The sequence below is a fragment of the Marinibacterium profundimaris genome (genome assembly GCF_002210095.1).
Taxonomy (GTDB): domain Bacteria; phylum Pseudomonadota; class Alphaproteobacteria; order Rhodobacterales; family Rhodobacteraceae; genus Marinibacterium; species Marinibacterium profundimaris.
In genome coordinates this window covers 167,182-221,675 of sequence record NZ_AQQR01000004.1, presented here as the reverse complement: position 1 = coordinate 221,675, position 54,494 = coordinate 167,182, and the positions used below count along the sequence as shown (strand labels likewise).

Here is a 54,494-nt window from a genome sequence, read left to right as displayed (position 1 = left end):
TGGCACGGGACCGGACGCGGCGTGCCCGCCAATCCGGCGTCACACCGACTTGAGGCTGTGCTCATGTCCCGCCCGCAAGAAGGGGACCAGGTCATCCTGTCCGATCGGCTTGTTCAGAAACCCGTGCGCCCCGGCATCGAGGCAGCTCTGCCGCATTCCCGGCTGTTCGCGCCCCGTGATCACCAGAACCGTCGCCCCCGGATGCCGCCGCAACGCCTGCCCCAACAGCTCCAGACCGCTCAGCCCGGCCAGGTTGAAATCCAGCAGGACCAGGTCCGGCACCTCCGGCCCGCCGGGGGTGAGGAAGGCCTCGCCCGACGCGAAGACGACCGTGCCGCAGTTCATGGAGCCGAGCAGGCGTGCCAGCGCCCTGCGGCTTTGCGCATGGTCATCCACGATCGCGACAAGGCAGGCGAAATCCGTCATGATCCGAGTCCTATGGCGCGGCGAACCGGCCGAACAGTTGGACCTATGCCTTACCCCCGGCGGATCCCCGCCGGCGCATTTCCCGGTCGTCTGACGGCTCCGCGCCGCCGTCCGCGGAGGCCCGTGGAGCCTGTTCGGGCTCCTGATGACGCAGCACCAGCCCCACCAGCTCCGCCAGGGTGCGCACCTCGAGCTTGTGCATGACCCGCTGCCGGTGCACCTTCACCGTCTTCTCCGAGATCCCGAGGTCCCCGGCGATCTGCTTGTTCAGCCGGCCCGTGACGATGCGTTCCATCACCTCGGCCTCGCGCGGGGTCAGGCGCGACAGCAGGCTATCTCGCAGCGCCCGCGCATCGACGGCGGCCCGGCGCTGGCGGTCGAGCGCCAGCGCGCGGTCCACTGCCGCGAACAGTTCTGCCGCCTGCACCGGTTTTTCCAGGAAATCCACCGCGCCCAGCTTCATGGCCTCGACGCAGGAGGCCACGTCGCCATGGCCGGTGAGGAAGATCACCGGCAGGTCCACGCCGCGGGTCTCAAGCATGCGCTGCAGCTCCAGCCCGCCGGTTTCGGGCATCTGCAGGTCGAAGACCGCGCAGCCGGGGCCGTCATTCCCCTCCAGAGCGGCCACGAAAGCCGCCGCGCCGCTGTGCGGTTCTACGGCGTAGCCCTCGGCGCGCAGCACACGGCTGAGCGCGGTGCGCACCGCGCCGTCATCGTCCACGATGTGGATCACCGGATCCGGTGCGCCGGGGGGCGTTTCGGGGGACATCTCGGCGGACGTGCTCATGCGCGCGGCAACGCGAAGATCGCCCGCGTCCCTCCGCCCTCGGCCGGTTCCAGCGTCAGCCGGCCGCCATGGGCTTCGGCGATGGTGCGGCAGATCGGCAGGCCCAGCCCCATGCCGGAGGACTTCGTCGTGGCGAAGGGGCGGAACGGATCGACACCGGCGTCCAGCCCCGGCCCGAAATCGCGCAGCACCAGGCCCACCATCCCGTCGTCCCGCGCCCCGGTCGACAGGATCACGCGCGCCCGGCCCTCCCTGAACTCACTCATGGCTTCCGCCGCATTTATCAACAAGTTGAGCACCACCTGCTGAAGCTGCCCCCTGTTGCCGTTGATCGCAATGGGGTCGCGGGACAATTGCAGGTCGACTCGCAGGTCGCGCCGGGCGATCTCGGTCGCGGCCAGCGCCAGGGTCGCGCGGATCACCGTGTTCAGCTCCAGCGGCTCGAAGATGCTGTCGCCCTTCGACATCAGCCGCCGCAGGTCCGTGATGATGGCGGCGGCGCGCCTGTCCTCGGCGGCGATGTCGCCGAAGATCTCGCTGATCTCGTCCAGGTCCGGCGCCGCGCGCGCGATCAGGCGCGATCCGGCCTCTGCATTGGCCAGGATAGAGGTGAGCGGCTGGTTCAGTTCATGCGCCAGCGCGCCGGACAATTCGCCCAGCTGCGCCACCCGCGCCAGGTGCGCCATCTCCAGCCGCTGGCGCGTCATCTCCGCCTCGGTCTCGCGCCGGCGACGGTTCTGGATCACCAGCGCGGCGATGGTGCCCGATTGCGCCAGGATGATCGCGGTGGCCAGCAGGATCTGCGGCGCGAATTCCTCCCACAGCGTGGGGGTGTAATAGCGGATCTCGGTACCCGGCGGGACGCGTTCAGGGTCGATATCGAAGCGCTCCAGCTGGCGCCAGTCCACCACCCGGCGCGAGGGGGCCACGGCGTGCGCCGGGACGCTCTGGCCGTCCAGAAGCCGCAGCGCGGTCTCGCCCATGGCCATGCCGAGGTCCTCGAAGGTGTCGACCTCGCCGCCGGTGATGCCGCCGCCGATGAAGGTTTCGTAGACGCCGTAGGTCGGCACGCTGGCCGCCTCGGCAATCACGCCGGCGGCATGGAGCGGCGCGTAATCGGTCCCGTCGGCGTCCTTGAAGATCGTCAGCACCAGCAGGATCGTGTCCGGGGGCAGCGCCGCGGCCCGGTCCACGAAGCCGTCGAGCGTGAGGTCCGTGACCAGTTCGTACTCGATCCCGTCGAGATCCGAGAGCTGGTCGTTGGAATAGCTCTTCCACAGCTCGTCCTGCGGCCCGTTGCCGGCAAAGACCACCAGCCGCCGCGCGTCGGGCTGCAGCGCGCGGGCCAGCTCGACCGTGCCGCGGGCGTCGTATTCGTTGGTGAAGCCGTGAAAGCCCGGGGGCAGATCCAGATCCCCGAGGTGCCGCGCACTGAAGCCGCCGTAGATCACCGGCACGTCCGGGCCCAGCATGTCGTGCTGCTCCAGCGCGACCTGCAGACCGTTCCGGCCCAGGGCCAGGATCGCGTCCAGGTGGAAGTCGCTATAGCGGTCCTCGAGCCGTTGGCGAAAGCGCGCATCCTCCAGCGGGCCGGGAAAACGCTGGATGTCGCGGTACTCGGCATAGACCTCGTAGGAGGATCCCAGCGCGGCACGGAGCCGCTCTTCCAGCCCGCGCGTCGTCTCGAGGTTGGCGGGCAGGGTGCTCTGGTTGGCATAGAGGAAGAGAAAGCGCCGGCGCTCCGGCGGGTCGGCCTGCGCCCGGGCGCCGGGCACGTCGGCCAGCAGCGCCAGCAGCAGCGCGGCCAGCAGGGCCGGCGCCAGATGCCGGGAGAGACGCAGGAAAAAATGCGCGACGGAATACTGGGCACGATGCTGGGCAAGGGGCCGGAAAGCGGGGCGGAACCGGAACATGGCACCTTTCAACCGTAACGGTGGAGGCCACGGTCCCCGGGGCGCCATGGCCCCGGTGTTCAGTCACCGCAACGTCCGTCCGGCCGACTTAAGCAGGTCGGCCGGGCGGGGTTCAAGTCCGGTCTGCCGGGAAAAGCGCGGCACGTGTCACGGCGCCTGGCGTCTTTTGAAATTTCCGGTTTTCGCACGGTTTAGTGCCCCCATTGCGGTCGGCGAGGCGGGGGGTCTTGCGATAGACGCCGTTTCTCATGGAGTTCAGGAGATTTATTCAGGTTTTGGGCTCCCCCGGCCAGAATGGCTTACGGTTGCACGAGACCGTGACATCGCAGCCCATAGCGCGGTCGTGACGGCTTGTGGTAGAATCATGCCACCGGTCCTGCACGTGGAGGAGAAAGCGATGCAGTCAGAACTGGCCACACGGCGTCGCGCGCTGCGCGTCACCTACTTGCGATACATCGAGGCCGATCGCGCCTGGCGCGAGGCGCTGGAGGAGATGCGTGCCTGGTTCCCGGCGACACTCCGGCCCAACCGCGACGCGATGGGCAATCCCGGCTCCCGCATCCGGCGACTATACGAGGAACGGGCCCGGGCGCTGGTGCTGCTGGAAGCGGCGCATGCAAAGCTGGATACGGCCCGCGCCCGTCTGGACCAGCGGCGGCCCGACGCCACGATCCGGGTGACGGTCCTGGCCTGAGGGCCGCGATCAGATCTACAGGGACAGACCCGGCCTGCGAGGGGCGGGATCTTTGCGCATCGGGCACAACGCCCGCGGACTGTCCCGCAAAAGGGCGGGCGCGCAGTTGCGACGGACGACATTCCGACTGACGACCCCGGTTCAGAGGGAGGCAAGCTCCGCACGCGTCGCCTCGGCCAGGCGGCGCACGCCCTCGGCCAGTTTCTCGGGCGGGTTGAGGGTGAAGTTCAGCCGCGTCGCCCGGTGGTCCTTGCCTTCGGGATCGAAGACCGAGCTGGGCGAGATGCAGACCCCGTGGTCCAGCCCGCGCGTCATCAGCGCATCGGTATTCAGGCGCGGATCCTTTGCCACGGCCCAGACGAACATGCCGCCCTTCGGCACGTCCCAATCATAAAGATCGCCCAGATGCTCGGCCATCGCGGCGCAGAGCGCGTCGCGGCGCGCGCGGTACAGATCGATGATCTGCGGCAGCACCTGTTCGGGCAGCCCGTCCTCCAGCGCGGATTGCGCCATGCGCTGGCAGATGCCCGAGGTGAACATGTCCGACCCCTGCTTGGCCGTGGTCAGCGCCACGATCATCTCGGGCGCGGCGATGACCCAGCCGATGCGCATGCCCGGCGCCAGTTCCTTCGACAGCGTGCCAAGGTAGATCACCGGCCCGTCGTAGGGACCGTCGCCCTGGCCCTTCGCCGACAGATCCAGCAGGCGCGGCAGCGGATCGCCGTCGTAGTAGAGCGCGCCATAGGGATCGTCCTCGACCAGCCAGCAGCCGGTGTCATGGGCGGCTGCGACCAGCTCCTGCCGCTGATCCGCCTCGACCAGGCGGCCGGAGGGGTTGGAAAAGTTCGGCACCGTGTAGGCGAATTTCGCGCCCGCCATGCAGCCGGCGATATCCACGTCGTTGGTGTCCAGCCGCATCGGCCGGTAGGCCGGGCCGCGCGGCATCCAGGCGTCGAGCGCGCCAAGGTAGGCCGGCGATTGCGCGGCGATGGCATCGCCCTGGTCCAGCAGCACCTTGCCCACCAGGTCCAGCGCCTGCATGCCGCCGGTCGTCACCATGACGTTCTCGCGGCCCAGCTTCAGATCGCCCCGCGAAAAGCGCGCGGCGATGACGTCGCGCAGGCCCGGCAGGCCGTCGATCGGCGAATAGGCCAGGCTGTCGCCGGGGTGGTCGGCCACGGCCGATTGCGCATAACCGGCCAGCGCGTCCACCGGCCAGACCGACGGATCGGGCAGCCCGCCCGCCAGGTTGATCAGCCCCGGGATCCGCCCGGCGGCCAGAAAGGTCTGCGTGACGTCGTTGGTCTGGCTCAGCCAGCGGGCAAGGGCGGGGCGGGACATGGCGGCTCCTGTGATCCGGGCGGCAGCTTAGGGCAGCAATCTGAACGCAGGCTTTAAACCGCACCGCCGGTCTTGGCCACCGTCACCGGATCAATACGCGGCCGCTAGCGCAGCTTGACCTGCCCGCGCGCGATGCGCCGGGACAGCTGCCGCTCGCGCAGGAAGACGAACAGCCCGGAGCCCATGATCAGCGCCATGCCGATCCAGACCTCCCAGCCCGGCAGCGTGTCGAAGATGACGAAGCCCCAGAACACCGCCAGCGGCAGGCCGATGTATTCGAACGGCGCGATGGTGGCGGCATCGGCAGAGCGGTAGGCTGCGCTCAGCGCGTAGCCGATCACCGCCGCGTTCAGCCCCAGCCCGACGAAGTACAGCCAGTCCGAGCCCTGCGGCCAGACCCAGGCCCGCAGCAGGAACACGACCGAGGCGCTCTCGACCCCTTCGGCAAAGCGCCCGTCCCCGGCCACCAGCCAGAACAGGGTCGATACGATGATGAACGTCCCCTGGATATAGACCGACAGCGCCGAGGCCTTGGTGGTCGCGCCCAGTCTGCGGGTCATGAGCTGGTTCGTGGCATAAAGCAGCGCCGAGAAGACCGGCAGCAGCAGCACGATGCGGCTGACCTCCAGCGCCTCGCGCCCGGCCCAGGGGCGTTGCATCAGCACGACGCCGGCAAAACCTACCAGCACCGCGCCCATCCGCAGCGGGCCGACCTTCTCGCCCAGGATCGGGATCGACAGCACGGTGATAAAAAGCGGCGCCACGAAGAACAGAGCCGTGGCATCGGCCAGCGGCAGGGCCGCGAGGGCGGCGAAATAGGTCATGTTGGCGGCCACCAGCAACAGGCCGCGGAAGGCATGCAGCCAGGGCTGGCGCGTGCGCAGGATGGAAAACCCGCCCTCCAGCTGAACGAAGATCAGGCTGAAGCCGAGCCCGATGAGCGAGCGGACAAAGACCATCTGGTGCAGCGGGTAGCCGCCCGACAGCTCCTTGATGAGCATGTCGTTGATCGAGATGCAGAAGATCCCCGCCGTGATGAACGCGATACCCGCCGCCGCCCGGTTTTCCATCTGCCCTCAGCCTCATGTTGCCCGGCACCGCTATCACAGCAGGCATGCTTGGCAAGTCCGGCGCGCGGCCGGCCCCCTCCCAAAGACCGATTGGCGCAGGCGGCCCGGCGCGCTACTAGATACGATACCAGGACAGGAGGACCCCTCAATGCAGATGAGCGACACGCGCGAGATCAAGGCCGATCCGGCCACCGTCTACGCCGCGCTTCTCGATCCCGAGATGCTGAAGGCCTGCATCCCCGGCGCGCAGGAGGTCGAAGGCTCGCCCGAGGAGGGTTACAGCGCGACGGTGACCCAGAAGGTCGGCCCGGTGAAGGCGACCTTCAAGGGCAATGTGACCATGTCCGACATGGTCGAGAACGAGAAGCTGACCATCAGCGGTGAAGGCAAGGGGGGGGCCGCGGGCTTTGCCAAGGGCGCGGCCGTGGTGACATTCGCACCCAATGCCGATGGCGGCACGACGCTGAGCTATGACGTCGATGCGAAGGTCGGCGGCAAGCTCGCGCAGCTGGGCAGCCGGATCATCGACGGCTTTGCCAAGAAGATGGCCGACAATTTCTTCACGCGCCTGCAGACGGCTCTGGAAGGCCCCGCCGAGGGCGACGATGCCGGAGAAGCCGCCGAGGCAGAGGAAGTCGCGAAGAAAAAAGGTTGGTTCGGCCGCCTGCGCGGCTAGATCCATCCGCATCCCGCGGCACGGGCGGGGCAAGAAGGGGGCAGCATGGCGGACATCGTCACGATCCGGGACCTGAAAAAGGTCTACGCGGAAGGATTCGAGGCGCTCAAGGGCGTCTCGCTCACGATTCGCGAGGGCGAGATCCTGGCGTTGCTCGGGCCCAATGGCGCGGGCAAGACAACGCTGATCTCGACCGTCTGCGGCATCACCATGCCCACCTCGGGCAGCGTGATCGTCAGCGGGCATGACATCGAAACCGACTACCGCGCCGCGCGATCGCTGATCGGCCTTGTCCCGCAGGAGATCGCTCTGGAGCCGTTCGAGACGGTGATCCGCACCGTCCGCTTCTCGCGCGGGCTGTTCGGCCGGACACGCGACGACGCGCTGGTCGAAAAGATCCTCACCCGGCTGTCGCTGTGGGACAAGCGGGACAGCGAGCTGAAGCAGCTGTCGGGGGGCATGCGCCGCCGCGTGCTGATCGCCAAGGCGCTGGTCCACGAGCCGCGCGTGCTGTTCCTGGACGAACCGACGGCCGGCGTCGACGTGGAACTGCGCCGCGACATGTGGCGCATCGTCGAGGACATGAAGGCCGAGGGCGTCACCATCATCCTGACCACCCACTACATCGAGGAGGCCGAGGCCATCGCCGACCGCGTTGCCGTGATCAACGACGGGCAGATCCTGCTGGTCGAGGACAAGGCCGACCTGATGCGCCAGATGGGCCGCAAGGAGATCATCGTGCACCTGAAGGATCCGGTCACGGCGATCCCCGACAGCCTGTCCGGCTACGACCTGGACCTGGGCGAAGGCGGCGACCGGCTGATCTATGGCTACGACACCCGCAGCGGCGACCGTACCGGGATCACCGCGCTGCTGAACGATGTCGCGGCCGCCGGCCTCGTGCTGCGCGACGTGGAAACCCGGCAGAGCAGCCTTGAAGACATCTTCGTCGACCTCGTCGCCGCCGAGGAGCACAAGAAGGAGGGCGCCGCGTGAACCTCACCGCCGTCTGGGCCATCTACCACCGCGAGATGAGCCGCTTTTTCCGCACCTTCATGCAAAGCTTCCTGTCGCCGGTGATTTCGACCTCGCTCTACTTCGTGGTCTTCGGCGCGGCGATCGGCTCGCGCATCGACGAGGTCGAGGGCGTGAGCTATGGCGCCTTCATCGTCCCGGGGCTGGTGATGCTGTCGGTGATGAGCCAGGCGATCTCGAACGCCTCGTTCGGGATCTATTTCCCGAAGTTCATTGGCACGATCTACGAACCGCTCTCGGCGCCGATGAACTTCCTGGAAATCGTGCTGGGCTTTGTCGGCGCGGCGGCGACCAAGGCGCTGTTCATCGGGGTGGTGATCATCGTCACCGCCTCCTTCTTCGTGGAGTTGCAGATCGCTCACCCGCTGCCGATGGTGGCCTTCCTGCTGCTGACCTGTCTCAGTTTTTCGCTTCTGGGGTTCATCCTGGGCATCTGGGCGAAGAATTTCGAGCAGCTGCAGATCGTGCCGCTGATGGTCATCACGCCGCTCGTCTTCCTGGGTGGGGCGTTCTATTCGACCTCGATGCTGCCGCCGGTCTGGCAGACCGTGTCGCTGTTCAATCCGGTGGTCTACCTGATCTCGGGCTTCCGCTGGTCCTTCTATGCCGTGGCCGACGTGCCGGTGGGCGTCAGCCTTCTGGCCATCGCCGGGTTCACCGCGCTTTGCCTCGGCCTGATCTGGTGGATCTTCCGCACGGGCTGGCGCATCCGGTCGTAACGGGCGTGGCATTCCTGCCGATCACCGTAAAGAATCGTCCTTCCTGCTGCCTATCGTCGCGGCGCCCGCCTTGTTTGTGGGCCGTCGCGGTTCTACATCGGGCTGCATGATAGACAGGCTGCCCTTCCTGCGCTCCCGGCCGACCGTGGCCGTCGTCCGGCTTAGCGGGGCCATAGGCATGTCAGCCCGCGGCGGTCTGAGCGACGAAAGCATCGGTCCCGTGCTCGAGCGTGCCTTCACGAAGGGCAAGCCCAGGGCCGTTGCCCTCCTGATCAACTCTCCTGGCGGATCGCCCGTGCAATCGGCGCTGATCGGCGCCCGCGTCCGGCGGCTGGCCGAGAAGAAAAAGATCCCGGTGATCGCCTTCGTCGAGGATATCGCGGCCTCTGGCGGCTATTGGCTTGCCGCCGCAGCCGACGAGATCCACGCCGATGCCAGCTCCATCGTCGGCTCCATCGGGGTGATCTCGGCCAGCTTCGGCGCCAACCTCTTCCTGTCGCGCCACGGGATCGAGCGGCGGGTGCATACTGCCGGCACGTCGAAATCCATGATGGACCCGTTTCGCCCCGAGAAGGAAGAGGATGTCGCCCGGCTGCACAGCATGCTCAACGGCATCCATGCCAATTTCATCGACCACGTCAAATCCCGCCGCGGCGACCGACTGGTCGAGGGCGAGGACCTGTTCAACGGCGAGGTCTGGCTTGGCGCGCAGGCGCTGGAGCTGGGGCTGATCGACGGTATCGGCCACCTGCGCCCGGTCCTGGAAGAGCGCTTTGGCGACAAGGTCCAGTTCAAGCGCTACGGGCCGAAGAGAACCCTGTTCTCTCGTCTGGGCGCCCGGATCATGTCCGAGGCGACCGGTGCCATCGAGGAGCGCGCGGCCTTCGCGCGTTTTGGCCTCTGACGTGATCGTCAAGATTGTCACATTGTTTCTCATCGCGATCGCGGTGCTTGCCATGTTCGGGCGGCTGAAGCTGCGCCTGCCGGGCCGTGATCGGCTGACCGACAAGAAATGCCCCCGCTGCGGCCGATTCCGCATCGGCAAGGGTCCCTGTCCCTGCAAAGGAGGGCATTCGTGATCCTGCCATGGTTCTACAGCGCGCTGGGGCTGCTGATGCTGGTCCTGGCGGGCGATCTTCTTGTGAAGGGCGCCGTGAACCTCAGCCTCCGCCTTGGCGTTCCGGCCCTGATCGTCAGCCTGACGGTGGTGGCCTTCGGCACTTCGGCGCCGGAACTTCTGGTGGCGATCAAGGCAACGCTGAACGACGCGCCCGGTATCGCGCTGGGCAACGTGGTGGGATCGAACATCGCAAACATCCTGCTGGTGCTGGGCATTCCCGCCCTGCTGGCGACGCTGCACACCAGCGAATGCGACACGCGCAAATCCTTCCTGCTGATGATCGGGGCCTCGGTCCTGTTCATCGGCATCTCGGCCCAGGGCGTCATCGGCTTCGGCTCGGGCCTGATCCTGCTGGGCGCGCTGGCTCTGATCCTGGGCGAAAACATCTGGGAGGCGCGGTGCCACCGCCGGAGCGGCCAGCCCGACGAGATGGACGAGATCGAGGAAGCCGATCCCGACATGCCGTTCTGGCGTATCGGGTTCTACCTGGTTCTGGGCCTCGTGGGCCTGCCCATGGGGGCCAGCCTGCTGGTCGACAGCGCCTCGGAAATCGCCAGCGCCTACGGCGTGAGCGACACGGTGATCGGCCTGACGCTTGTGGCCGTGGGCACCTCGCTGCCCGAACTGGCGACCACCGTGATGGCGGCGCTGCGCCGCCAGGCCGACGTGGCGCTGGGCAATGTCATCGGGTCGAACATGTTCAACCTGCTGGCGATCATCGGCGTCGCCGCCATGTTCGGGCCGATCCGTGTCGATCCCGAGTTTCTCGATTTCGACCTCTGGGTCATGCTTGGCTCGGCCCTGCTGATCGTGCCCTTCGTCTTCTTCCGGCGCGACATAACCTGGCCCTGGGGGCTTGCCTTGACGGTGCTCTATCTGGGCTATGTCGCAACTCTGTTGTTCTGACCGTTCACTTCGGAGGATCTCATGACTGGACGCGCATTGGTGACCGGTGCCGGCAATCGGCTGGGCCGGGCGATGGCGATCTACCTCGGCTCCCGCGGGCATGACGTGGCCGTGCATTACGCGGGCTCGCAGGAGGGCGCAGAAGACACCGCGTCCGAGATCCGCGCCGCCGGGCGTTCCGCGGTTACCCTGCAGGCCGACCTGTTGGACCTGGACGCGGCCGAGGCGCTTCTGCCCCGCGCGGCCGAGGCGCTGGGCGGGCCGATCACCTGTCTGGTCAACAACGCGTCGATTTTCGAATACGACAATATCCGCACCGCCACGCGCGACAGCTGGGACAGGCACATCGGCTCGAACCTGCAGGCGCCCTTCCTGCTGACTCAGGCGATGGCCGCCCAGGGGCTGGAGCCCGAGACCGACGACATGGGAGAGCCGAAGGCCACCGGCCTGATCGTCAACATGGTCGACCAGCGGGTGCGCAAGCTGACGCCCGAGTTCATGACCTACACGATCGCCAAGGCCGGGCTCTGGACCCTGACGCAGACCGCCGCGCGGGCGCTGGCTCCGGCGATCCGGGTCAACGCGATCGGCCCGGGGCCCACGCTGCAGGGCGCGCGCCAGTCCGACGAGGCCTATGCGAAGCAGCGCGGCGCCACCGTGCTCGAGCGGGGCGCCAACCCCGCCGACATCACCGGGGCGCTGGGCTATTTCCTTGATGCGCCGGGCATCACCGGGCAGCTCCTGTGCGTCGACGGAGGCCAGCACCTGGCCTGGCGCACGCCTGATATACTGGGTCCGGAATAACCCGCCTGCGGGGCGCATCGCCCAAAGTTTTGCACTGAACGTACAGTTGTCACGCGCGCGTTACAAAAGACCCTTTCGATTCATAGGTTTGGTTCGGTTTCGGTTTTTTCTGGAAGAATTTCAGCCGGTTACAGGAGCGCCCATTTTTTCGGCAAGTTAACGAAAGCCCCGTTTTACAAAGAAAAATCCAACAAGCCCCAAACATATGCTCAGACTTATCCACAGGAATGGTGGATTTGTTTTGGCTTGAACCCGCCGCTCCGAGATTGCAGCGAACATCCGGGAATCATATCTGTCGTCCATGACCGCCGATGCCGAGCCCAGACCCGAATCGTCCGATGGTCCGTCCGCCCCTCCGGCGCCCACCGGACACACCTGTATCCAGGGCTACCTGAAGACGCTCGACAGCTCTCCGGGCGTGTACCGGATGCTGGATGCGCAGGCGCGGGTGCTTTATGTCGGCAAGGCGCGGAACCTCAGGGCGCGGGTGTCGAACTATGCGCGGCCGGCGGGCCACAGCCCCCGGATCGCGCGGATGATCCGCGACACCGCCTCGATGATGTTCCTGACCACGCGGACGGAAACCGAGGCGCTGCTGCTTGAACAGAACCTGATCAAGCAGCTGAAGCCGAAGTACAACGTGCTGCTGCGCGACGACAAGAGCTTCCCCAATATCCTGGTCGCCAAGGACCACCGCTTTCCGCAGATCCGCAAGCATCGCGGCGCCAAGTCCGACAAGGGCGCCTATTTCGGCCCCTTCGCCAGCGCCGGCGCGGTCAATCGCACGCTGAACCAGCTGCAGAAGGCCTTCCTGCTGCGCAACTGTTCGGATTCCATGTTCGAAAGCCGCACGCGTCCCTGCCTGCTCTACCAGATCAAGCGCTGCTCGGCCCCTTGTGTCGGCCATATCTCGGACGCGGCATACGCCGAGGCCGTGCGCGACGCCGAACGCTTTCTGTCGGGCCGGTCGACCAAGGTGCAGGAGGAGCTGGCCGAGCAGATGATGGACGCCTCGGAGGCGATGGAATTCGAACGCGCCGCCGCCCTGCGCGACCGGATCCGCGCGCTCACCTCGGTGCAGACCAGCCAGGGGATCAACCCGCGCGGGGTCGACGAGGCGGACGTGATCGCGCTGCACATGGACAGCGGGCAGGCCTGCGTTCAGGTGTTCTTCATCCGCTCGGGCCAGAACTGGGGGAACAAGGATTTCTATCCGCGTCTCGCCGCCGATGTCAGCGCGGCCGAGGTGATGGAGGCCTTTCTCGGCCAGTTCTACGACAACAAGGAGCCGCCGAAACAGGTGATCCTGTCGGATGCGATCGAGGACGGCGACCTGATGACCGAGGCGCTGAGCCAGAAGGCCGGCCGCAAGGTCGAGATCCTCGTGCCCCAGCGCGGCGAGAAGAAGGAACTGGTATCGGGCGCGCTGCGCAACGCGCGGGAATCGCTGGCCCGGCGGATGGCGGAAAGCGCCACGCAGGCGAAGCTGCTGGCCGGCATTGCCGAGGCCTTCGACCTGGATGCGCCGCCGGAGCGGATCGAGGTCTACGACAACTCGCATATCCAGGGCGCCCATGCGGTGGGCGCGATGATCGTGGCCGGGTCCGAAGGGTTCCTGAAGAGCCAGTACCGCAAGTTCAACATCAAGGGGGACGAGCTGACCCCCGGCGATGACTTCGGCATGATGAAGGAGGTGCTGTCGCGCCGCTTCGCGCGCCTGCAGAAAGAGGATCCGGACCGCGAACAGGGGCACTGGCCCGATCTGCTGCTGATCGACGGCGGCGCCGGGCAGGTCAGCGCGGTGGCCGAGATCATGGCGCAATACGGGGTCGAGGATATCCCGATGGTCGGCGTCGCCAAGGGCGTGGACCGCGACCACGGCAAGGAGGAATTCCACCGTGTGGGCAAGATGCCCATGGCGCTGCGCCACAACGATCCGGTGCTCTATTTTATCCAGCGCCTGAGGGACGAGGCGCACCGCTTTGCCATCGGGACCCACCGGGCGAAGCGGGCGAAATCGGTGGCGGCCAACCCGCTGGACGAGATCGCCGGCGTGGGGGCCACGCGCAAGCGCGCGCTGCTGAAGCATTTCGGTTCGGCCAAGGCGGTAAGCCGAGCGAACCTTGTGGATCTGAAGGCGGTCGACGGGATTTCGGACGCGCTGGCCGAAAAGATCTACGACTATTTCCAGGACAGGTAGGGCGGCGGGCCGGGCAGTTCCGCAGAGCTCCCGCCCGTCGCCAATGAACTTGAACCAATGGCGCATCAATGGCGTCCCAGCGCTCTCCGGGGCTGCCCTATTCGCCACGTGGCGCGGACCGACCTCAGGTTCCGCTTGTGCCCGCCGCGCAAACCGGCTTCGCTGCGGAAAAACGGAGGTAACTCATGGACCTGATGCAAGGCTTCCCCCCGGCGCCCGAGGCGCGGGTGACGCTGGCCAACTGGCGGACACGGCCCTTTTCATCCTGGGCGTTCCACCATGTGCGCGAGATCGTGCCCTCGGCCGGGATCCGCAATGCGCCCGGGGATGTCTGGCAGGTCGAGGAGGCCGGGCCGCTGATAGATCCGGACGAGGTCGCGCGCATGGTGGCCGGCACGAACACCGACGCGCTGGTGGTGATGCACCAGGGCCGCGTGGTGCACGAGCTGTATCGCAACGGGATGACGGCCGAAGATCCGCATACCCTGATGTCGGTGTCGAAATCCGTTCTGGGCCTGCTGGCCGGGATCCTTGCGGGCAAGGATCTGCTGGACGTGTCCCAGCCGCTGACCGAATACATCCCCGAACTGCGCGGCACCGGCTATGAGGGCGCCACGGTGCGCCAGGCGCTGGACATGCAGGTGGGGGTGGCCTTTTCCGAGGATTACACCGCCGCCGGCGGGCCGATCATCGCCTATCGCAAGGCCGCCAACTGGAACCCGCTGGAGCCCGGCGAGGAGCCGCTGGACCTGCGCAGCTTCCAGCTGACGCTCAAGGACAGCGACGGGCCGCATGGCGACCGTTTCCACTATGTCTCGCCGGTGACGGACCTGATGGCCTGGGTGATGGAGCGGGCGACGGGCACGCGCTATGCCGACCTGCTGTCGGAGCACCTGTGGCAGCCCATGGGCGCCGAGCGGCCGGGTTACATCACCGTCGACCGGATCGGCGGGGCGCGGGCGGCGGGCGGTGTCTGTTTCACCGCGCGGGACCTGGCGCGGCTGGGCACCGTCATCGCCAATGGCGGCCGGCGCGGCGACGGGCGGCAGGTGGTGCCCGAGGCCTGGATCACGGACATCTTCGACAATGGCGACCCCGCGCTTTGGAACAGGGGCGATTTCGCCGCGTTCTATCCCGGGGTCGACATGCATTACCGGTCCAAGTTCTACATCCATCGCGGGGCCGAACCGCTGCTGCGGGGCGTGGGCATCCACGGGCAGTACCTGTTCGCGGATCCGGCGCGCGGGCTTTCGGTGGCCTGGTTCGGGTCGGAGGCCGATGCCGCGACCTCGGGCTATTTCCCCGCCCGGCTCGCGCTGGTCGAGACGCTGCGGGCGGCCTGCTGATCCGGCGCTGCACGGCAGGGGGCGGTGCCGGGCCGGCGGCAATGGGGCGTGGCGACCGGCGCCCCTCCCGGGGAAAGGCAGGGCCGGATGGCCGGTTTCGCGCAGGACGCGAAGCCTGGCGGCAGGTCCCCCGTTCGAGGCGGTTTCCGCCGGCGCGCAAAAGGGCTAGGAAGACGGCATGACAGTGACGACCCCAACGATCCTGACCCTTCTGCGGCTGCTGGCCTCGCCGGCGCTGGCGGTGGTCTTCATGGTGCTGCCCCGGCCGCTGGCCGACTGGGTGGCACTGTTCCTGTTCATCGGGGTCTCGGCCACCGACTGGATCGACGGCTACCTCGCCCGGGCCTGGGGCCAGGTCACGCGGCTGGGCACGATGCTGGACCCGATCGCCGACAAGGCGATGGTGACCTCGGCGCTGTTGACGCTGTGCGCGGTCTCGTCGCTGAACTGGGCGATCCTGTTCCCGGCGATCCTCATCATGTTCCGCGAGGTCTTCATCTCGGGGCTGAGGGAATTCCTGGCCGACGTGGCGGGGACGTTGTCGGTGACGCTGATGGCCAAGTGGAAGACGACGGCGCAGATGGTGGCCCTTGCCGTCCTGTTCGCCCACGGCATCGCCGAGCATCACGCCGGGCTGTCGGCGGCGGGGATGGATCCGCAGATGGTCGCGGCGGTTCTGTCCGGCAAGATCGTCGACAACGGCGACCTTGGCTGGTGGATCGAGGTGGCGCGCTGGTTCGGTCTGATCGGCCTGTCGCTGCTGTGGATCGCGGCGGTGCTGACGGTCTGGACCGGGGTCGATTACTTCCGCAAGGCGCTGCCCCATCTGAAGGAGCCGGAATGATGGATGTTCTTTACTTCGCCTGGGTCCGCGAGCGGATCGGCCTGCCCAAGGAACGGGTGGAGACCCGGGCCGCGACGGTATCCGAACTGGTGGCCGAGCTGTCGGCGCGGGAGGAGCGCTATGCGCTGGCGTTTTCCGACCTGACGGCGCTCAGGGTCGCCCTGGACCAGGAGCTGTCGGATTTCGACGCGCCGCTGGAGGGCGTGCGAGAGGTGGCGTTCTTCCCGCCGATGACCGGGGGCTGAGCCGATGCGGATCGTGGTCGATGACGCGCTGTTCGATCCGGGGGCGGAGCTGAACCGCTTCACGGAGGCGGCCGAGGGGATGGGCGCTGTCGTGAGCTTCTCCGGGATCGTCCGGCAGAACGCGGCCGGGACGCTGAAGGCGATGGAGATCGAGCATTACCCGGGCATGACCGAGAAGGCGATCGCCGCGATCGCCGAGGAAGCGGTGACCCGCTGGAACCTGGGCGATGCGCTGGTGATCCACCGCTACGGCGCGCTGGAGCCGGGGGCGCCGATCATGATGGTGGCCACCTCGGCGCCGCACCGGGCGGATGCCTTCGCGGCGGCGGAATTCCTGATGGATTACCTGAAGTCCCGCGCCCCCTTCTGGAAGAAGGAGACCACCTCGGAGGGCGAGGGCTGGGTCGCGGCGAAGGATGAGGACGAGGCGGCTCTGGACCGCTGGTAAGATCCCGGGCCGCCCGGGATGTCCCACGCGTGGGACACTCCGGCGGAATGAGTGATTTCAAAGGGTTACAGCGGAGGATTTACCTTTTGTCAGGAAATGACGGGCGTGTGGCCGGGGGGCTGCGCGCCCGATTTTTCGTTGACCGGGAGCAGGGACCGGTCGTGAAGCCAAGGACCATGCGGTCGGAGCGCCGTGACGTGAAGGCGGGGTTGCCCCGGGCCAGCGCGCCGGGCTGGCAGGGAGGAGGGCTGCGGGGGGCATCGGGATAGCAGGGGCCGCGCCGGGGCGTTTCGTGGTAGGATGAGCCGCGCGTGCTGCAGGGAGGTCCGTCATGACGACCATCGACACCGAATTCCGTGGCTCCATTCCCGATATCTACGACAGCCACCTCGTCCCCATCCTTTTCGAAGGCTACGGCGCCGACCTCGCGCGGCGGGTCGCGCGGGACAGCCCCGGGGCGGTGCTTGAGATCGCCGCCGGCACCGGCGCGGTCACGCGGGCCATGGCGCCTCTGCTGGACGAGGGCGCGCGCTATGTCGTGACCGACCTGAACGAGGCCATGCTGGCCCGCGCCCAGGCCCACCACTGGGACGACCGGATCGAGTGGCGGCAGGCCGATGCGCTGGCGTTGCCCTTCGGGGACGACAGTTTCGACGTGGCCTTCTGCCAGTTCGGTGTGATGTTCTTCCCCGACCGCGTCGCCGGGTTCTCCGAGATCCGGCGCGTGCTGCGCCCCGGCGGGCGGTTCGTCTTCAACAGCTGGGGGCCGATAGAGCGCAACGATTTCTCGAACATCGCGACCGAGACGCTGATCCGGATCTGGCCCGAGGACCCGCCGTTGTTCCTGGCCCGCACGCCTTTCGGCTATGCGGACAGCGGCCTGGTCGAGGCGGACCTGCGCGCGGCCGGGTTCGAAGAGGCGACGATCGAGGAGGTCGAGCGGGACAGCCTGGCCCTGGCGGATGATTTCGCCTTTGGCCAGACCCATGGATCGCCGCTGCGGCTGGAGATCGAGGCGCGCGGCACGCCGAAGCTGGCCGAGGTGCGCCAGGCGATCACCGATGCGATCGAGCAGCGGCTGGGCGCCAGCCCGGTACGGGGGCGGATGCTGGCGTTGGTGGCGGAGGCGGTGGCCTGAGGCCTGCGCGCGGCGGGCCCGCCGGGAGCCCGCCGCGATCCAGACGCGATCCAGACGGGGCGGTCAGTTCGCCCATTCACCGTTGCGGAACACCGGCACGCGGCTGCCGTCGGCGCGGATCCCGTCGATGTCGGTGTCCGGCCCGCCGATCATCCAGTCCACGTGGATGATCGAGCTGTTGCCGCCCTGTGCCGCGATCTGGTCGTCCGACAGCGAGGCGCCGTCGAGGAAGCACTTGGAATAGCACTGTCCCATGGCGATGTGGCAGGCCGCGTTTTCGTCGAAAAGCGTGTTGTAGAACAGCAGGCCGGTCTGCGAGATCGGCGAGCTGTAGGGCACCAGCGCGACCTCGCCCAGGCGGCGGGCGCCTTCGTCGCTGTCGATCATGTTGTGCAGCACGGTTTCGCCCTTGCCCGAGCGGGCCTCGACGGCGCGGCCGTTTTCGAACCGCATCTCGATCTCTTCGATCAGGGCGCCGTTGTAGGACAGCGGCTTGGTCGCGCGGACGGTGCCGTCGACACGCTGGGCATGGGGCGTGGTGAAGACCTCTTCGGTGGGGATGTTCGGGTTGCAGGTCACGCCGTTCTGCGCCTCGGAGGCGCCGCCGTGCCATTCGTGGCCCTCGGCCAGCCCGACCACCAGGTCGGTGCCCGGCCCGGTGAAATGCAGCGCGTCGAAACGTTCGGCGTTGAGCCAGCCGGACCGGGCCCTGAGCGCGGCGTTGTGGTCTTTCCAGGCGGCGACGGGATCGGCACCGGTGACGCGCGAGGCAGAGAAGATCGCGTCGGCCAGCTTGAGGATGGCCTCGTCCTCGGGGAGGTCCGGGAAGACCTGGCGCGCCCAGCCCGGGGTCGGGTAGGCGGCGATGGTCCAGTTGATCTCGAAGGTGGAGATCTTTTCGAGCGCGGGCTTGTAGGCCAGCGAATTGGCCTTGTTGGCGCGCGAGACCTTGGCGGGGTCCTCGGCCGCAAGCGCCATCGGGTCGGCGCCGGCCACGGCCATGCGGGCGGCGCCGCTGTCGAAGGCCTGCGCCATGCCGCGATAGAGCCAGTCCGGCGCGCGATCGAAGCTGGCATCGGCGGCGTTGCGGAACCGGGCGCGGGCGATGTCGTCGTCCGACAGCAGCGGCGTGACGATCCCGGCCCCGGCGCGATAGGCGCTGGCCGCGATCTCGCGCACCAGGGGCAGTGAGTCGACCGGGGCGGTCAGCACCAGGTCCTGCCCCGGCTGAAGATTGAGGCCGACATGCACCGCGACATCGGCAAGGCGGGACAGGAGGACGGGATCGAGATCGGGGGCTGTCATGGCGGCTCCTTCGAGGCGGTCGATGCGTGGGGGCCCGGGCGATGGCCGGGCCGGTCCATGGAAACCTGCCGATAAGTGCGCGGAGTTCAAGCGGATCGTGGCGGAGCGCGGGCGGCCTGCTTGTCGGCCTTGACCGGCCGCCGCGCGGCCCGGGGGCGGCGGGTGCGATGCGTCGCGCGGGGTCTGGGAGGCGCCGGGCGCCGCAAAAGTTAACGTTGTAACGATGGGGCTTACACGATCGGGGCCTATGTTGTATGGTCCGCGACTTCGACAGGCGGGAAATGAACGTGGAACAGGACGGCGTGACAAGCGGACGGATCAACGGGGGTGGCGCGCTCAGGAAACTGGGTGCACGGATCGCTGCGGCGTTCGATGCCTTCGTGCGGCCGATGCTGCAGCGGCCGAACCTGTTGCAGACCGGCGCGCTGTGCCACAGGCGGGAGGGGGACCGGACGCAGGTCCTGATGATCTCCAGCCGCGGCACCGGGCGCTGGATCATCCCCAAGGGTTGGCTGATGCGCGGCAAGAACGCCGGCGAGGCCGCCCTGGTGGAGGCCTGGGAAGAGGCCGGCGTGCGCGCCGTCCTGGCCTCGGACCGGCCGATCGGATCCTATGTCTATGACAAGATCACCAAGCGCGGCCTGCCGGTCAGCGTCGAGACGCTGGTCTTCTCGGTCGAGGTGCAGGCGCTGGAGGACGATTTCCCCGAGACCGGTCAGCGCCAGCGCCGCTGGGTCGATCCGGACGAAGCGGCCGGGATGGTCGCCGAGCCGGGTCTGAAGCAGATCCTGCTGGACCTCGACACGCGGCTTCGCCACTAGACGCCCACACCGTCGCGCGAGGCCTTGCCCCGGATCCTTGCTGCCGACCTTGCCCCGACACCGAACCGGAAAGCGGAGGGACACATGGCCAACAGGGACGTAAACAGGGATCTGAACCCGAGCCACCTGGAGACACTGGACCGCGACCTGGGCCGCCTGTCGACGCTGGAGACGGCGACGGCCTATGTCAGCCGTCCGATGATGGGCATGGGCATCGCGCTGCTGTTCATCGTCTTCGCCGGGCTGATCGCGGCGCTGGTGCTGGGACATTCGGGCAGCACCTTCATCGTGGTCGTCGCGGCGGCCTTCGGCGCCTACATGGCGCTGAACATCGGCGCCAACGACGTGGCCAACAACATGGGCCCCGCGGTGGGGGCCAACGCGCTGTCGATGGGGCTGGCGATCGTGATCGCGGCGATCTTCGAAAGCGCGGGCGCGCTGCTGGCCGGGGGCGACGTGGTGTCGACCATCGCCAAGGGCATCATCGCGCCCGAGAGCATGGGCACCTCCTCGGGGTTCATCTCGGCCATGCTGGCGGCGCTGCTGGCCTCGGCGCTGTGGGTCAACCTGGCGACCTGGATCGGGGCGCCGGTGTCGACGACGCATTCGGTCGTGGGCGGTGTCATGGGCGCGGGGATCGCGGCGGCGGGCTTCGGCGCGGTCAGCTGGGGACAGATGAGCGCGATTGCCGCCAGCTGGGTGATCTCTCCGTTGCTGGGCGGCGTGGTGGCGGCCGGGTTCCTGTGGTTCATCAAGTCCTGGATCATCTACCGCGACGACAAGATCGCCGCGGCACGGGTCTGGGTGCCGGTGCTGGTGGGGATCATGGCCGGCGCCTTCAGCTCCTACCTCGCGGTGAAGGGGCTGTCGAAGGTCGTGTCGATCGACCCGGTCATGTCTCTGCTGATCGGGCTGGGGGTCGCGGTCGCGGCCTGGCTGATCATGATCCCGGTGGTGCGGCGGCAATCCCAGGGGATGGAGAACCGCAACAAGTCGCTCAAGGTGCTCTTCGGCATTCCGCTGATCGTCTCGGCCTCGCTGCTCAGCTTCGCGCATGGCGCCAATGACGTGGCCAACGCGGTCGGGCCGCTGGCGGCGATCGTGCAGGCCTCGACCACCGGCGATTTCACCCATGACGTGTCGATCCCGCTTTGGGTGATGGTGATCGGCGCGCTGGGGATCTCGTTCGGGCTGTTCCTGTTCGGGCCCAAGCTGATCCGCATGGTCGGCAACCAGATCACCAAGCTGAACCCGATGCGCGCCTTCTGCGTGGCGCTGTCGGCGGCGGTGACGGTGATCGTGGCCAGTTGGCTGGGTCTGCCGGTCAGTTCGACCCATATCGCCGTGGGCGGCGTCTTTGGCGTGGGCTTCTTCCGGGAATGGGATGCCGAGCGGCGGATGCGCAAGGCGAAGACTGAGATGGCCGGCCTGCCGGACCTGGCGCCCGAGGAACGGCGCCGCCGCAAGCTGGTGCGCCGGTCGCATTTCCTGACCATCGTGGCGGCCTGGGTCATCACCGTGCCGGCCGCGGCGATCCTGTCGGCGGCGATTTTCATGGTGATCCAGGGCATCGGCAGCGGTGGCGTGACAGGCTGATCGCCCCGCGGCCCGCAGCAGGGCTACGGCTGCTGCGCGCCGGCGCGCGGACCGGGCCGCTGCGCCGGTGTCAGGGCCGGGCGAACGGCGCGGTCAAGGCCGCGCGCGCGGCGTCAGCCCAGGTCGAACAGCCCGAAATCCTCGACGAAATTCGGCGTGTCATCGGACCCGGGCCGGAAAACCGGCAAGTCGCGATCCCAGGATCTGCCGAATTCGAACCGCTCTGTCGCGATCCTGAACGAGCCCATGATGCCGTCGTCGCTGCGTTCGTTCATGATGAAGAACTGGAATTCCTCGGTTTCCAGCTGGAACGTGCGAGAGATGCCATCCTCCAGCGGCTCGCGCGCGAGATAGAGCAGGAAGTCATCGGTTTCGATCCGGATGCTTCCCGGGCTCAGGTCTTCTGCCATCTTGTGGTCCCCCCGTGGTACGCCGCACGGGACGCGCCGGGGCGGCACGTCTCGCCGGCATATACGAAAAGCGTAATATCATGCCGGTGTCCTGTCGAGGCTCCGTCGATCCGGCGGGCGCCGTCGGCGCGTTCACGCCATCCAGGACGCGGGCAGCCTGTCACCGAAACGCGTCCGGCAGTAATCGTATTGTGCCGCGAGCGTGGTCCGGAAGGTGTCGCGCGCCTCGGCCGGCAGGTCGAGCGTCAGCCCGGTCCGGTTGCGCACCACCTCCGGCTTGCCCGGCTGGTAGGGCGCATCGGCGAAATCGGCGAGCCGGCGCAGCGCGGGTTCCCCGAAGAGATCCTCGTAGAAGAGATAGAGCACGTCGTCGGCCGGAAACACCGCGTCGATGTCCTGCAGCGTATAACGGTAATCTGTGCGTGCCATGATGCGCGGGCTTTGCAGCGCCTCGGCCCAGCGGTCGGTCAGTTTCGTGGCGGGATTGGCATGGGTGATGTGGCGCAACTGCGACCAGAGCCGGTCCACCGGGTCCCGCATCACGAAAAGGATCCGCAGGCGGATGTCCTGCGTGGCGCAGAAATCCCGCATCCAGGCAAAGCCGTCGGGGCCAAGCGTGGAATAGGCCGGCGTGATGTCGCAGAAGGTCCGGATCCCGGGTGTGACCAGCCGGGCGAAATGGGCGAAATAGGCATTGTCGTCATAGATCATCTGCACCCGGTCGACGCTGGCCTGGTAGGCGGGGCGCCATTTCAGGTTGTGCACCGGGTCGCCCTCCTGCCCGATGTGATACTGCAGGCGGTTGATCGCGATGGCCTCCATGTCCGACAGCGCGTTGGAGGCGAATTTCGCGTTGAAGAAGTGCAGCTCCTTCAGGGGAGAGACCAGGACCCCGGGCAGGGTCGCGAGGTAATGGTAGATCCAGCTGGTCGCGCATTTCATCGCCCCGACGCAGACAAGGAAGGTCCGGCCGTTCAGGGCGTCGAATTTCTGAAGCTCGGGTATGTCCGACATGGCGCCTCCCCCCGGCCGTGCCCAGGCAGGCCAAAGAGTGGCACAGGGGCCGGACCCGCTCAACAGCCGTCACGGCAGCAGGGGACCGTCCGGGGGAGGGGCGCTCAGGCTGTGCCCTGCACCCGTTCCACGTAGGAGCGCAGCTCTTCCGCCTCGTGGCGGGCCTCGCGCAGGCCGTCCATGGCGGCGCGCAACTCGGCCTCGGTCTGGGTCAGCTGGTTGGTCAGCTCGGCCTCGCGCTGCTGCAGGTAGGTGATCGCCTTGTCGCGGGTTTCCTCGGCCTCGTGCAGTTCCTGGCTCATCCGGTCGAGCTCTCCCATGTCGGAGGCGCTGACACGGGTGAAGCGGTGCACCAGCCAGTTGGCGAACCAGCCCAGCACGAAGGCCAGGAACAGAACACAGGCGGTGGCGATGATGAACTCAGTCCTGTTCACTTTCGGTCTCCTCGGGGGCCTCGTCGTTGGCGTCCTCTTCGGACGCGTCCCCGGGGTTATCGCCCGTATCGTCCGCCGCGTCAGCCTCTGAATCGGCCTCCGCGCCGCTATCTGTGTCGGAATCCGCGTCCCCGCCTTCCGCGCTCATGCTGTCGAGCGTCGTTTCGTCGTCGGCGGAGGCATCGGTGCGGATCACCCGGAACTCGATCCGGCGGTTGGCCTCGCGGCCTGCCTCGGTGCCGTTGTCCGCGATCGGGTTTTCCTCGCCGTAGCCCTTGGCGCGGAAGCTGGAGGTGCGGATGCGGCGCGCGGTGAGCTCGGCCAGCACGGCGTTGGCGCGCTGCTGGCTCAGGTCCAGGTTCATGCTCTCGCGGCCCTGGCTGTCGGTGTAGCCCTGGATTTCCAGCGGGACCGAGTGGCAATTGTCGAGCACCTCGGCGATGGCATCGACGATCTCAAGGGAGGTGGCGTCGATCCGGGCCGATCCGGGTTCGAAGGTGATCTTGCCCATGGTCAGGATATCGGCGATCCGCTGTTCGCATTCGTCGGCCGTCAGCGGCACGTCCGTCGGCGGGGGCGGTTCGCGGTAGGCGATGTCCAGCTCGAAGCTGGCGGTCTCGCCCAGTTTCGAGGTGAAGAGCCGCGACATCTGCGCGCTGGCGTCCTCGAAATGGCTGACGCCGCGGACGGTGATCGTCTCGGGCCCGACATTGACCACGCCGTTGACCATGAGGCCAAGCGCCTCCAGCCCGGCGAGGACCCGGGCGGACCAGTCCGCCGGCAGGTCCTCGACCACGCGGGCCGAGGTGTGCACCGTGTCCGAGCCGAAGCGCGCGCGGGCGAAGCTGTCGGTCAGGGCGCGGAAGCCTTCGCTGGGCACGCGGCCGCGCAGCTGCACGAGGCCCTCGGGGCTGAGGGTGGCGATGAATTCGGCCGGGCCGGTGTCGGCGGTCTCGTCCGGGACGGGCAGGGTGGCATGCAGCGCGAAGACCTCGGGCAGGTCGTTTTCCAGCCCGCCGACGATCTGGTCGAACTGCGACGGGTCGAGGCCCATGGGCGCGACCATGGCGATGTCGGCATCGGTCATGGTCAGTGTGCCGCCGCCCAGGCGCGACAGCGCGGCGAGGCTGAGCACGGCGGCCTCGTCCCAGCGTTGGGAGGGCACGCCGAGGCCGATGGTGCAGCTGCCGTCGCCCTCCAGCCCCGCTTCGCGCGCGGCGGCCAGGATGATGTCGGCGCTTTCGTCGTCGGGGGCCGAGCAGGCGTCGAAACGCCCCGCGCCATCCTCGTCGAGGATGTAGCGCAGCGAGAACGGTGTGATCACCGGGCGCGGTGCCGTGATGTCCAGCACGACATTCAGGGTCGAGGGCGCGGCGCGGCGCAGGGTGCGCTCCAGCCGGGCGCGGGCCTCGGTGCTGTCGGCGGTGGCGGTCACGTGGACGCGGCCGGCCGAGACCGAGATCTTGGCCCGCGGCAGTTCTTCGAGGGCGAGCATGGCGTAGGCCAGCGCGTCTTCCCAGCCCTCGGGGACCGGGTAGCTGGCGGTTTCCAGGAACTCGGCCACCTTGTCGGGGCCGGCGATGCGTTCAAGCCGCCGGGCCAGGGTGTCGCGGTCGACCGCCTGCGGCACCAGGCCGATGACCGAGATGCCGGTCTCGCTGCGCAGGATCTCGGCCGAGAAGCGCGGCGGCGCGATGGCGGCGGTGGGGGTGACATCCATGCGGTCGATCACCCGGGCCGAATCGACGACGCTGCCGGCAGCGCTGAGCGCCTCGAAGCGGGTGGCCTCGTTCGGAGCGGTGCCGGTGAGGATGACCTGCAGGCCGTTGGCCTCGACCTCGGCCCAGTCGAACATCGCCTCGTCCAGCGCGCGGCGAATGCCGATTTCGCTTCCGTCCTCGATGGCGCTGACCGCGAAGCTTGCCGCGACCAGCGACAGGCCGGCGGCGGCGGCGAGGGAGACGGTGGAGATCAATACGGTCTTTGCACGCATGCGGATGTCATGTGTTTCATGTCCGGTCTCTTACGATGCCCCGGCGGGCGGTTCAATCAAGCGAAGAGCGCGCCCAGGAAGAAGATGAGCGGAATAAGGCCCGTGTCGCGGTTGGCCCGGAAGAGCTGCAGCAGCTTGGCGTTGTTTTCGAGGTCGAGACCGCGCAATTGCCACGCCATGTGCCAGCCCATGGCCCACGGGCCGCCGAGCGCGATCACCAGCGCCAGCACCGAGGCCTCCGGCATGCCGGCGCCGATCACGGCCAGACCCATGAGCGAGACGGTGCCGACGAGGAAGTATTTCAGGTAGCGCGGCGTGTCGGTGCCGAAGAGGCGGGCGGTGGATTTCACGCCGATCAGCGCATCGTCCTCGGCATCCTGGTGCGCGTAGATCGTGTCGTAGAACAGCGTCCAGCAGATGCCGGCCACATAGAGCAGCACGGCGGGCCATTGCAGCGCGCCGGTATGCGCGGTGAAGGCCAGCAGGGCGCCCCAGTTGAAGGCGAGGCCAAGGAAGATCTGCGGCCACCAGGTGAAGCGCTTGGCGAAGGGATAGATCGTCACCGGCAACAGCGACAGCACGCCAAGCGCGATGGCCGCCTGGTTGAAGGTGAGCAGGATTCCGAAGGCCAGCAGCGACTGGATCACGCCCCAGGCCAGCGCCTGTTTCGTGGTGACGGCGCCCGAGGGGATCGGCCGCGAGCGGGTGCGCTCGACCGAGCCGTCGATGTCGCGGTCGGTGATGTCGTTCCAGGTGCAGCCCGCGCCGCGCATCAGCCAGGCGCCGATGCCGCAGCCCAAGGCGATCCAGGCGTCGTGCCAGCCGATGGTCTGGGTCGACAGGATCGCCAGCGCCAGGCCCCACCAGCAGGGCAGAAGCAGAAGCCAGGTTCCGATCGGCCGGTCGGCGCGCGACAGGCGCAGGTAGGGCCGCGCCCAGGCCGGCGCGCGGGTGTCGACCCAGTTGTCGTCGACGGCGTCGGCGACGCGTGTCTCTGGCGGTGTCTCTGGTGTCGGGCGGTCAGCTTGCATATGTAGCCTGTTATGAGCGGCACGGTGCGACTGTTTGTTAATGACGATCTGGGCGAGGGGCAATCCGTTCCTCTGTCACGGGACCACGCGCATTATCTCTTTGGCGTGATGCGATTGACCGCCGGGGACAGGATCCTGCTGTTCAACGGCCGGGACGGAGAGGTCTCGGCCCGGGTGGTCGAGGCCGGCAAGCGCGGCGGCACGTTGCTGGTGGAGGCGGTGACGAAGCCGCTGCAAATGCCGCCCGACCTGTGGCTGCTGTTCGCGCCGATCAAGAAGGCGCGGACCGATTTCATCGTCGAGAAGGCGGCGGAAATGGGCGCGGCCCGGATCTGCCCCGTGGCGACAGAATTCACCAATTCCGAGCGCATCCGGCAGGACCGGCTGCAGGCCCATGCGGTCGAGGCGGCCGAGCAATGCGGGGGCACCTGGGTGCCCGAGGTGGCCGGGCTGGAAAAGCTCGACCGCGTGCTGGACGACTGGCCCGCGGACCGGCAGCTGATGTTCTGCGACGAGGCGCTGGTGGGGGAGGCGGCCTCCTCGTCCGCCCTGACAGGCGGCCTCGGGCGCGGCGGCGATGCGCCCTGGGCGATCCTGATCGGGCCGGAGGGCGGGTTTTCCGACCGCGAGCGGCAAAGGCTGCGGGGCTTCGACTTTGCCCATCGGGTGAGCCTGGGGCCGCGGATCCTGCGCGCGGACACGGCGGCGGTGGCCGCGCTGACACTCTGGCAGATGCAGCTGGGAGACTGGACATGACGGCGGATCGTCCCGACCGGGCACCGGAGAGGCTGCGGCCGGCCGCGGCGGCGGACCGGGACGCGATGCAGGCGTTTCTGGCCGGCCATGCCGAGACCTCGATGTTCCTGCGGTCGAACCTGGCCGCGCACGGGCTGGACGAGCGGTGCCATCCCCACGGCACCACCTTCTGGCTGCTCGAGGCGGCGGGGGAGCTGACCGGCGTGATGGGCGCGACCAATGCCGGCTATCTCATGGTTCAGGCGCCCGGGGCGGGGCCGGCGGCCTGGGCGGAGTGGAACGCGGCGCTGCGGGGGCAGCTGATACGCGGTATCACCGGCGAGGACCGGCAGGTGCGCCGCGCGCTGGCCGCGCTTGGGCTGCGGGCCGACCGCTTTGCGATGAACCAGGCCGAGCCGCTTTATCGGCTGGAGCTGGACGTGCTGCCGTCGCCCTGCGACGTGATGCGCCCGGCACAGCCGGAAGAGCGCGACATGCTGGTGGGCTGGTACACGCGCTACCTGCTGGAAACCGGGCTGACCGACGATCCGGACCGCGCCCGCGAGGAGGCCGGGGCCCGCGCCAGGGTCGCCTGCAAGCCCGGCGCGTCGGAACGGCTGCTGATCGAGGATGGCCGGCCGGTGGCCGCCGCCGCGCTGAACGCGCGGGCGGGCGACATGGTGCAGGTCGGCGGCGTCTTTGTGCCCGAGGCAGAGCGCAACCGGGGCCTGGGCCGCCGGGTCACCGCCGCGCGGCTGACCCAGGCGCGCGACGACGGCGCGCGGGTGGCGATCCTGTTTGCCAACAACCCCGCCGCGGCACGCGCCTACGAGGCGATCGGCTTCCAGCGGATCGGCGACTACCGCGTCGCGGTGCTGTCGGAACCGATGTTCGTTGGGGTCGCGCCGGGAGAGCGGCCATGAGTTTCATCCGACCCGAGGCGCGGGCGCAGCTGATGCGCTGGCGCGAGGTGCTGATCGGTGCCGCACTGGCCCTGCTGGGGCTAAGCTGGGCGACGGGGCCGGGCGGGCTGCTGGGCTGGGTCGGCTGGGCGCTGATCCTGGGCGGCGCGGCGCTGGCGGTGACGGGGCTGCGCCGGATGCGCTTTCGCCAGGACGGGCAGGGACCGGGCGTGGTGCAGGTGGACGAAGGGCAGATCTCGTACTTCGGGCCGCTCGACGGGGGCGCGGTGGCGGCCTCCGAGCTGGAGCGCCTGATCCTCGACCCCACCGACCACCCGGCCTGCTGGGTGCTGGAGCAGCCGGGCATCCCGGCGCTGCACATTCCCGTGAACGCCGCCGGCTCGGACGCGCTCTTCGACGCCTTCGGCGCGCTTCCGGGGCTCGATACGCGCCGCCTGCTGGGACATCTCGATAATAAGGCACCGATGCCGGTGGTCGTGTGGGAACGCCGCACCGCGCGGCCCCCCAACTATCGCCTACATTGACACTCCGTCGCATTTCGGGACAGGTCAGGTCGCAGGTGAAGACCCAAGGACCGGAGAGCAAGCATGTCCATTCCCCAGAGCGGCGGCGGGCCGATCGAAAGTCACGACCAGCTCGCGGGCTACCTGGCAGACGGGTGCAAGCCGAAGGAAGACTGGCGCATCGGGACCGAGCACGAGAAGTTCGGCTATTGCAAGGACACGCTGCTGCCGATCCCCTACGAGGGCGAGCGATCGGTCAAGGCGGTGCTGGAAGGCCTGCGCGATGTGCACGGCTGGGCGCCGCTGGAAGAGGGCGGCAACCTGATCGGGCTGACCAAGGGCGGGGCGAACATCTCGCTTGAACCCGGCGGGCAGCTGGAATTGTCGGGCGCACCGCTGGAGACGATCCACGAGACCTGCGACGAGGTGAACGAGCACCTGCGCGAGGTCAAGGACGTGGCCGACAAGGTCGGCGTGGGCTTTATCGGGCTGGGCGCCGCGCCCGAGTGGACGCACGATCAGATGCCGCTGATGCCCAAGGGCCGGTACAAGCTGATGGATGCCTACATGGGCAAGGTCGGCACCATGGGCCGCGTGATGATGCGACGGACCTGCACGGTGCAGGTGAACCTGGATTTCGGCTCCGAGGCCGACATGGTGCAGAAGCTGCGCGTGGCGCTGGCGCTGCAGCCGGTGGCCAATGCGCTGTTCGGCAATTCACCGTTCTTCGAGGGCAAGCCCAACGGCTGGAAATCCATGCGCGCGAAGGTCTGGCAGAACCTGGACGAGGCGCGGACCGGCATGCTGCCCTTCGTCTTCGACGAGGGCTTCGGATTCGAGGCCTGGGCGGAATATGCGCTCGATGTGCCGATGTACTTTGTCTACCGCGACGGCAAGTACATCGACGCGCTCGGCATGTCGTTCCGCGATTTCCTGAAGGGCGAACTGCCCGCGCTGCCGGGCGAGAAGCCGACCCTGTCGGACTGGGCCGATCACCTGACCACGGTTTTCCCCGAGGCGCGGATCAAGAAGTTCATCGAGATGCGCGGCGCCGATGGCGGGCCGTGGCGCAGGCTGTGCGCGCTGCCGGCCTTCTGGGTCGGGCTGATGTACGACCAGTCGGCGCTGGACGCGGCCTGGGACATGGTCAAGGGCTGGGACGCCGAGACGCGGCAGGCCCTGCGCGAGGCGGCGGGCCGCGACGGGCTGGAGGCGAAGGTCGGCGGGCTGGACATGCTGACGCTGGCGCGCGAGGCGGTCGACATCTCGCGCGCGGGGCTGAAGGCGCGGGCCCGGCCCGGCCTTGGCGGCATGGTGGCGGACGAACGCCATTTCCTGCATGCGCTGGAAGACAGCATCGAGACGGGCAAGGCCCCGGCGGACGAGCTGCTGGATCACTACAACGGCGACTGGAACGGCGACCTGAGCAAGATCTACGCCGCCTACAGCTATTGATCTGACATTGACGGGCGTCCGGTGTCGGGCGCCCGTTTTGCGTCCCCTGCGGCTCGCGGGGCTCAGGCCGTCGCGGGCTGCGGGCCGGGGCCGAAATCGTTGGCGCCCTCTTCGCTTCTGGTGGCGAACCAGACGATCAGGATGATGAAACCGATCACCGGGATCAGCACCAGCAGCAGCCACCAGCCCGAGCGTCCGATATCATGCAGCCTCCGCGCGCCGACGGCGAGCGAGGGCAGCAGCGTGGCCAGCGAGAACAGCGGGGCCAGCAGGCCGACACCGGGATCGGAAAACCCGAAGATGGCGCTGTCGATCAAGCCCAGCACGGCATTGGCGATGAACAGGAACAGAACGAACCACCAGTATTCCGAGCGCCGCGCCCGGCCGCTGAAATCGGCGTACTTGCGAAAACAGGTTCTGACAGCTGTTTGAAAATCCATGACCTTTTACCTCCCGACTCCATGTCTTCCCCAAGGGTAAGGTCCCGGGAGTGTTTCGCAAAGGTGTTTCGCGGCCTTTGCCTGACGCGCCCTGGTCGAGGGCGCGCGCCCAGGTGCTGCGGACAGGTTACTTCCGCCGTGCGCCGATGCGCGGTTCGGTCCCGTCGCGCAGGCGCTGGATGTTCTGCCAGTGCCGCCACAGGATCAGCGCGAGCAGCGCGAAGGACAAAAGCACCGCCGTCTGCGCGCCGAAGAGCAGCGCCCAGAGCGGCGACAGCGCCGCGGCGGCCAGGGCGCCCACGGAGGAGATCCGCGACAGCGCCGCCGCCAGCAGCCAGGTCGCGCAGCAGGCGATGCCGACCATCGGCGCCAGCGCCAGCCAGATGCCGAGGAAGGTCGCCACGCCCTTGCCGCCCCTGAAGCCCAGCCAGACCGGGAAGCAATGGCCGAAGAAGGCCGCCAGCGCCGCCAGCTGCACCGCGTCCTCGCCCGCGAAATGCCGTGCCAGCAGCACCGCGACCGCGCCCTTGGCGGCATCCAGCACCAGCGTCAGCGCGGCGGCGGGCTTGTGCCCGGTGCGCAGCACGTTGGTCGCGCCGATGTTGCCCGAGCCGATCTTGCGCACGTCGCCCAGCCCGAAGATCCGCGCCGAGACCAGGCCGAAGGGGATCGAGCCCAGCAGGTAGCCCACGGCGATCCAGAGGATCAGCCACAGGTCGGGGGTGGTGAACTCCGGCATCATGCGGCCCGGTAGATTTCGCGCCCGGCAAGCCAGGTGCCGGTGACGCGGCCCTGCATGCGCTGCAGGTCGAAGGGCGTGTTCTTGGATTTCGATTCGAGCGACCAGCGGTCCATGACGAAGGGCTTGTCGGGATCGAACAGCACCAGGTCGGCGGGCGCGCCCTCGGCCAGCCGCCCGGAGGCCAGGCCCAGCCGCGTCGCGGGGTTCAGCGCCATGGCGCGGAACAGCTGCGGCAGCGACAGGGCGCCGGAATGATAAAGCCGCATCGCCGCCGGAAGCAGGGTTTCCAGCCCCACGGCGCCCGAGGCGGCCTCTTCGAAGGGCAGGCGCTTCGATTCCTCGTCCTGCGGCGTGTGCATCGAACAGATGATGTCGATCAGACCGGTGCCCACCGCCTCGACCACCGCCTGGCGGTCGTCTTCCGAGCGCAGCGGCGGCGTCAGCTTGAAGAAGGTCCGGTAATCGGCGACGTCGAGCTCATTCAGCGTCAGGTGATGGATGCTGACACCGGCGGTCACATCGAAGCCGTTGGCCTTGGCGCGTTCCAGCGCGGGCAGGGCGCGGGCGGTGGTGATCTGATCGGCGTGGTAACGCACGCCCGTCATCTCGACCAGCGCCATGTCGCGATCGAGCCCCATGCGTTCGGCCATGGGCGACACGTCGGGCAGGCCCCGCAGCGAGGCGAACTTGCCCGCCGTGGCCGAGGCGCCGCGCGACAGGCCCGGATCCTGCGGATGGGCGATGACCAGCGCGCCGAGGCTGCGCGCGTAGGTCAGCGCCCGCGACAGCACGCGGGTGTCGCGGGTGACGTGGTCGCCATCGGTGAAGGCCACGGCGCCGGCATCCATGAGAAAGCCGATCTCGGTCATCTCGCGGCCCTCGCGCCCCTTGGTCAGGGTGCCCATGGGCAGCACGTTGACCGGGGTGTCGGCCTGGGCGCGGCGCAGGACGAATTCCAGCGTCTCGGGGTTGTCGATCGCGGGCATCGTGTCGGGCCGGGTGATCATCGTGGTGACCCCGCCCTTGGCGGCCGCGCGCCCGGCGGTGCGAAAGCTTTCCTGGTGGCGTTCGCCCGGCTCGCCGACCTTGACGCCCAGGTCGATGATCCCCGGTGCGAGGCACAGGCCGTCGCAGTCGACGACCGTGTCGGCGGCGGGGCTGTCATCCGGGCCGGGGCGTCCGGCGATGGCGCCGTCGCGGACCAGCAGGCTGCCGGTCTCGTCCGAGAGCGTCTCGGGATCGATCAGGCGGGCGTTCGTGAACAGGATCGACGACATCAAGGCTCCGGTTTCAGAGGACCAGCACCGCGACAACGACCACCAGCAGCATCACCAGCACGAAGAACAGGGCTCCGGCCCGGCGGGATGCGGCGCGGGTGTCGCGCGGGGAAGGTTTGGGCGCGCCGGTATAGGGGGCGGCGCTTTGCGATTCGACGGGGGCAGAGGGCGGCGCGGGCCGGACCTCGTCATAGGTGCCGATCAGGGTCAGCGCGGGTTCGGGGTGCAGGGTGACGTCGCCCTCGGGAAAGGCGCGGCTGAACAGCAGCATCACGTGGCCGTCCAGCGCATCGAGCCGCGAGCGGTCGGGCGCGATCTGGCTCTCGGCCACGCCGCAGCCCTCGATCAGGTATCCGGCCAGCCCCAGCCCCTCGAGGTTGGAGACGGGAAAGACCTCGACCCGCGACGGATCGTCGGGGGCCTTGCCAAGCGCGCGGCCAAGTTCGAGGTTCTCGGCCTCGTCCTTCGACATCGACAGGGAAAACACCCGGATGCGGCCGCGTTCGCCGCGCGGGATCTCTATTTCCAGGCCGCCGCTCATGCTGGCTCCGCGTGCAGGTTGCGGGCCAGAAGCTCCATAGCGGCCATGCGCACGGCGACGCCCATCTCGACCTGGTCCTGGATGACCGAGCGGTTGATGTCGTCGGCGATCTCGCCGTCGATCTCGACGCCGCGGTTCATGGGCCCCGGGTGCATGACGATCGCATCGTCCTTGGCCAGCGCCAGCTTGGCCGCGTCCAGCCCGTAGCGGTGGTAATATTCGCGCTCCGACGGGATGAACCCGCCGTCCATGCGCTCTTTCTGGAGGCGCAGCATCATCACGACGTCGACGTCGCGCAGCCCTTCCTCCATGTCCTGGTAGACCTCGACGCCGAACTCCCCGATCGCCTCGGGCATCAGGGTCGGCGGGCCGATCAGGCGCACGCGGTTTTCCATCTTGCCCAGCAGCAGGATGTTGGACCGGGCCACGCGGGAATGGGCGATGTCGCCGCAGATCGCCACGTTGAGCCGGTGCAGCCGGCCCTTGGCGCGGCGAATCGTCAGCGCGTCCAGCAGGGCCTGCGTGGGATGTTCATGGCGCCCGTCGCCGGCGTTCAGCACGGCGCAGTTCACCTTCTGCGACAGAAGGTCCACGGCGCCCGATTGCGGGTGCCGCACCACCAGCAGGTCGGGATGCATCGCGTTCAGCGTCAGCGCGGTGTCGATCAGCGTCTCGCCCTTCTTCACCGAGGACGTCGCCATCGACATGTTCATGACAACCGCGCCCAGCCGTTTGCCCGCCAGTTCGAAACTGGCCTGCGTGCGGGTCGAGTTCTCGAAGAACATGTTGATCTGGGTCAGCCCCGACAGCGCATTGCTGCGCTTGGTGTCGCTGCGGTTGAGATCCACGTAGGTCTCGGCCAGATCGAGGATCGTGGTGATCGCCTCGGGTCGAAGCGGCTCGATGCCGAGCAGGTGCTTTGCGGTGAAACTCATGATGCCCCTCGCCGGTACGGGGCGGTTATAGAAAGGCCGGTCCGGGGCGGCAAGCCCGTGCGGCGCCCCCATAAGTGCGGCTGCCCATTTACCTTGGACGGGCGGGGGCATAGCTTGCACCCATGGGGATCTATCCGGATATCGAGGCGGCCGAGGCGCTGCTGGCCTGGCAGGTGGAACTGGGCGCGACAGAGGCGATCTGCGACGCGCCGGTGAACCGGTACGATCTGGAACAGCGCAAGCCGCCCCAGAAGGCCGCGGCCGGGGCGCCGTCCGTGCGGCCGGGGGTGCCGGTGCCCCTGGCAGAGCCCGATCCGGTCGAGGATGCCATGCGCGCGGCCCGCGCGGCCGGCTCGCTGGAAGAGCTGCGCGCCGCGCTCGAGGCGTTCGAGGGCTGCGCGCTGAAGAAGGGCGCGCGGTCGACCGTGTTCTGCGACGGGGTGCCGGGCGCGCGGGTGATGATCATCGGCGAGGCGCCGGGCCGCGACGAGGACCGCGAGGGCAAGCCTTTCGTCGGCCGCGCCGGCCAGCTGCTGGACCGGATGCTGGGGGCGGTGGGCCTGTCGCGGGCGGACTCGGCCTATATCACCAACGTGCTGCCCTGGCGGCCGCCGCAGAACCGCGATCCGAAGCCGGACGAGATCGCGATGATGAAACCGTTTCTCGAGGCGCATGTGCGGCTGGCGAAGCCGGAGGTGCTTGTGATCATGGGCAATATCTCGTGCCAGGCGATGCTGGGCAAGCGCGGCATCACGCGGCTGCGCGGGCGCTGGGACCAGGCGCTGGATCGGCCGGCCTTGCCGATGTTCCACCCGGCCTATCTGTTGCGCAACCCGCAGGCCAAGCGCGAGGCGTGGGCCGACATGCTGGAGCTGCGCGCGAAGCTGGGCATCTAAGGTCGGGGGCGCGCCGCGCCAGACGGCCATACAGGAGAGACCATGAAGATCCTCGCCTTTTCCGACCTGCATGCGGCGGCGCCCGCGGCGCGCGCACTGGTGACGGCCAGCGCCGATGTCGATCTGGTGATCGGCGCCGGGGATTTCTGCAACATGCGCCAGGGCCTGCCCGAGGCGATGGCCCTGCTGGCCGGCCTGCAGGCGCCGATGATCGCGGTGCCCGGCAATGCCGAAAGCGCCGACGAACTGCGCGCCGCCACCGGGCCGGGTGTCACCGTGCTGCATGGCGAGGGCTGCGAGGCCGGCGGGCTGAAGATCTTCGGCCTGGGCTACGGCATCCCGGTCACGCCCTTCGGGCCCTGGTCCTGCGACATGTCCGAGGCGCAGGCCGACACCGCGCTGGCGGGATGCGAGGCCGCCGACATCCTCGTGTTCCATTCCCCGCCCAAGGGGATCGCCGACCGCACCTCGGCCGGGCAATCGGTGGGCTCCACCGCGATCCATGACGCCATAAGCCGGATCCAGCCGCGCCTTGCCGTCTGTGGCCATATCCACGACAGCTGGGGTCAGCGCGGCATGATCGGCGCGACCGAGGTGGTCAACCTTGGCCCCGGGGGCCATATGTTCGAGATCACGCCCTGATCGGGGCGAGGCCGCCTGTCAGGGCGGATGAGCGGACAGCGCCCGGAGGTTCAGATGTCCCGAATTGACGAAAGCCGCGAGTTCATCCCCGTCCGCATCGCCGTGCTGACGGTTTCCGACACCCGCACGCCGGGCGACGACCGCTCGGGCCAGGTGCTGGTCGACCGCATCGCCGAGGCCGGCCACATCCTTGCCGCGCGCGAGATCATCCCCGACGAACGCGACCGCATCGCCGACCGCCTGCGCGCCTGGATCGCGGACCCGGAGATCGACGTGGTGATCTCGACCGGCGGCACCGGGCTGACGGGGCGCGACGTGACCGTCGAGGCGCATCGCGATGTCTACGAGAAGGAGATCGACGCTTTCGGCACGGTCTTCACCATCGTTTCGATGCAGAAGATCGGCACCAGCGCCGTGCAAAGCCGCGCCACCGGCGGCGTGGCGGGCGGCACCTATCTCTTCGCGCTGCCCGGCAGCCCCGGCGCCTGCAAGGACGCCTGGGACGAAATCCTGGGCCGCCAGCTGGATTTCCGGCACCGCCCCTGCAATTTTGTCGAGATTTTTCCAAGATTGGACGAACATCTGCGACGGAAATGACGGGCCGGCGCGTTACTTGGTATAATCTCCACTGATCCCCGCGGGATCGTACCAGTGAATTCGGCTCCGGGGCCGAGGGAAGTCGGTTATGAAATTCTTGCGACAAAGCCTTGTCGGCGTGTTCCTGGCGGCGCTTACGCTGGCGCTTCTGATCTATTCCGGTCAGGTGATCGTCAGCGCGGTGCAGGAGCGCATGAGCCAGGAGGTCCGCCCGCCGCAGGCGCAGGAGCGGGTCTTTGCCGTCAACCTGCAGACCGCCCGGCCGGAAACCGTCACGCCGATCCTCGAGGCCTTCGGCGAGGTCCAGAGCCGCCGCACGCTGGAACTGCGCGCCGCCTCGCAGGGGCGGGTGACCTACCTGGCCGAGAGCTTCGTGGAAGGCGGCACCGTCACGGCCGGCGAGCTGCTGATGCAGGTGGACCCGGCCGATGCCGAGGGGGCGCTGGACCGGGCGCAAAGCGACATGCTCGATGCCGAGGCCGAGGTGCGCGACGCCGATCGCGGCCTGATCCTGGCCCGCGACGAGCTGGAAGCCGCGCGCGACCAGTCCGCGCTGCGCGAACGGGCCTACCAGCGCCAGCTGGACCTGTCGGACCGGGGCGTGGGCACCGCGACCACGGTGGAATCGGCCGAGCTGGCCGCCGCGCAGGCCCGGCAATCGGTGCTGGCCAGCCGCATGTCCGTGGCCCAGGCCGAGGCCCGCGTGGACCAGGCGCAGACCACGCTGGCGCGTGCCCGGGTCGCCCGGCGCACCGCCGAGCGTGACCTGGAAGACACCCGCCTTACCGCGCCCTACGACGGCACGCTGAGCGAGGTCACCCTGGTCGAGGGCCGGCTGGTGCAGCTTAACGAACGCATCGCCAGCCTGGTGGATCCCGAACAGCTGGAGGTCGCCTTTCGCATTTCCACCGCGCAATACGTGCGCCTTTTGGACGAAGACGGCAGCCTGCTGGACGCGCCGGTGCGCGTGTCGCTGAACATCGCCGGCGTCGACCTGATGGCCGAGGGCCGCATCAGCCGCGACAGCGCGGCAGTGGGCGAGGGGCAGTCGGGGCGGCTTTTGTTCGCGCGGCTTGGCGCGGCGCCGGGTTTCAAGCCCGGAGATTTCGTCACCGTCCATGTCGAAGAGCCGCCGCTGGACAACATCGTGCGCCTGCCGGCCTCGGTGCTGGATGCGGGCGGCACGGTGCTGGTGCTGCAGGGCGAGGATCGCCTGGATGTGCTGCCGGTGACACTGGTGCGCCGCCAGGGCGACGCCGTGCTGCTGCGCGGCGCGGGACTGGCGGGGCGCGAGGTCGTCGTGGGCCGGACCCAGTTGCTGGGCCCGGGGATCCGGGTGCGCCCGATCCGCAACGAGGCGGCGGATACCGGGGCCGAGCAGCAGGCCGAGGCCGGCACCAGCGCCCGGGCCGACGCCGCGCCGGACGGGGACGCGTCGAAGGCGGACACGCCAGTCGCGGACAGGCCCGACGGTGACGCGCAGCCGGACGGCGCCGTCGATCTTTCCTCCGCCGTGCCGGGAAACCAGCTGTCGATCGGCCCGTCGATGCTGAAGCTCAGCGACGAGCGGCGCGCGCGACTGGTGGCCTTCGTGACCGACAACAAGCGCATGCCCGAGGATGTGAAGGCGCGCCTGCTGGGCGCCCTGCAGCAGGACGAGGTGCCCGAACCGGTCGTCCAGCGCATCGAATCCCGGATGGGAGGCTAAGCCCGTGCTGCGCAACCTGCCGCCCGCCGCCGGCGGGATCCTGTCGTATTTCACCCGTCACCGCACGGCGGCGAACCTGTTGCTTGCGGTGCTGCTGGTGCTGGGCACCGCTGCGATCCCCAACATGCGGACGCAGTTCTTCCCGGACGTGGTGATCGACAGCGTCTCGGTCTCGGTCACCTGGGAAGGGGCGGGCCCCGAGGACGTGGACGGCGCCATCGTGCAGGTGCTGGAACCCTCGCTGCTGGCGGTGGAGGGGGTCGAAAGCTCCAACGCGACCTCGCGCGAGGGGGCGGCCACGATCGTGCTGGAGTTCGAACCCGGCTGGGACATGTCCCGCGCCGCAGACGAGGTGCAGACGGCGATCGATGCGGTCACCACCCTGCCCGAAGAGGCCGACGATCCCGAGGTGCGCCGCGGCGCCTGGGCCGAGCGGGTGACCGACGTGGTCATCACCGGCCCGGTCACCCCGCAGCAGCTGGGCCTTTATGCCGACGAGCTGGTCACGCGGCTGTTCGCGGTGGGCGTCACGCGCACCACGATCCAGGGCGTCGCCGCGCCGGAAACCATCGTCGAGGTGCCCTCGGTCAACCTGATCGCCCATGACATCACCATGGAAGAGATCGCGACGGCCATCGCCGGCGAGGTCAACGCCGACCCGGCCGGCGACATCACCGGCGCCAATGCCCGGGTCCGCACCGGGGTCGAAAAGCGCAGCGCGGAGGAGATTCAATCCATCGTGCTGCGGTCGAACCCCGACAATTCCGCCCTGACCATCGGCGACGTGGCCACCATCCGGGTCGAGGGCACGGACCGCGAGCGCGCCTATTTCGTGGCCGACGACCCCGCTGTCTCGCTTCGCATCGACCGGTCCGACACCGGCGATTCCATCGAGGTGCAGCACGTCGTCGAGCAGGTGATCGAGCAGATGCAGGCCTCGATGCCGCAGGGTGTCACGCTGGAGCTGATCCGCACCCAGGCCGAGGCGATCACCGAGCGGCTGGATATCCTGGTGGACAACGGGGTGATGGGGCTGGGGCTGGTGGTTCTGCTGCTGTTCCTGTTCCTGAACGCGCGGATCGCCTTCTGGGTGGCGGCCGGGATCCCGGCGGCGATGTTCGCGGCGATCGCGCTGATGTTCATCTTCGGGATCACGATCAACATGATCTCGCTCTTCGGCCTGATCATCACGCTGGGCATCGTCGTGGACGACGCCATCGTGGTGGGTGAGCATGCCGATTTCCGCGCCCGCAAGCTGGGCGAACACCCTGTCGTCGCCGCCGAACGCGCGGCGCAGAAGATGTCGATGCCGGTGTTCTCGGCGACGCTGACCACCACCATCGCCTTCTTCGGGCTGACCGCCATCGGCGGGCGGTTCGGCGACCTGATTCAGGACATCCCCTTTACCGTGATCGTGGTGCTGGCCGCCTCGCTGGTGGAATGTTTCCTGATCCTGCCGAACCACATGTCCCACGCCGTGGCCCATTCCGCGAAAGAGCATTGGTACGACTGGCCCAACCGCATGGTGAACCGTGGCTTCCGCTGGGTCCGTGACACGCTGTTCCGGCCGCTGATGGTCTGGGTGATCCGGGGCCGCTACGTGGTGCTGGCCGGCGCGGTCGCCCTGCTGGCGTCGATGGTGTCGATGTTCTTCACTGGCGAGGTGCAGTGGCGCTTCTTCAACGCGCCGGAACAGGGCTCGATCACCGGCAATTTCGCCATGGCCGAGGGCGCCACCCGCGCCGACACGCTGGAGATGATGCGCGAGATGCAGCGCGCCACCAACGCCGTCGCCGCCCGCTACGAGGAAGAGCACGGCGTGAACCCGCTGGATTACGTGATGGCCGAGATCGGCGGGAACGCCGGGCGAGGTCTCTCCGGTGCCGACAGCAAGGATGCCGACCAGCTGGGCGCGATCTCGATCGAGCTGATCGACCCCGACCGCCGGCCCTATTCCAGCTTTGCCTTCGTGGCCGATCTGCAGGAGGAGGTCGTCAATCACCCGAAGGCCGAGACCGTGTCGTTCCGCGGCTGGCGGTCCGGGCCCGGTGGCGATTCGCTCGACGTGCAGTTCTATGGCGCCGAGGTGCAGACCCTGAAGGACGCCGCCGAGGACCTGAAGCAGGCCGTCAGCCGCTATCCCGAGGTGTCGGCGGTGCAGGACAACCTGGCCTATGACAAGGAAGAGCTGATCCTCGACCTTACGCCGCAGGGGCAGGCACTGGGCTTCACCATTGACAGCCTGGGCCGCGCGCTGCGCGCCAGGCTCAACGGGATCGAGGCGGCCACCTATCCCGACGGCCCGCGCTCGGCCGCGATCCGGGTGGAGCTGCCCGAGGGCGAGCTGACCGCCGATTTCCTTGACCGCACCCGGATGCGCACGCCGTCGGGCACCTACGTGCCGCTGTCGGATATCGTCACGGTCGAAAGCCGCTCGGGCTTTTCCACCGTGCGGCGCGAGAACGGGCTGCGGCTGATCTCGGTCACGGGCGACGTGTCCGAGGACGATCCGGCCCGCGCCGAGGAAATCAGCCGCGCGCTGGAGGAGGAGATCCTGCCGAAGATCGCCGAGGAGCGGCAGGTGGAATGGCGGATCTCGGGCCTGTCGGAGCAGGAGCGGGAGTTCCTGGAGAACGCGCGCACAGGGCTGATCCTGTCGCTGACGGGGATCTACCTGACCCTGGCCTGGGTCTTTGCCAGCTGGACGCGGCCGCTTGTCGTCATGGCGATCATTCCTTTCGGCCTCGTCGGCACGATCTGGGGGCATTACATCTGGGGCGTGCCGCTGTCGATGTTCACGGTGGTGGGCCTGCTGGGCATGACCGGGATCATCATCAACGATTCCATCGTGCTGGTGACCACGATCGACGAATATGCCGAGGACAGGGGGCTTGTCCCCTCGATCATAGACGGCACGTCGGACCGGTTGCGGCCGGTGCTGCTGACCACGCTGACCACGGTGCTGGGCCTGGCGCCGCTGCTGTACGAGACCTCTGTTCAGGCGCAGTTCCTGAAGCCCACGGTGATCACCCTGTGTTACGGGCTTGGCTTCGGCATGGCGCTGGTGCTGCTGGTGGTGCCGGCGCTGATCGCGGTGCAGGCGGATGTGGCGCGGCCCTTCGCGGCGCTGCGGCGGGTCTTCCGCGCGCCGCGTCCCATCGCCCGCGCGATGATGGCGACCTGTGCCATGGTCGGGGCCTGGCTGGTCTTTACCGTCGGCCTGACCCTGCTGAGCGGTGCGCTGCCCTGGCCGCTGGGCACCGGGCTGCCGGCGCTGGCCGCGATGCCGCCGCTGTCGGCCGCGCTGCTGCTCTTCGTGCTGGGCACGGCGGTGATCGTGCTGGCGGTGGGGATCGTGGCCGGGATCACCGCACGGCCGCGCGCAGGGAAGGTCTGAGCGACTCCGGTCCGGGGCGGTTCCTGTGCCCCGCCGCCTACGCGAGCCCTGGTGCCTTTGTGCCGGTCCGGTCCCGCTCCGGCCCCGATCCCAGCCGGTCCGTGGCGAGGGTGACCACATCGTCGACCTGCGCGCTCATCGGCAGGTCGCCGGACAGGACCGTCTCCACCGGGATCCAGGCCGCGTCCGAGACATCGTCGTCGGGCGAGGGTACGCCCGCCTCGTAGCGGCAGAGCACGGCGGCCAGCAGGTAATGCACCGCCGTGGCGCCATCGGGGCCGGGCAGGATCACGTCGATATTGGTAAGATAGGCCACCGGCTGCGCGGTCACGCCGGTTTCCTCCAGCAATTCCCGCGCCGCGGCGGCAAGGGCGGTTTCGCCCAGCTCCACATGGCCGCCGGGAAAGCCCCAGAGCCCGGCGTCGGGTTCCTTCACCCGACGCGCAAGCAGCACGTGGCCCTCGTGGACCACGACGGCGATGGCGCCGAGGAGAGGCCGCGCCGTCATCGCTCAGCCCGGCTGACAGCCGCGGATGTCCACGGCATAGCGTTCGCCCAGCACCGTCAGCCGCAGGCGCGACCGGTCGAGCGCAAAGGCGCCGCCCTCGGCATGGATCAGCTCTCCGGTGGCGGTCAGGGTCTGGCCGTCGCGGCGGGTTTCGGTCTCCGACGCCCAGATCTGCGGATTGCCCGGCTCGATCACCGCGACCTCGGTGCCGCCGGCCGGGGGCATGGCGATCCGCGCGGTGATCTGCAGCCCGTCGTCGGAGGGCGCCAGGGTGCAGGTGACCGAGGTGACCCCCGCCTCGGCCGCCGAATAGGGACGGGCCGCGAGTGCTGCGGCGATGGCGCTGCTGCGCGGGGCGTCGGGGGTCAGCGCAGCGTCGACCTCAAGCTGGGCGGGAATGCAGACATCGCTGCAGACGCCAAGGTCGATCAGCCCGCGCAGGCGGATCGGCCGGGCGGCCTGCGCCGGGGTCAGTTCAAGGGGCAGAACCACGCTGCCCTTGTAGCCGATGGAGCGCAGGCCGGACTGGTCGAAGGCATGCGGCGCGGGCCAGGACATGGCAACGGCCCTGAGATTGTCGGAGCCGCGCCAGTCGAATTGCGGCGGGATGCCGGCGTCGCCGGGGCTGCGCCAGTAGGTCTTCCACCCCGGCGCGAGCGTCAGCCGCAGACCGGCCAGGTGGGTGCCGCGATCGGTGGCGCCGCCGTCGATGACCTCAAGGCGGATGACATTGTCGAGTGGCCCGGCCTGTGCCGTTCCGGACTGCACGGTCAGCAGGGCGCAGGCGGCGGTCAGCACAGAAGCCAACACGGGGCCCAAAACTGGGGCCAGCGCCGCGCGCAGGGCACGGGCGCGCCGGGCGTGGCGCTGGTGCCGCCGCGCCGGGCGGCGAGGCTGGCCGGCAGGTACGGGCGAGCGGAGGGCCGGGTGTATCTCGCTGGGCTGTGTCATGCCCCTGTCAATGGCGCGACCGGACGCGGTTGCCAAGTCACGATGCAGTCAAAGCAGCGCCATTCGCCGATTGCCGGATGCGGGGCCGGGCGGGGTTGCACCCGGGCGCCCGGGTCGCCATTCTCAAAGGGTGCGCTGCGATGCACGCGGCCCGCGACACGGCCGGAACCAGACGGCCGCAAGGAGACCATGGATCTTACCGGCACACTTCTGATCGCCATGCCGGGCATGGGGGATCCGCGATTCGAGCATTCGGTCGTGTTCCTGTGCAGCCACGGCGATGACGGTGCGATGGGGCTTATCATCAACAAGCCGGCGCGCGACGTGCGGCTGGCGAACCTGTTCGAACAGCTGGATATCGAACCCGTGGTCGGCGGTGTCGACGCGCCGGTCTTCTATGGCGGCCCGGTGGAGGGCGCCCGGGGCTTCGTGCTGCACACGCCGGATTATGCCTCGCGGCTGCATACGATGGCCGTCCCGCAGGGCTTTGCGATGACGGCCACGCTGGACGTGCTTGAAGACATCGCGCGCGGCGAGGGGCCGGCGAAATCGCTGATGATGCTGGGCTATGCCGGCTGGGGTCCGGGGCAGCTGGAAAGCGAGATCGTGCAGAACGGCTGGCTGACGGCCGAGGCGACGCCGGAGCTGGTCTTCGACCTGCCCGACGGCGAGAAATGGGGCGCGAGCCTGAAGGGGCTGGGGGTAGATCCCCTGAGCCTGTCGGCCAGCGCCGGACGGGCCTGATAGGGGCCAAGTTTCCAATACAAGTTTGAGAAAGGTGGCCGGGGCCGCGCGTCTGCTGTCGTGCCGGTGGCGAGGATGCGCCCGCGCGGGATTGCCGGTGTCGTGCCCGTGGTACGGTTGCCCGTGGCCAGTGTCGCAAAGGTGGCCGTGCGGCAGGCGGAGCAAGGGTGGAGAGCGGGGCCTAGCTGTCGCGCGGCGCGGCGGCGCGGCGGAGGCGGTCGTTGAGCGCGGCGCCAAGGCCGGTTTCGGGGATCGGGGCCACCGCGATGGGCCGCCCCGTGGTATCCAGCCGGTGCAGCATGTCGAACAGCCGCGCCGCCGCTTCCTGCGGATCGCCGGTCTCCGACAGGCTCATGTCGCCGCGCACCGCGCCGAAACCCAGCAGCAGCTCGCCCTCCCGCGCCTCCTGCGCGTTCAGGCGGACGGCCGCGCGCGGCGCGTAATGCGACGCCAGCTGCCCGGGCGCCGAGGGCAGGTCCCCCGCGACGGGCCGCGTCAGCGGCGTGGCGAGCGCGGCCTCGATGGCCTCGCTCGCCACCCCTCCGGGTCTCAGAAGCACGGGCGCCCCGCCCGGGTCTTCGCCGACGATGGTCGATTCGATCCCCACGCCACAGGCCCCTCCGTCGAGAACCGCGGCGATCCGGCCCGACAGCCCGTCCAGCACGTGATCCGCCGTGGTCGGGCTGATCCGCCCCGAGGGATTGGCCGAAGGCGCCGCAACCGGCCCGCCGAAGGCGCGCAGCAGGGCCTGCGCCGCATCGCCCGCCGGCACCCGCACGCCCAGCGTCGGCAAGCCCGCCGTCACGATGGAGGCGATCCCGTGCCCCTCGCGCAGGGGCAGCACCAGCGTCAGCGGACCGGGCCAGAATTCCGCCGCCAGCCGCTCGGCCTGGTCGGTGAAATGCACCAGCTGCCGGGCCGCCCGAAGATCCGCGACATGCACGATCAGGGGGTTGAAGGCCGGCCGTCCCTTGGCCGCGTAGACCCGTGCCACGGCGGCCCCGTTGCGCGCATCGGCACCCAGCCCGTAGACCGTCTCGGTCGGGAATGCGACGCTTTCGCCCGCCGCCAGCAGGGCCGCGGCGCGGGCAATCCCGGCGTCATCCGCGAAAAGACGTTCCGTTACATCGCTGTCCATGACGCCGCGTTCGAGTGTCCGGGGACCTCTGTCCCACTTGGATTGGTGAAGATTTCGCTACATACCTGTGGACGAGGATGGTGCCAAGCCCGGACCGGAGGAGGGTCCTGGCCCAGCAAACCGGAGGAAGAAGAGACATGCCATACCGCGCCCCCGTTGCCGATATCCAGTTCCTGCTGACCCATGTGGTCGGCTACGACCAGGTTGCATCCACCGACCGCTTTGCAGAGGCCGACGCCGACGTGGCCGCCGCCATCCTCACCGAGGCCGCCAAGCTGTGTGACGAGGTCATGGCCCCGCTGCAACGCAACGGCGATCTGCATCCCGCGCGGCTGGAAAACGGTGTCGTGCGCACCTCGCCCGGCTTCGGCGAGGGGTGGGCCGCGATCGCCGAGGGCGGATGGGTCGGCATGTCCGGATCGCCCGATTACGGCGGCATGGGCCTGCCGATGACGCTGGCTGCCGCCGTCAACGACATGATGTCGGGCGCCTGCCTGTCGCTGCAACTCGCCCCGCTGATGTCGCAGGGCCAGATCGAGGCGCTGGAGCATCACGCCTCGGACGCGCTGAAGGACCTCTACCTGCCCAAGCTGATCTCGGGCGAATGGACCGGCACGATGAACCTGACCGAGCCGCAGGCCGGGTCGGACGTGGGTGCGCTGAGTTCCAAGGCCGAGCCGAACGGCGATGGCACCTACGCGATCACCGGGCAGAAGATCTACATCTCCTGGGGCGACAACGATTTCACCGACAACGTCTGCCACCTGGTGCTGGCGCGGCTGCCCGACGGGGTGCCGGGGACGAAGGGGATCTCTCTGTTCCTGGTGCCGAAATACATCCCGGACGAGAACGGCAACCCGGGCAAGGCCAATGACCTCAAGGTCGTCAGCCTCGAGCACAAGCTGGGCCTGCACGGCTCGCCCACCTGCGTGATGCAATACGACGGCGCCACCGGCTGGCTGGTGGGCGCGGAGCACGGCGGCATGGCGGCGATGTTCACCATGATGAACAACGCGCGCCTCGGCGTCGGCTGCCAGGGCATCGGCTCGGCCGAGGGCGCGTACCAGCACGCGCTGGCCTATGCGCTGGAGCGCAAGCAGGGCAAGACGCCGGTCAGCGGGACCGGCACCATCGCCGACCATGCCGACGTGCGCCGCATGCTGATGACCATGAAGGCCGAAACCTTCACTGCCCGTGCCATCGCGCTGTCCTGCGCCGTGGCGATCGACCTTGGCAATGCCACCGGCGAGGCCGAGTGGAAGGCCCGCGCCGCGCTGCTGACGCCGATCGCCAAGGCCTTTGGCACCGACACCGGCAACGAGGTCAGCCAGATGGGCCTGCAGGTCCATGGCGGAATGGGCGTGATCGAAGAGACCGGCGCGGCGCAATATGCCCGCGACGTGCGTGTCACCGCGATCTACGAAGGCACCAACGGCATCCAGGCCATGGACCTCGTCGCGCGCAAGATGATGGACGGGGGCGAGGCCGCCATGCGCCTGATCGACGAGATCCAGGCCCAGGCCGAGCGCGCCCGCGCCACCATGCCGGACCTGGCCGAGCCGGTCTGGGAGGCCGCCGAGACCCTGCGCGAGACCACAGAATGGCTCGTCGAGCAATCCGACATGACCCAGCGCTTCGCCGGCGCCGTGCCCTACCTGCGCGGCTTCGCCCGGGTGCTGGGCGGGCATTACCACCTGGCCGCCGCGCTGGCCGATGCCGATGGCCCGCATGCGGCGCTGGCGCGCTTTTACATTGCGCGGCTGCTGCCGGATCACGCCGGTCAGCTGGCGCATACGCGCGCCGGGGCCGACGGGCTTTACGCGCTGGGGGTCGACGACCTCGCCGCCTGACGTAAGGGCCCGCGCCGGATGCCGGGGCGGGCCTTTGCATAACCGGGCCATGGAACCTGCCCGTTCGACGCCCGGCCGCATCTCCGGCAAGACCGCACGCGACAGACAATCTGCACGACACAATCTGCACGACCCGAGACCCTCCAGAGAGCCAGCCGCCGCCAGCCACCTAAGGGCCCCGATCCGCAGCCGAAAGCCATCCCATGAACCGTATCGCCGAAGCCGCCCTGCAGACCTATCCTTGGCCCGATCCCCCCGGCCGGGGCGAGGGGATCGAGGTGGCACCGGGTGTTCTGTGGATGCGACTGCCGCTGCCGATGCGGCTGGATCACGTGAATGTCTATGCGCTGGACGACGGCGATGACGGCTGGACCCTCGTGGACACGGGGTTCGACACGCGTCTGACCCGCGAGATCTGGGAGGCGCTGTTCGCCGGGCCGCTGGGCGGGCGGCCTGTGCACCGGGTGCTTGTGACCCATCACCACCCCGACCACGTGGGCCTGGCCGGCTGGATCGCGGGCCAGACGGGCGCAGAGCTTGTCACCACGCGCACCGCCTACCTGATGGCGCGGATGCTGACGCTCGACACGCAGGAGAGCCTGGCCGGGGAAACGCTGGCCTTCTACCGCTCTACCGGCATGCGCCCCGACCTGCTGGAGAAGCGGAAGGCGGAACGCCCGTTCAACTTCTCGGACGTGGTGGCGCCGCTGCCGCTGGGCTACACCCGGATCCGGCAGGGCGACGTGATCCGCGTCGGCGGGCGCGACTGGGACGTGCATATCGGCAACGGCCACGCGCCCGAACACGCCACGCTCTGGAGCCGCGACGACAATCTCGTGCTGGCCGGCGACCAGATCCTGCCCTCGATCAGCCCCAACATCGGGGTCTACGCGACCGAACCCATGGCCGATCCTGTGGGCGAATGGCTGGAGGCCTGCGAACGGCTGCAGGCGCTGGCGCGGCGCGATCACCTTGTGCTGGGCGGGCACAAGCTGCCCTTCACCGGGCTGGAAACCCGGATGCGCCAGCTGATCCAGAATCACCACGGCGCCCTGCGCCGGCTGGAAGCGCACCTCATTGAGCCCAAAAGCGCCGCTGAATGCTTCCCGCCTCTGTTCAAGCGTGAGATCGGCGAGGGCGAATACGGGCTCGCGCTGGTTGAAGCGGTGGCCCATGTGAGCCATCTGTTCCAGCAGGGGCGCGCCACGCGTCAGATGCGGGACGACGGCGCCTGGGTCTACCAGCGCCGGGGCTGATCCGCTCACGCACCGCCAAACCGGGAACCCACCGCATCCCGGCCCCGTTGACGACAGGGCAGGCGTTGTGGGCAGGCTTCCCCGACAGGGCACGAGCAGAAAAGGACGCCGCAGGCATGGACCTCAGCCGAGACACCGACAGCACGGAACCGAAGACCGGTGGCCAGGATCCCGACTCCGCCATCCCGCGCCGCCACGAGGTGCATTGCTCTGACGAGGCGCGGCCGCCCTCGACGGTGCCGGAGACGCTGAAAAAGCCGGTCGACGCCAAGAGCCCGGCGCGGTGGGCCTATGAACGGCTGGTGGTCTACCTGAAGAATTTCGAGGAGCAGCTGAACGCCGACCAGGAGGTCGCCATGGGCTTTGCCGGCAGCGATGCCGGCGTGCTGCGAATCGAGGGGATGGGCTATTTCGATCCCGATATCGTCACCTTCTACGGCGCCGATGCCAGCGGCGCGCGGACCCAGCTGATCCAGCATGTCAGCCAGCTGAACGTGCTGTTGCGGGCCACGCCCCGTCCGACCGAGGACGAGCCACCCGTGCGCATCGGCTTTCGCCTTGCCGCCGACCTAGAAGACGACAGCGCGGACGGCGGGACGGACAAGCCCTAGGCGCGGAAACCGGGGCGCTTGCGCAACAGCGCGCCGCCAGCCCCCCGGCACCTGGCCCCGCGCAGAATTGTCATCGTGACAGCGGCGCCGGGATCCGGTAATCGCTGAAAGACCCTATTTTCGAGGAGGCTCCGCCATGGCCGAACACAAGCTTGGATCGATGGACATCGAAGTGCAGGAAAAGACTTTCGACGGCTTCATGTCCTTCGTCAGCAAGACCGTCGTCTGCATTCTTGTCCTGCTGGTCCTCATGGCCATCTTCATCATCTGACGGGATCGCTCCCTTGCGCCTGACCCTGACATGCGTGGCGCTTCTGGCCGCGCTCTCTGCCTGTTCCGCCATCGCTCCAAGCGCCAGCGACGAAGAGATCGCGGCCGTCGCCTTTCGCAACGACGGTCCGGCCTCGGTCACGCTGATGACCGTGATCAACACAAGCTCGGGGTCCGGCGCGCATTCGGCGCTTCTGATCGACGGGCCGCAACGGGTGATCTTTGATCCCGCCGGATCGTTCGAATATGACCCGATCCCGGAGCGCAACGACGTGCTCTTCGGGATCACCCCGCGCAACGAGCAGATCTACAAGAGCTCGCACGCCTCGGAAAAGCGTTACATCCAGCTGCAGACCATCCCCCTGACCGAAGAACAGGCGGCGGTGGCCTACCAGACGGCGGTGAACTGGGGCGCCTCTCCGGCGGCGCATTGCACCACGGCGACCTCGGGCGTTCTGAAATCCATCCCCGGCCTGCAAAGCATCCAGAGCACCTGGTATCCGCGCAAGCTGGCCGAGCAGGTCTCGCGTATTCCCGGTGTCCGCGAGGAGATCTACTCTGAAGGTGGCACCGAGTCGGTGCAGGAAGCCGTCGCGGCGCTGGACGAAGAGCTACGCCAGCAGCGCTGGCAGCAGTAACACCGCAGCCCCGGCGAACACCGCCGGGAGCACCGAGCGCGTCAGGTAGCCCACGGCAAGGGTGGCCAGCGCGGCGCAAAGCTTCACCGGATCCGTCTGCCCGTCGTTGGATTGCGGCCAGATCACCAGCGGCGTCACCAGCGCCGGCAGGATCGTGACGGCCGTGTAGCGCAGCAGCCGCAGCATCCAGCGCGGCAGCGGCCGGTCTCCGACGAAACCCAGGAACAGGAAGCGCAGCCCGAAGCTGCCCAGGGCCAGCCCGATGATCACCGTCCAGAGGACGGCATCGCTGAAATGCTGTTCCGGTGTCATAGCAGCCGCCCCGTGCGTTTCTCGATCTCGGCCTCGACCACGGCGCCGGTGATCATGCCGGCGATCCCGGCGATGATCAGGCCAAGGTTATGCGGCACCCCGGCGGTCAGGATCGACACGGTGATCGCCACGAAGGCCGCCGCCATGTGGGCCGGCGTGCGCAACATCGTCGCGGTGATGGCGATGAAGGCGATAGGCACGGCGAAATCCAGCGACCAGGTCTCGGGGATTCGCCCGCCCACCAGGGCGCCGAGCAGGGTCATGCCAACCCAGAGCGGCGCGATGATGATGTTCGTTCCCCAGAAATAGGCCCATTTCTCGGCGATGCTCATGTCGGGCTTGTTCTCGAATTCGACGATCGACAGGGCATAGGACTGGTCCACGATGAAGAAGGACCCGAACGCCCGTTGCCACATCGGCACGGCGCCCATGTGCGGTGTCAGCGCGGCGGAATACATGGCGCAGCGCAGGTTCACCGCCAGCGCCGAGACCAGCACGATCAGCGTGGGCGCGTTATCCTCGAGCAGCTGCAGCGCGGTGAACTGCGCCGCGCCGGCGAAGACCGCGATCGAAAAGGAGAAGGATTCGAGCACATGCAGCCCGGCCTCGGAGGCGACGACGCCGAACAGCAGGCCGAAGGGCCCGGCCACGAAGATGAACGGCAGGCTGTTGCGCGCGCCTCGCCACAGGGCGCGATTGGTGGTGGAGGATGTCATGGGTAGACTCTAGACTGTGCCCGACTTGGGTAACGGTGAATGCGGGAGGACGCAATTGGGCAGGCAGGAGGATATATCGGAATTCGTGATCGCTCCGGATCCGAAGGCGCCGGGGCTGACCCGCGCCGTGACCGGGCTTGACCAGGCCGGACAGCCCACCGAGATCTCCGTGGTCGAGGAGCGTCCGCTGACGATCTACCTGAACCGGCAGGAAATCGTGACCGCCATGACTATCGGCGATTACCCCGAATACCTGGCGCTGGGATTTCTGAAGAATCAGGGCATGTTGCTGGCCGATGACGTGATCACCGGCGTCGATTACGACGACGAGATCGAGACCGTCGTGGTGCGCACCGAACGCCAGACCGGCTATGAGGAAAAGCTGCAGAAAAAGACGCGGACCTCCGGCTGCGCCGTGGGCACCGTCTTTGGCGACATGATGGAGGGGCTGGAGGGCGTGACCCTGCCGGCGACCCCGGTGAAGACCTCGTGGCTTTATGCGCTGGCGGCGCGGATCAACCGGACGCCGTCGCTGTACCTTGAGGCCGGGGCGATCCATGGCACGGTGCTGTGCCAGGAGGACCGCCCGCTGGTCTACATGGAGGACGTGGGCCGCCACAACGCCGTCGACAAGATCGCCGGCTGGATGCTGAAACATGGCGTCGGGCCCCAGGACAAGATCCTGTACACCACGGGCCGGCTGACGTCGGAGATGGTGATCAAGACGGCGATGATGGGCATTCCGGTGCTAGCCTCGCGCTCGGGCTTCACCGCCTGGGGCGTGGAGATCGCGCGCGATGTGGGCCTGACGCTGATCGGGCGGATGCGCGGCCAGCGCTTTGTCTGCCTTGCCGGAGACGACCGGCTGGTGCGCGACGTCGATCCCGCCTCGATCCCCGAGGAGGGACGCAAGCACAGGCGCAAGAGTGCCGGCGAATGAACACCGGTCTGCTTCTTGGCCTGTTCCTCGGCGCGGCTTTCCTGCTGTGGGCAGGGTCGCTGGCGCTGTTCTGGATCGTGTTCCGGTCGTGGCAATACACGGTCGATGCGATGTCGCGCTGCCCGGCGCCGGTGCTGCGCCGGCTGAACTGGCCGGTGCTGTCGCCCTTCGACGAAGGCGCGGTGGCCGACATGCCGCGCACGCAATCCATGGCGCTGCAGGCGCGGGTCTTCATCTTTGACCTGCCCGGCGATTGCCCGGCGGACGCACGCCGCTATGCCCGCCGCTTCCGCTGCGCCGTGCTGGCGCTGACGGTGGTGCTGAGCGGGCTGACGGTGGCGGTGTGCTGGCTGGAACCGGCGTTGCTGAAGGCGGGGCGGGTGTTCTTTGCCGCGTTGCTGGGGTGGGGGCTGCTGCATGTGGCGCTGTTGTTCCGCTGGCGGTTGTGGCCCGGTCAACAGGCGGTGGATGCATGAGTTCAGACATGTCGAAGACCGCCGGCGTGATCCTGGCCGGTGGCCTCGCGCGCCGCATGGGCGGCGGGGACAAGGGCCTGCTTGAGCTGGGCGGGCAGCCGATCCTGCGCCACGTGATCGACCGGCTGTCGCCGCAGGTGGGCGCGCTGGCGCTGAATGCCAATGGCGATCCACAGCGCTTCGCGGCCTACGGCCTGCCGGTGGTGGCCGACAGTATCGAGGGCTTCGCAGGCCCGCTGGCCGGCGTGCTCGCCGGGCTGGACTGGGCGGCCGGGCAGGGGGCGGAGGCCATCGTGACCGCGGCCGCCGACACGCCCTTCTTCCCGCGTGACCTCGTCGCGCGCCTGAACGCCTGCGCCTCGGGACAGGAGCACCCGCTGGTGCTGGCGGCCACCCCGGACCCCGAGCGCGGTCGCGTGCGGCACCCGACCTTCGGTCTCTGGCCCGTGGCCCTGCGCGACGACCTGCGCGCGGCGCTGGAGGGGGGCCTGCGCAAGGTGGTGCTGTGGACCGATGGCCATGACGGGCGCGAGGCCCTCTTCGAGGACGGTCCGCCCGATCCCTTCTTTAACGTGAATACGCCCGAGGACCTGGCCACGGCCCGGGCACTGATGGAGCGCACCACATGAGGATCTACGGTGTCGTCGGCTGGAAGAACGCCGGCAAGACAGGCCTGATGGAACGCCTGGTGACCGAGATCACCGGCCGCGGGATCACCGTATCGACGGTCAAGCACGCGCATCACACCTTTGACGTGGATCACCCCGGCAAGGACAGCCACCGTCACCGGACCGCCGGCGCGTCCGAGGTGCTGCTGGCCTCGCGCAACCGCGTGGCCGTGATGCAGGAGCTGCGCGACGGGCCCGAACCGCCGCTGGCGGAGCTGCTCCAGCGTCTGCAGCCCGTCGATCTGGTGCTGGTCGAAGGCTACAAGCGCGACGCCCATCCCAAGGTCGAGGCCCACCGCGCCGTCACCGGCAACCCGCTGATCGCGCCCGAGGATCCGACCGTCCGCGCGGTGGCCAGCGACGTGCCGCTGACGCTGGACCGCCCGGTCTTCGACCTGAACGACACCGCCGCGATCGCCGATTTCATCCTGGCCGAGGTGGGGCTTTGATGTTCGACACCTTCGCCATGGTCGACTGGTCGGGGGGAAATGACACCGGCCCCGAGGAGCGCAAGGATGCGATCTGGGCCTGTATCGCGCGGGGCGGGATCGCGGAACCGCCCAAGTACCTGCGCAACCGGCAGGTGGCCGAGGACTGGCTGGCCGGACTGATCGAGGCGGAAGCCCTCGCGGGGCGCCGGCTCTGCCTGGGGTTCGATTTTCCCTTCGGGTATCCGCAGGGCTTTGCCAGGGCGCTGACCGGGTCGGCGGATCCGCTGGGGGTCTGGGCCTGGATCGAAGCGCGGCTGCAGGACGGACCCAGGGCCAACACCCGGTTTGACCTGGCGGGCGAGATCAACCTCGCCTTGGGCGGTGGCAAGGGGCCGTTCTGGTTCAACGGGCTGGGGCGCGAGATCGACGGGCTGACCCGCACCCGCGACGGCTATGCCAATCCCTTCCCCGAGCGCCGCGCGGCGGAGGAGCGGGCGAAGGGCACCTTCACCTGCTGGCAGATGGGCGGCGCGGGCGCCGTCGGCGGGCAGGTGATGACCGGGCTCGCCGTGCTGCAGCGGCTGCGGCGGCGCTTTGCCGGACAGGTCGCCGTCTGGCCGTTCGAGCCGCTCGACCGTCCGGTCGCCTTTGTCGAGATCTGGCCCTCGCTGCTGGAGCAGGTGGTGAAGGCGCGCACCGGGCCCGGGGATATCCGCGACGCGGTGCAGGTGCAGGTCGTGGCCGAAGCCCTGTCGCGCCTCGCCCCGGCGCAGCTGCAGGAGATGCTGGACATCGACGCGCCCGAGGAGGGCTGGATCCTGGGGCTGGGGCACGAGGATGCGCTGGCAACAGCTGCCGGAGCCCTGCAGCCGCCGCCCCTGCGCAACGATTGTTTCGCCCTGCCGGCGGGTGTCGACTGGACCCCGGTCGACGCGGCGCTGGCGCTGCTGCGCGAGCGGCTGAGGCCTGTGACCGGCGGCGAGACGCTGGATGTCACGGCCGCGTTGGGGCGCGTGCTGGCCGGGCCGGTGACGGCGCGGCGGTCGAACCCGCCGCTGCCCAACACGGCGGTGGATGGCTATGGCTTTGCCGGGCCGGCACCCGAAGGACCGCAGGCGCTGCCGCTGGCCGAGGGTCGCGCGGCGGCCGGGCTGGCCTTTGACGGCGTGGTGCCACCGGGCCATGCGCTGCGGATCCTGACCGGCGCGGCGCTGCCCGAGGGCGTGGATACCGTGGTGCTGGACGAGGACGTCTCGGTCGGGCAGGGGCAGGTGGCGTTTCACGGGCCGCTGAAGCGCGGCGCCAATACTCGCAAGGCGGGCGAGGACGTGGCCGAGGGGGACGAGATCCTGCCCGAGAGCCGGGTTCTGACCCCGGCGGACCTGGCGCTGCTGTCGGCGGTGGGCGTGGGGCAGGTGCGCGTGCGCGCGCCGCTGAAGGTGGGTGTGCTGTCGACCGGCGACGAGATCGTCGACCCGGGCGGGGCGGCGGCGCCGGGGCAGATCTACGACGCCAACCGTCCCATGCTGCTGGCGATGCTGGAGCGCTTCGGCTTTGTCCCCGTGGACCTGGGCCGCGTGCCGGACGATCGCGCCACCCTGCGTGCGCGGCTGGATACGGCGGCGGGCGAGGTGCAGGCCGTGCTGACCAGCGGCGGCGCCTCGGCGGGGGACGAGGACCATGTCTCGGCGTTGTTGCGCGAGAGCGGGGCGCTGGCGGAATGGCGGATCGCGCTGAAGCCGGGGCGGCCGCTTGCGCTGGGGATGTGGGACGGTGTGCTGCCGGTCTTCGGCCTGCCGGGCAATCCGGTGGCGGCGATGGTCTGCACGCTGATCTTCGCGCGGCCCGCGCTGGGGCTGCTGGCCGGGCGCGGCTGGG

The 54,494-nt window shown here is 68.7% G+C and carries 56 protein-coding genes (1 of these 56 running past the window's edge); 35 read left to right on the top strand and 21 right to left on the bottom strand.

What is annotated here, in order from left to right; genetic code table 11:
- Positions 1 to 39: 39 nt before the first annotated feature.
- The 3 genes from ATO3_RS12130 to ATO3_RS12120 are packed head-to-tail and all read right to left on the bottom strand — an operon-like array spanning position 40 to position 3,126.
- A complete protein-coding gene (locus tag ATO3_RS12130) occupies positions 40 to 426 on the bottom strand; it encodes a response regulator (RefSeq protein WP_088650127.1) in 387 nt (128 codons plus the stop codon).
- A gap of 43 nt (positions 427 to 469) precedes the next feature.
- Positions 470 to 1,213 carry a response regulator transcription factor gene (locus tag ATO3_RS12125; protein ID WP_198963265.1) on the bottom strand — a complete coding sequence of 248 codons (744 nt, stop codon included), beginning with the start codon at positions 1,211 to 1,213 and terminating at the stop codon, positions 470 to 472.
- Positions 1,210 to 3,126: a sensor histidine kinase gene (locus ATO3_RS12120; protein WP_143747266.1), complete on the bottom strand. Its 1,917-nt coding sequence runs from the start codon at positions 3,124 to 3,126 to the stop codon at positions 1,210 to 1,212. Before ATO3_RS12120 ends, ATO3_RS12125 begins: the two co-directional genes overlap by 4 nt.
- A 397-nt stretch (positions 3,127 to 3,523) precedes the next feature.
- Between ATO3_RS12120 and ATO3_RS12115 the strand changes: the two genes are divergently transcribed.
- The gene (locus ATO3_RS12115) at positions 3,524 to 3,820 is read left to right on the top strand and encodes a hypothetical protein (protein WP_088650125.1); all 297 of its coding nucleotides are present in this window, start codon (positions 3,524 to 3,526) and stop codon (positions 3,818 to 3,820) included.
- 141 nt (positions 3,821 to 3,961) lie between these two features.
- On the opposite strand, the gene ATO3_RS12110 is transcribed toward ATO3_RS12115, so the two are convergent.
- Both ATO3_RS12110 and ATO3_RS12105 read right to left on the bottom strand, forming a co-directional pair.
- Complete coding sequence (locus tag ATO3_RS12110; RefSeq protein WP_088650124.1) at positions 3,962 to 5,161, bottom strand: aminotransferase-like domain-containing protein; 1,200 nt, start codon at positions 5,159 to 5,161, stop codon at positions 3,962 to 3,964.
- Positions 5,162 to 5,265: 104 nt separating this feature from the next.
- Complete coding sequence (locus ATO3_RS12105; protein ID WP_088650123.1) at positions 5,266 to 6,231, bottom strand: DMT family transporter; 966 nt, start codon at positions 6,229 to 6,231, stop codon at positions 5,266 to 5,268.
- Between the two features lie 148 nt (positions 6,232 to 6,379).
- Here ATO3_RS12105 and ATO3_RS12100 point away from each other — a divergent pair, with 148 nt between their 5' ends.
- The 12 genes from ATO3_RS12100 (at position 6,380) to ATO3_RS12045 (ending at position 17,712) form a co-directional block, all read left to right on the top strand.
- Entirely contained in the window at positions 6,380 to 6,907 is a 528-nt protein-coding gene (locus ATO3_RS12100; protein ID WP_088650122.1) for a CoxG family protein, read from the top strand.
- Between the two features lie 45 nt (positions 6,908 to 6,952).
- The gene (locus tag ATO3_RS12095; protein ID WP_088650121.1) at positions 6,953 to 7,903 is read left to right on the top strand and encodes an ABC transporter ATP-binding protein; all 951 of its coding nucleotides are present in this window, start codon (positions 6,953 to 6,955) and stop codon (positions 7,901 to 7,903) included.
- Positions 7,900 to 8,661, top strand: a complete 762-nt coding sequence (locus tag ATO3_RS12090; RefSeq protein ID WP_088650120.1) for an ABC transporter permease — start codon at positions 7,900 to 7,902, stop codon at positions 8,659 to 8,661. Before ATO3_RS12095 ends, ATO3_RS12090 begins: the two co-directional genes overlap by 4 nt.
- Before the next feature lie 106 nt (positions 8,662 to 8,767).
- Positions 8,768 to 9,565 (top strand): S49 family peptidase, encoded by a 798-nt coding sequence (locus ATO3_RS12085; protein WP_088650119.1) that lies wholly within the window; start codon positions 8,768 to 8,770, stop codon positions 9,563 to 9,565.
- Positions 9,566 to 9,739: 174 nt separating this feature from the next.
- Positions 9,740 to 10,687, top strand: coding sequence for a calcium/sodium antiporter (locus tag ATO3_RS12080; protein WP_088650439.1), 948 nt, complete (start codon positions 9,740 to 9,742; stop codon positions 10,685 to 10,687).
- Positions 10,688 to 10,708: 21 nt separating this feature from the next.
- Positions 10,709 to 11,491: an SDR family oxidoreductase gene (locus ATO3_RS12075; protein ID WP_088650118.1), complete on the top strand. Its 783-nt coding sequence runs from the start codon at positions 10,709 to 10,711 to the stop codon at positions 11,489 to 11,491.
- 301 nt (positions 11,492 to 11,792) lie between these two features.
- On the top strand, positions 11,793 to 13,691 hold the full coding sequence (gene uvrC / locus ATO3_RS12070) for an excinuclease ABC subunit UvrC (protein WP_088650117.1): 1,899 nt from the start codon (positions 11,793 to 11,795) through the stop codon (positions 13,689 to 13,691).
- A 185-nt stretch (positions 13,692 to 13,876) separates the two neighbouring features.
- Positions 13,877 to 15,037: a serine hydrolase domain-containing protein gene (locus ATO3_RS12065; RefSeq protein ID WP_088650116.1), complete on the top strand. Its 1,161-nt coding sequence runs from the start codon at positions 13,877 to 13,879 to the stop codon at positions 15,035 to 15,037.
- Positions 15,038 to 15,215: 178 nt separating this feature from the next.
- Entirely contained in the window at positions 15,216 to 15,881 is a 666-nt protein-coding gene (gene pgsA, locus ATO3_RS12060; protein ID WP_088650115.1) for a CDP-diacylglycerol--glycerol-3-phosphate 3-phosphatidyltransferase, read from the top strand.
- Positions 15,881 to 16,126: a molybdopterin converting factor subunit 1 gene (moaD, locus tag ATO3_RS12055; protein ID WP_198963272.1), complete on the top strand. Its 246-nt coding sequence runs from the start codon at positions 15,881 to 15,883 to the stop codon at positions 16,124 to 16,126. The genes pgsA and moaD overlap by 1 nt, the downstream gene beginning before the upstream one ends.
- Positions 16,127 to 16,130: 4 nt before the next feature.
- Positions 16,131 to 16,574: a molybdenum cofactor biosynthesis protein MoaE gene (locus tag ATO3_RS12050; protein ID WP_088650113.1), complete on the top strand. Its 444-nt coding sequence runs from the start codon at positions 16,131 to 16,133 to the stop codon at positions 16,572 to 16,574.
- Between the two features lie 331 nt (positions 16,575 to 16,905).
- A complete protein-coding gene (locus ATO3_RS12045; RefSeq protein WP_088650112.1) occupies positions 16,906 to 17,712 on the top strand; it encodes a class I SAM-dependent methyltransferase in 807 nt (268 codons plus the stop codon).
- A 63-nt stretch (positions 17,713 to 17,775) separates the two neighbouring features.
- Here ATO3_RS12045 and ATO3_RS12040 read toward each other — a convergent pair whose 3' ends face one another.
- Complete coding sequence (locus tag ATO3_RS12040; RefSeq protein ID WP_088650111.1) at positions 17,776 to 19,017, bottom strand: aminopeptidase; 1,242 nt, start codon at positions 19,015 to 19,017, stop codon at positions 17,776 to 17,778.
- Between the two features lie 287 nt (positions 19,018 to 19,304).
- Between ATO3_RS12040 and ATO3_RS12035 the strand changes: the two genes are divergently transcribed.
- The gene (locus ATO3_RS12035) at positions 19,305 to 19,838 is read left to right on the top strand and encodes an NUDIX hydrolase (RefSeq protein WP_332888697.1); all 534 of its coding nucleotides are present in this window, start codon (positions 19,305 to 19,307) and stop codon (positions 19,836 to 19,838) included.
- 84 nt (positions 19,839 to 19,922) lie between these two features.
- Positions 19,923 to 21,434, top strand: coding sequence for an inorganic phosphate transporter (locus ATO3_RS12030; RefSeq protein WP_088650110.1), 1,512 nt, complete (start codon positions 19,923 to 19,925; stop codon positions 21,432 to 21,434).
- Positions 21,435 to 21,547: 113 nt separating this feature from the next.
- Here the strand turns inward: ATO3_RS12030 and ATO3_RS12025 are convergent, their stop codons facing one another.
- From ATO3_RS12025 to ubiA, 5 genes are all read right to left on the bottom strand, one after another.
- Positions 21,548 to 21,844 carry a hypothetical protein gene (locus ATO3_RS12025; protein ID WP_088650109.1) on the bottom strand — a complete coding sequence of 99 codons (297 nt, stop codon included), beginning with the start codon at positions 21,842 to 21,844 and terminating at the stop codon, positions 21,548 to 21,550.
- A 132-nt stretch (positions 21,845 to 21,976) separates the two neighbouring features.
- Positions 21,977 to 22,858 carry a sulfotransferase gene (locus ATO3_RS12020; RefSeq protein ID WP_088650108.1) on the bottom strand — a complete coding sequence of 294 codons (882 nt, stop codon included), beginning with the start codon at positions 22,856 to 22,858 and terminating at the stop codon, positions 21,977 to 21,979.
- Positions 22,859 to 22,962: 104 nt separating this feature from the next.
- Complete coding sequence (locus ATO3_RS12015) at positions 22,963 to 23,292, bottom strand: prefoldin domain-containing protein (RefSeq protein WP_088650107.1); 330 nt, start codon at positions 23,290 to 23,292, stop codon at positions 22,963 to 22,965.
- Positions 23,279 to 25,285, bottom strand: a complete 2,007-nt coding sequence (locus ATO3_RS12010) for an OmpA family protein (protein WP_088650106.1) — start codon at positions 25,283 to 25,285, stop codon at positions 23,279 to 23,281. Before ATO3_RS12010 ends, ATO3_RS12015 begins: the two co-directional genes overlap by 14 nt.
- A gap of 56 nt (positions 25,286 to 25,341) precedes the next feature.
- Positions 25,342 to 26,316, bottom strand: a complete 975-nt coding sequence (gene ubiA, locus ATO3_RS12005) for a 4-hydroxybenzoate octaprenyltransferase (protein ID WP_088650105.1) — start codon at positions 26,314 to 26,316, stop codon at positions 25,342 to 25,344.
- Between the two features lie 12 nt (positions 26,317 to 26,328).
- Here ubiA and ATO3_RS12000 point away from each other — a divergent pair, with 12 nt between their 5' ends.
- The 4 genes from ATO3_RS12000 (at position 26,329) to ATO3_RS11985 (ending at position 29,932) form a co-directional block, all read left to right on the top strand.
- On the top strand, positions 26,329 to 27,072 hold the full coding sequence (locus tag ATO3_RS12000; RefSeq protein ID WP_088650104.1) for a 16S rRNA (uracil(1498)-N(3))-methyltransferase: 744 nt from the start codon (positions 26,329 to 26,331) through the stop codon (positions 27,070 to 27,072).
- Complete coding sequence (locus ATO3_RS11995) at positions 27,069 to 27,974, top strand: GNAT family N-acetyltransferase (protein WP_088650103.1); 906 nt, start codon at positions 27,069 to 27,071, stop codon at positions 27,972 to 27,974. Before ATO3_RS12000 ends, ATO3_RS11995 begins: the two co-directional genes overlap by 4 nt.
- Entirely contained in the window at positions 27,971 to 28,498 is a 528-nt protein-coding gene (locus ATO3_RS11990) for a hypothetical protein (protein ID WP_088650102.1), read from the top strand. Before ATO3_RS11995 ends, ATO3_RS11990 begins: the two co-directional genes overlap by 4 nt.
- A gap of 63 nt (positions 28,499 to 28,561) precedes the next feature.
- Positions 28,562 to 29,932, top strand: a complete 1,371-nt coding sequence (locus ATO3_RS11985) for a glutamate--cysteine ligase (RefSeq protein WP_088650101.1) — start codon at positions 28,562 to 28,564, stop codon at positions 29,930 to 29,932.
- A 62-nt stretch (positions 29,933 to 29,994) separates the two neighbouring features.
- Here ATO3_RS11985 and ATO3_RS11980 read toward each other — a convergent pair whose 3' ends face one another.
- The 5 genes from ATO3_RS11980 to ATO3_RS11960 all read right to left on the bottom strand — a co-directional run bounded on the left by ATO3_RS11980 (position 29,995) and on the right by ATO3_RS11960 (position 33,867).
- Positions 29,995 to 30,372 (bottom strand): DUF805 domain-containing protein, encoded by a 378-nt coding sequence (locus ATO3_RS11980; RefSeq protein WP_088650100.1) that lies wholly within the window; start codon positions 30,370 to 30,372, stop codon positions 29,995 to 29,997.
- A gap of 127 nt (positions 30,373 to 30,499) precedes the next feature.
- The gene (gene plsY / locus ATO3_RS11975) at positions 30,500 to 31,111 is read right to left on the bottom strand and encodes a glycerol-3-phosphate 1-O-acyltransferase PlsY (RefSeq protein ID WP_088650099.1); all 612 of its coding nucleotides are present in this window, start codon (positions 31,109 to 31,111) and stop codon (positions 30,500 to 30,502) included.
- Positions 31,111 to 32,391 carry a dihydroorotase gene (gene pyrC, locus ATO3_RS11970; protein ID WP_088650098.1) on the bottom strand — a complete coding sequence of 427 codons (1,281 nt, stop codon included), beginning with the start codon at positions 32,389 to 32,391 and terminating at the stop codon, positions 31,111 to 31,113. The genes plsY and pyrC overlap by 1 nt, the downstream gene beginning before the upstream one ends.
- A gap of 13 nt (positions 32,392 to 32,404) precedes the next feature.
- Positions 32,405 to 32,932 carry a hypothetical protein gene (locus ATO3_RS11965; protein WP_088650097.1) on the bottom strand — a complete coding sequence of 176 codons (528 nt, stop codon included), beginning with the start codon at positions 32,930 to 32,932 and terminating at the stop codon, positions 32,405 to 32,407.
- Positions 32,929 to 33,867 carry an aspartate carbamoyltransferase catalytic subunit gene (locus ATO3_RS11960; protein ID WP_088650096.1) on the bottom strand — a complete coding sequence of 313 codons (939 nt, stop codon included), beginning with the start codon at positions 33,865 to 33,867 and terminating at the stop codon, positions 32,929 to 32,931. Before ATO3_RS11960 ends, ATO3_RS11965 begins: the two co-directional genes overlap by 4 nt.
- 122 nt (positions 33,868 to 33,989) lie before the next feature.
- Here ATO3_RS11960 and ATO3_RS11955 point away from each other — a divergent pair, with 122 nt between their 5' ends.
- The 5 genes from ATO3_RS11955 (at position 33,990) to ATO3_RS11935 (ending at position 41,107) form a co-directional block, all read left to right on the top strand.
- Positions 33,990 to 34,763 (top strand): uracil-DNA glycosylase, encoded by a 774-nt coding sequence (locus ATO3_RS11955; RefSeq protein WP_088650095.1) that lies wholly within the window; start codon positions 33,990 to 33,992, stop codon positions 34,761 to 34,763.
- Positions 34,764 to 34,805: 42 nt separating this feature from the next.
- Complete coding sequence (locus ATO3_RS11950) at positions 34,806 to 35,405, top strand: metallophosphoesterase family protein (protein ID WP_088650094.1); 600 nt, start codon at positions 34,806 to 34,808, stop codon at positions 35,403 to 35,405.
- A 54-nt stretch (positions 35,406 to 35,459) separates the two neighbouring features.
- Entirely contained in the window at positions 35,460 to 36,002 is a 543-nt protein-coding gene (gene moaB, locus ATO3_RS11945; protein WP_088650093.1) for a molybdenum cofactor biosynthesis protein B, read from the top strand.
- Positions 36,003 to 36,090: 88 nt separating this feature from the next.
- Positions 36,091 to 37,710: an efflux RND transporter periplasmic adaptor subunit gene (locus ATO3_RS11940; RefSeq protein WP_088650092.1), complete on the top strand. Its 1,620-nt coding sequence runs from the start codon at positions 36,091 to 36,093 to the stop codon at positions 37,708 to 37,710.
- 4 nt (positions 37,711 to 37,714) lie between these two features.
- The gene (locus ATO3_RS11935) at positions 37,715 to 41,107 is read left to right on the top strand and encodes an efflux RND transporter permease subunit (RefSeq protein WP_088650091.1); all 3,393 of its coding nucleotides are present in this window, start codon (positions 37,715 to 37,717) and stop codon (positions 41,105 to 41,107) included.
- Positions 41,108 to 41,144: 37 nt separating this feature from the next.
- Here the strand turns inward: ATO3_RS11935 and ATO3_RS11930 are convergent, their stop codons facing one another.
- Positions 41,145 to 41,615, bottom strand: a complete 471-nt coding sequence (locus tag ATO3_RS11930) for an NUDIX hydrolase (RefSeq protein ID WP_088650090.1) — start codon at positions 41,613 to 41,615, stop codon at positions 41,145 to 41,147.
- A 3-nt stretch (positions 41,616 to 41,618) separates the two neighbouring features.
- Entirely contained in the window at positions 41,619 to 42,425 is an 807-nt protein-coding gene (locus tag ATO3_RS11925) for a protein-disulfide reductase DsbD domain-containing protein (protein WP_408630814.1), read from the bottom strand.
- A 330-nt stretch (positions 42,426 to 42,755) separates the two neighbouring features.
- Between ATO3_RS11925 and ATO3_RS11920 the strand changes: the two genes are divergently transcribed.
- Positions 42,756 to 43,310 (top strand): YqgE/AlgH family protein, encoded by a 555-nt coding sequence (locus ATO3_RS11920; RefSeq protein WP_088650088.1) that lies wholly within the window; start codon positions 42,756 to 42,758, stop codon positions 43,308 to 43,310.
- Positions 43,311 to 43,491: 181 nt separating this feature from the next.
- On the opposite strand, the gene ATO3_RS11915 is transcribed toward ATO3_RS11920, so the two are convergent.
- Complete coding sequence (locus ATO3_RS11915) at positions 43,492 to 44,448, bottom strand: L-threonylcarbamoyladenylate synthase (protein ID WP_088650087.1); 957 nt, start codon at positions 44,446 to 44,448, stop codon at positions 43,492 to 43,494.
- A 137-nt stretch (positions 44,449 to 44,585) separates the two neighbouring features.
- Between ATO3_RS11915 and ATO3_RS11910 the strand changes: the two genes are divergently transcribed.
- The 5 genes from ATO3_RS11910 (at position 44,586) to ATO3_RS11890 (ending at position 49,073) form a co-directional block, all read left to right on the top strand.
- A complete protein-coding gene (locus ATO3_RS11910) occupies positions 44,586 to 46,298 on the top strand; it encodes an acyl-CoA dehydrogenase (RefSeq protein ID WP_088650086.1) in 1,713 nt (570 codons plus the stop codon).
- A 203-nt stretch (positions 46,299 to 46,501) separates the two neighbouring features.
- On the top strand, positions 46,502 to 47,554 hold the full coding sequence (locus ATO3_RS11905; protein ID WP_088650085.1) for an MBL fold metallo-hydrolase: 1,053 nt from the start codon (positions 46,502 to 46,504) through the stop codon (positions 47,552 to 47,554).
- Positions 47,555 to 47,670: 116 nt separating this feature from the next.
- Positions 47,671 to 48,165, top strand: coding sequence for a DUF6173 family protein (locus ATO3_RS11900; RefSeq protein WP_088650084.1), 495 nt, complete (start codon positions 47,671 to 47,673; stop codon positions 48,163 to 48,165).
- A gap of 136 nt (positions 48,166 to 48,301) precedes the next feature.
- Positions 48,302 to 48,436: an aa3-type cytochrome c oxidase subunit IV gene (locus ATO3_RS11895; protein WP_088650083.1), complete on the top strand. Its 135-nt coding sequence runs from the start codon at positions 48,302 to 48,304 to the stop codon at positions 48,434 to 48,436.
- A 13-nt stretch (positions 48,437 to 48,449) separates the two neighbouring features.
- Positions 48,450 to 49,073: a hypothetical protein gene (locus tag ATO3_RS11890; protein WP_088650082.1), complete on the top strand. Its 624-nt coding sequence runs from the start codon at positions 48,450 to 48,452 to the stop codon at positions 49,071 to 49,073.
- Here the strand turns inward: ATO3_RS11890 and ATO3_RS11885 are convergent.
- Positions 49,047 to 49,385 carry an AzlD domain-containing protein gene (locus ATO3_RS11885; RefSeq protein ID WP_088650081.1) on the bottom strand — a complete coding sequence of 113 codons (339 nt, stop codon included), beginning with the start codon at positions 49,383 to 49,385 and terminating at the stop codon, positions 49,047 to 49,049. The two genes, ATO3_RS11890 and ATO3_RS11885, sit on opposite strands and share 27 nt — an antisense overlap.
- Positions 49,382 to 50,101: an AzlC family ABC transporter permease gene (locus ATO3_RS11880; protein ID WP_088650080.1), complete on the bottom strand. Its 720-nt coding sequence runs from the start codon at positions 50,099 to 50,101 to the stop codon at positions 49,382 to 49,384. Before ATO3_RS11880 ends, ATO3_RS11885 begins: the two co-directional genes overlap by 4 nt.
- A 55-nt stretch (positions 50,102 to 50,156) precedes the next feature.
- On the opposite strand from ATO3_RS11880, the gene ATO3_RS11875 reads away from it, so the two are divergent.
- The 5 genes in view from ATO3_RS11875 to ATO3_RS11855 are tightly spaced (at most 8 nt apart) and all read left to right on the top strand, a layout consistent with a single transcriptional unit that may run on beyond the window.
- On the top strand, positions 50,157 to 51,041 hold the full coding sequence (locus ATO3_RS11875) for a formate dehydrogenase accessory sulfurtransferase FdhD (RefSeq protein ID WP_143747265.1): 885 nt from the start codon (positions 50,157 to 50,159) through the stop codon (positions 51,039 to 51,041).
- Positions 51,038 to 51,517, top strand: a complete 480-nt coding sequence (locus tag ATO3_RS11870; protein WP_088650079.1) for a hypothetical protein — start codon at positions 51,038 to 51,040, stop codon at positions 51,515 to 51,517. Before ATO3_RS11875 ends, ATO3_RS11870 begins: the two co-directional genes overlap by 4 nt.
- An 8-nt stretch (positions 51,518 to 51,525) precedes the next feature.
- Positions 51,526 to 52,146: a molybdenum cofactor guanylyltransferase MobA gene (mobA, locus tag ATO3_RS11865; protein WP_088650078.1), complete on the top strand. Its 621-nt coding sequence runs from the start codon at positions 51,526 to 51,528 to the stop codon at positions 52,144 to 52,146.
- Positions 52,143 to 52,634, top strand: coding sequence for a molybdopterin-guanine dinucleotide biosynthesis protein B (gene mobB / locus ATO3_RS11860; RefSeq protein ID WP_088650077.1), 492 nt, complete (start codon positions 52,143 to 52,145; stop codon positions 52,632 to 52,634). Before mobA ends, mobB begins: the two co-directional genes overlap by 4 nt.
- On the top strand, positions 52,634 to 54,494 hold the 5' portion of the coding sequence (locus ATO3_RS11855; protein WP_198963264.1) for a molybdopterin-binding protein. 239 nt of this gene lie beyond the right edge of the window; only the first 1,861 of its 2,100 coding nucleotides appear in the window; the start codon lies at positions 52,634 to 52,636; its stop codon lies beyond the right edge, outside the window. The genes mobB and ATO3_RS11855 overlap by 1 nt, the downstream gene beginning before the upstream one ends.

What these genes read in the sequence shown, in the direction of transcription:
- ATO3_RS12130 (WP_088650127.1), bottom strand. Translation starts at nt 426, where the DNA reads ATGACGGATTTCGCCTGCCTTGTCGCGATCGTGGATGACCATGCGCAA.
- ATO3_RS12125 (WP_198963265.1), bottom strand. Translation starts at nt 1,213, where the DNA reads ATGAGCACGTCCGCCGAGATGTCCCCCGAAACGCCCCCCGGCGCACCG.
- ATO3_RS12120 (WP_143747266.1), bottom strand. Translation starts at nt 3,126, where the DNA reads ATGTTCCGGTTCCGCCCCGCTTTCCGGCCCCTTGCCCAGCATCGTGCC.
- ATO3_RS12115 (WP_088650125.1), top strand. Translation starts at nt 3,524, where the DNA reads ATGCAGTCAGAACTGGCCACACGGCGTCGCGCGCTGCGCGTCACCTAC.
- ATO3_RS12110 (WP_088650124.1), bottom strand. Translation starts at nt 5,161, where the DNA reads ATGTCCCGCCCCGCCCTTGCCCGCTGGCTGAGCCAGACCAACGACGTC.
- ATO3_RS12105 (WP_088650123.1), bottom strand. Translation starts at nt 6,231, where the DNA reads ATGGAAAACCGGGCGGCGGCGGGTATCGCGTTCATCACGGCGGGGATC.
- ATO3_RS12100 (WP_088650122.1), top strand. Translation starts at nt 6,380, where the DNA reads ATGCAGATGAGCGACACGCGCGAGATCAAGGCCGATCCGGCCACCGTC.
- ATO3_RS12095 (WP_088650121.1), top strand. Translation starts at nt 6,953, where the DNA reads ATGGCGGACATCGTCACGATCCGGGACCTGAAAAAGGTCTACGCGGAA.
- ATO3_RS12085 (WP_088650119.1), top strand. Translation starts at nt 8,768, where the DNA reads ATGATAGACAGGCTGCCCTTCCTGCGCTCCCGGCCGACCGTGGCCGTC.
- ATO3_RS12075 (WP_088650118.1), top strand. Translation starts at nt 10,709, where the DNA reads ATGACTGGACGCGCATTGGTGACCGGTGCCGGCAATCGGCTGGGCCGG.
- uvrC (WP_088650117.1), top strand. Translation starts at nt 11,793, where the DNA reads ATGACCGCCGATGCCGAGCCCAGACCCGAATCGTCCGATGGTCCGTCC.
- ATO3_RS12065 (WP_088650116.1), top strand. Translation starts at nt 13,877, where the DNA reads ATGGACCTGATGCAAGGCTTCCCCCCGGCGCCCGAGGCGCGGGTGACG.
- pgsA (WP_088650115.1), top strand. Translation starts at nt 15,216, where the DNA reads ATGACAGTGACGACCCCAACGATCCTGACCCTTCTGCGGCTGCTGGCC.
- moaD (WP_198963272.1), top strand. Translation starts at nt 15,881, where the DNA reads ATGGATGTTCTTTACTTCGCCTGGGTCCGCGAGCGGATCGGCCTGCCC.
- ATO3_RS12050 (WP_088650113.1), top strand. Translation starts at nt 16,131, where the DNA reads ATGCGGATCGTGGTCGATGACGCGCTGTTCGATCCGGGGGCGGAGCTG.
- ATO3_RS12045 (WP_088650112.1), top strand. Translation starts at nt 16,906, where the DNA reads ATGACGACCATCGACACCGAATTCCGTGGCTCCATTCCCGATATCTAC.
- ATO3_RS12040 (WP_088650111.1), bottom strand. Translation starts at nt 19,017, where the DNA reads ATGACAGCCCCCGATCTCGATCCCGTCCTCCTGTCCCGCCTTGCCGAT.
- ATO3_RS12030 (WP_088650110.1), top strand. Translation starts at nt 19,923, where the DNA reads ATGGCCAACAGGGACGTAAACAGGGATCTGAACCCGAGCCACCTGGAG.
- ATO3_RS12025 (WP_088650109.1), bottom strand. Translation starts at nt 21,844, where the DNA reads ATGGCAGAAGACCTGAGCCCGGGAAGCATCCGGATCGAAACCGATGAC.
- ATO3_RS12020 (WP_088650108.1), bottom strand. Translation starts at nt 22,858, where the DNA reads ATGTCGGACATACCCGAGCTTCAGAAATTCGACGCCCTGAACGGCCGG.
- ATO3_RS12010 (WP_088650106.1), bottom strand. Translation starts at nt 25,285, where the DNA reads ATGCGTGCAAAGACCGTATTGATCTCCACCGTCTCCCTCGCCGCCGCC.
- ubiA (WP_088650105.1), bottom strand. Translation starts at nt 26,316, where the DNA reads ATGCAAGCTGACCGCCCGACACCAGAGACACCGCCAGAGACACGCGTC.
- ATO3_RS12000 (WP_088650104.1), top strand. Translation starts at nt 26,329, where the DNA reads ATGAGCGGCACGGTGCGACTGTTTGTTAATGACGATCTGGGCGAGGGG.
- ATO3_RS11995 (WP_088650103.1), top strand. Translation starts at nt 27,069, where the DNA reads ATGACGGCGGATCGTCCCGACCGGGCACCGGAGAGGCTGCGGCCGGCC.
- ATO3_RS11990 (WP_088650102.1), top strand. Translation starts at nt 27,971, where the DNA reads ATGAGTTTCATCCGACCCGAGGCGCGGGCGCAGCTGATGCGCTGGCGC.
- ATO3_RS11985 (WP_088650101.1), top strand. Translation starts at nt 28,562, where the DNA reads ATGTCCATTCCCCAGAGCGGCGGCGGGCCGATCGAAAGTCACGACCAG.
- ATO3_RS11980 (WP_088650100.1), bottom strand. Translation starts at nt 30,372, where the DNA reads ATGGATTTTCAAACAGCTGTCAGAACCTGTTTTCGCAAGTACGCCGAT.
- plsY (WP_088650099.1), bottom strand. Translation starts at nt 31,111, where the DNA reads ATGCCGGAGTTCACCACCCCCGACCTGTGGCTGATCCTCTGGATCGCC.
- pyrC (WP_088650098.1), bottom strand. Translation starts at nt 32,391, where the DNA reads ATGTCGTCGATCCTGTTCACGAACGCCCGCCTGATCGATCCCGAGACG.
- ATO3_RS11965 (WP_088650097.1), bottom strand. Translation starts at nt 32,932, where the DNA reads ATGAGCGGCGGCCTGGAAATAGAGATCCCGCGCGGCGAACGCGGCCGC.
- ATO3_RS11960 (WP_088650096.1), bottom strand. Translation starts at nt 33,867, where the DNA reads ATGAGTTTCACCGCAAAGCACCTGCTCGGCATCGAGCCGCTTCGACCC.
- ATO3_RS11955 (WP_088650095.1), top strand. Translation starts at nt 33,990, where the DNA reads ATGGGGATCTATCCGGATATCGAGGCGGCCGAGGCGCTGCTGGCCTGG.
- ATO3_RS11950 (WP_088650094.1), top strand. Translation starts at nt 34,806, where the DNA reads ATGAAGATCCTCGCCTTTTCCGACCTGCATGCGGCGGCGCCCGCGGCG.
- moaB (WP_088650093.1), top strand. Translation starts at nt 35,460, where the DNA reads ATGTCCCGAATTGACGAAAGCCGCGAGTTCATCCCCGTCCGCATCGCC.
- ATO3_RS11940 (WP_088650092.1), top strand. Translation starts at nt 36,091, where the DNA reads ATGAAATTCTTGCGACAAAGCCTTGTCGGCGTGTTCCTGGCGGCGCTT.
- ATO3_RS11930 (WP_088650090.1), bottom strand. Translation starts at nt 41,615, where the DNA reads ATGACGGCGCGGCCTCTCCTCGGCGCCATCGCCGTCGTGGTCCACGAG.
- ATO3_RS11920 (WP_088650088.1), top strand. Translation starts at nt 42,756, where the DNA reads ATGGATCTTACCGGCACACTTCTGATCGCCATGCCGGGCATGGGGGAT.
- ATO3_RS11915 (WP_088650087.1), bottom strand. Translation starts at nt 44,448, where the DNA reads ATGGACAGCGATGTAACGGAACGTCTTTTCGCGGATGACGCCGGGATT.
- ATO3_RS11910 (WP_088650086.1), top strand. Translation starts at nt 44,586, where the DNA reads ATGCCATACCGCGCCCCCGTTGCCGATATCCAGTTCCTGCTGACCCAT.
- ATO3_RS11905 (WP_088650085.1), top strand. Translation starts at nt 46,502, where the DNA reads ATGAACCGTATCGCCGAAGCCGCCCTGCAGACCTATCCTTGGCCCGAT.
- ATO3_RS11900 (WP_088650084.1), top strand. Translation starts at nt 47,671, where the DNA reads ATGGACCTCAGCCGAGACACCGACAGCACGGAACCGAAGACCGGTGGC.
- ATO3_RS11895 (WP_088650083.1), top strand. Translation starts at nt 48,302, where the DNA reads ATGGCCGAACACAAGCTTGGATCGATGGACATCGAAGTGCAGGAAAAG.
- ATO3_RS11885 (WP_088650081.1), bottom strand. Translation starts at nt 49,385, where the DNA reads ATGACACCGGAACAGCATTTCAGCGATGCCGTCCTCTGGACGGTGATC.
- ATO3_RS11880 (WP_088650080.1), bottom strand. Translation starts at nt 50,101, where the DNA reads ATGACATCCTCCACCACCAATCGCGCCCTGTGGCGAGGCGCGCGCAAC.
- ATO3_RS11870 (WP_088650079.1), top strand. Translation starts at nt 51,038, where the DNA reads ATGAACACCGGTCTGCTTCTTGGCCTGTTCCTCGGCGCGGCTTTCCTG.
- mobA (WP_088650078.1), top strand. Translation starts at nt 51,526, where the DNA reads ATGTCGAAGACCGCCGGCGTGATCCTGGCCGGTGGCCTCGCGCGCCGC.
- mobB (WP_088650077.1), top strand. Translation starts at nt 52,143, where the DNA reads ATGAGGATCTACGGTGTCGTCGGCTGGAAGAACGCCGGCAAGACAGGC.